Consider the following 55,624-nt stretch of genomic DNA (forward strand, 5'->3'; position numbering starts at 1 on the left):
GCGCACCCGGAAACTGGCCCGTCGCCGCTACGAACAGGAGGAGGGCGTCATCATCCGCCCGCTGCGGGTGGCCCTCGCCGAGCGGCGTGGTTTAGCGGCGAGCCGAGCGGTAAAGGCGGAAAGCTGGCGCGACTGAGAGGGGGCACATGACCGAGCACGCGCAACCCCGGATCTGGGCCGGCATCGACATCCCGAAAACCCTGGCCGGCACGCTGGCCGCGGTCTCCGCCGCGGTGGTCGGCTCGTTCCTCGGCGTGGCCGGCACGCTGATCGGCGCCGCGCTGGTCAGCCTGATCAGTTCGATTGCCACCGAGATCTATCACCGTTACCTGGAGCGGGGCACCAAGAAACTCCAGGCCGCGTTCGTCACCACGGACGGCACGCCGTCGTCCGCCTTCGTGCCGAGCGCGGCGGCGGTCGGCACCCCGCAGGTGGCGGCGGGACACCATCCCGCGTCCGAGGCACCGGTCTCCCCCGCGGCACCGCATCCGCCCATCGCGGCGCACGTCGCCGCCCCCGCACGATCCGGCGCGGCGCCGCATCCGGCCGGCACGCACCCCGTCACCACCGCGGCTCCGGTCCGGCGGATCCGCTGGAAGCGGGTCGCCCTGGTGGCCGGCGCCCTGTTCCTGCTGGCGATGGGCACGCTCACCACCGCCGAGCTGCTGGCCGGCCGGTCGGCGCAGGATGCCACCAGCGGGCGGGACAGCGGGGCGCCGACCGTGTTCAACTGGACCGGCAACCACTCCGACGACGACCGGAAGCCGGCGCCGGCCGGCACGCCGACCGACTCCGGCCCGACCTCGGATCCCCGGCCGGCCGGGACCGACGCGACCACCACGCCGGGTGACTCGGGGACCGGCAGCACCGAGCCGGCGCCCGGGCCGACCACCGAGGCCCCGGCCGACCCGACGCCGACCGGCGGCTCCGAGACCGGCTCCGGCCAGGACTCCGGCTCGCCGTCCGGCGAGGGGGCCGAGCAGCAGGGCGCCACGGAGCAATCGCAGCAGTAGGAGGGAGATCGAGGATGGACGCCAAGGGAGTGCTGGAGGAGGCGTACGGTCGCCTGCCCGACCTGGTCGGCACGGCTGTCGACGGCCTCACCCCGGAGCAGCTGCGCTGGTCGCCGCGGCCCGGCGCCAACTCGATCGGCTGGCTGGTCTGGCACCTCACCCGGGTGCAGGACCACCACCTCGCCGAGCTGCTGGACGCCGAGCAGGTCTACGTCACCGGCGACTGGGCCGCCCGCTTCGGCCGCAAGCCGGATCCGTCGGACACCGGTTACGGCCACACGGCCGCCGACGTGGCCGCCGTCGTCCCGGAGAGCGCGCGGGCGCTGACCGATTACTACCAGGCCGTGCACGAGCGGACTCTGGCCTACCTGAGCGGCCTCACCGACGCCGACCTGGACCGGGTCGTCGATCGCCGGTGGGACCCGCCGGTCACCCTCGGCGTCCGCCTGATCAGCGTCTACGACGACGACGCCCAGCACGCCGGCCAGGCCGCCTACCTCCGCGGCCTGCTCCCCTGACCACCGGCGGCGGGGCGCTCCACCGCGTACCTCGAGAATGGTGAGCGGACCGGGACCGTGGCGGCGTGACATGTGTCAGCGGTCCGCCCGCCGCGGTGGTCTACCGTCGGCTGTGGAGCTGAGGGGGATCGATGCCGGAATATCGGGCGAGTCAGACAGCGGTGCTGGTCTGTCAGGGCCGGGCCGCGGCCCATGAGCGGCTCGCGCCGGGCCGGTTCGCCGATCCGACGGCGATGGCGCTGTTGCGCGACGACGAGCGGGCGCTGGTCGAGCTGGTCCGCGAGGGGCGGCAGCCGGCCGGCTGGAGCGAGCGGGTCGGTTGCGAGATGGTGGCCCGCTGCGCCGAGATGATGGTGCCGCGGACCGTGGCCATCGACGAGGCGGTGCGGGAACGCCCGGCTACCCAGGTGGTGATCCTCGGCGCCGGCTTGGACGGGCGGGCCTGGCGGATGCCGGAGCTGGCCGAGACAGGTGTCTTCGAGGTCGACCAGCCCGCCTCCCAGCAGGACAAGCGTGAGCGGGCGGCGGCGCTGGACGGCAAGCCGCCGGTGTTCGTCCCGGTCGACTTCGGCCGGGACCGGCTCGGTGACGCGCTGGCCGCCGCCGGGCATCGGGCCGCCGAGCCGACCACCTGGGTGTGGGAGGGCGTGGTCCCCTACCTGACGCGGGACCAGGTGGCGACAACGGTCCAGGCGATCGCCTCGCTGTCCGCCTCGGGCAGCCGGCTGATCGTGAACTATCAGGCCCGGTCGGTCAAGGCGACCCTCGGCCGCCTCCTGGTCCAGGGCATGACGAAAGTCGCCGGCCGGCCCAACCCGTGGGCCGCCGAGCCGTGGCGGTCCACCTGGCCACCGGCGACGATGGCCGGGTTGCTGGCCCGTCACGGCTTCACCGTGCTCCGCGACGACCACCTGCACACCCTGGCCACCGGCATGCTCGGCGCGGAGTCGGACACCGTCTCGTTCCGCTCCGGCCGCCTCGCCGTCGCCGACATCTGACCTCAGGCGGCGGCTTCGAGGACCGCTTTCAACTCCACGATCCCGCGTTCCACCCGGGCACGGACCGCGGGGGCGAGGGCGTCCGGCAGCAGATCGGTGGTCCAGCGGATGTGGGTGCGCCCGTCCACCTCCACCACCTCGAAGGTCGCATGGTGATACGTCAGCGGCATCGCCGACCCGTCGATCACCGAGTACGCCAGGCGGCGCAGCTCGTGGTCGATCGCCACGATCCGTTCCCGGATCCGGGCGCCGTCCGGCATGGTCAGCGTGCGGATGTCACCGTCGACCTCCGCGGACGACACCCGGCCGGGCAGCATCCGCTCGTGCACCGCCTCGACGTCGGCGATCGCCTCCCACGCGTCCGCCGCCTTCACGTCGACGAACGTCTCCACCCGAACCGTGGCCACCTCGGACCTCTCCTCTCTCCGGCGTCAGGCCGACGCCGGCTCGCTCAGCGGCAGCCGGACCAGGAACCGGGTGTCGCCCGGCACCGACTGCAGCGAGATGTCGCCGCCGTGCCCGTTGACCACGATCCGGTACGAGATGTCCAGCCCCAGCCCGGTCCCCTCGCCCACCGCCTTGGTGGTGAAGAACGGCTCGAACACCCGCTTCTTGATCTCGTCGGGCACGCCCGGCCCGGTGTCGCCGATCGAGACCACCACCCGGTCGTCCTCGCGGCGGGTCGTCACGGTGAGGGTGCCGGCGCCGGACATCGCCTGGACCGCGTTGTCGATCAGGTTGGTCCACACCTGGTTCAGCTCGGCCGGGTGGGCCGGGATCTGTGGCAGCGTCCGGTCGTACGCCTTGACCACCCGGATCCCGTCGCCGATCTTGTGGGCGAGCATCACCAGGGTGCTGTCCAGCCCGGTGTGCACGTCGATCCACTGGTGCGCCGAGCGGTCCACGTGGGAGTACTGCTTGGCCGCGTTGACCAGCGACGAGACCCGCCCAGTGGCATCCTCGATGTCGCTCATCAGCTGCTCGGTCTCCAGCGCGTAACCGATCCAGTGGATCGCCTGGTCGAGCAGTTCCGGCGCCGCCAGCCGGTGGAGGATCTCGGTGAGGCACTCGGTGTCGATGCCGCCCTGAGCGAAGACCGGGGCGACGTCCCAGCCGTTGGTGACGCCGTGCTCGTCCATCCAGTCGCCGAGCTCGTCCTCCATGTCGGCGATCTCCATGGCGGTGCGCACCGGCGCCTTGGCGGCCCGCTCGATCACCTCCTCCTGGAGGTCGAGCAGGGCGGTCAGCCGGTCCGGGGCGACCTTGCCCTTGGCCAGCTTGCCGAGTTTCATCCGCATCGCGGCGACCCGCTCGCGCAGCGCGCCGGTGGCCCGGGCGGCCGCCGCCGCCGGGTTGTTCAGCTCGTGCATCAGGCCGGCCGAGAGCGCGCCGAGCGCCTGCAGCCGCTGCCGCTCGCCGATCGCCGCCTGCGAGTTGCGCATCCCGAGGGCCAGGCCCTCGAGCAGGTGGATGGCCATCGGGAACCACTCGCGCATCAGGTGGCCGAAGTCGCCGGCGGAGAGCATGAAGAACTCGCTGTCGGACAGCGCCCGCATCGAGCCCATGTAGTTGCGCGGCACGCCGTCGTCGCGCAGGTACGCGTTCGTGGCGCCCATGTACACCCCGCGCTGCTCGGTGCGCACGGTCTCCACCTCGTCCCGCCCGACCCGGCGGGTCAGCGAGATGGTGCCGCTGAGCAGCACGAAGAACTGCTCGGCCGGGTCACCCTCGCGCAGCACCAGCCCGCCGGCCGGCACCCGCATGGTGCAGCCGTGGTCGGCGATCCAGGCCAACTGCTCGTCGGTCAGTTTCTCGAACAGGAACAGGGTCCTCAGCTCGGCCGGGGTGAGCCGGCCCGGCTCGCAGGGCTCCAGCCGGATCTCGTCTGTCTCAGCAGCCATCTTTACTGCGCCTCCAGGTAACGGTGGACCAGCGCGACGGCCATCGCTCCCTCGCCGACCGCCGAGGCCACCCGTTTGATCGAGTTGGCCCGGACGTCTCCGGCGGCGAAGATGCCGGGGACACTGCTCTCCAGATAGAACGGATCGCGGTCGCGATCCCATCCCCGTGGGCGCTCGCCGTTGGCGAGAAGATCCGATCCGGTACGGATGAAGCCCTTCCCGTCCCGCTCCACCGCGTCGCCCAGCCAGTCGGTCCGCGGTTCGGCGCCGATGAAGACGAACAGGTAACCGCACTCGACGGTGGCCTGCGTCCCGCCCTTGCTGTCACAGATGGTGATCGCCTGCAGGTGCCCGTCGCCGTGCGCCCCGATCACCTCGCAGCGGGTCCGCACCTCGATGTTCGCCACCTGGGCGAGCTGCTGGATCAGGTAGTACGACATGGACGCCTCGAGCGAGTCGCCGCGCACCAGCAGGGTGACCTTGCGGGCGTACCGGGAGAAGAAGAGCGCGGCCTGACCGGCCGAGTTCGCCCCACCGACGATGTAGACGTCGCTGCCCGCGCAGGCCGGCCCCTCGGTGGCCGCCGAGCCGTAGAACACGCCCGAGCCGGTCAGGCCGGCGACCCCCTCGGCCAGCAGCGGACGGTACGACACACCGGTCGCGAGCAGAATCGCGTGCGCCGAGATCTCCCCGCCGTCGGCGAAGGTGAGCGTGCGGGCCGAACCGTCGGTGCGGAGCCCGACCACCTCGCGGGTGTTGAGCGTCTCGGCGGCGAACTTGTCGGCCTGCCGCCGGGCCCGGTCGGTGAGCTGGGCGCCGGAGATGCCGTCCGGGAAGCCCAGGTAGTTCTCGATCCGGGAGCTCTGGCCGGCCTGTCCGCCGACCGCCTGCCGCTCGATGAGCAGCGTCTTGAGCCCCTCCGACCCGCCGTAGACGGCGGCGCCCAGCCCGGCCGGGCCACCACCCACGATGATCAGGTCGTAGAAGTCGCGGCCCGGGGTGACCGACAGCCCGGCCGCCTCGGCGACCTCCTGCACTGTCGGCCGGGGCAGGGCCCGCCCGTCGGCGGTGACCACCAGCGGGATCGACTCCGGGCCGGCGTCGGCGGCCTCCATCAGCCGGCGGCCCTCCGGCTCGTCGGCGCCGAAGTACTTGTAGGGCACCAGGTTGCGGGCCAAGAAGTCGCGGATCTGGAAGGACGGCTCGCTCCACCGGTGGCCGACCAGGCGCAGGTCCGGCACCTCCTGGTCACCGGTGGCCTGCCAGGCGTCCAGCAGCGCGTCCAGCACCGGGTAGAGCTTCTCCGCCGGCGGGTCCCACGGTTTCAACAGGTAGTGATCGACGTCGACCACGTTGATCGCCTGGATCGCCGCGTCGGTGTCGGCGTACGCGGTGAGCAGCGCCCGCCGCGCGTGCGGGAACAGGTCCATCGCCTGCTCCAGGAACTCGATGCCGTTCATCTGCGGCATCCGGTAGTCGGCGAGCATGACGGCGACCCGGCCACCGCGGAGTTTCAGCTCCTTGAGCACGTCGAGAGCCTCGCCGGCGGAGCCGGCCCGGATGACCCGGTACCTGTCGGCGTACCGGCGGCGCAGGTCGCGGGCGATGGCCCGGGAGACCGAGGGGTCGTCGTCGACGGTGAGGATCGCGGGTTGACCCATGGCTGGTTACCTCAGCTCCACATCGTTGTACTCGGGGTGGCGGTCCAGATAGCCGGCCACGAACGGGCAGGTGGCGATGACCGGGACGGCCCGGGCGCGGGCGTCGTCGAGGGCCGCGCGGGCCAGCCGGCCGGCCAGCCCGCGACCGGAGAAGGCCTGGTCGACCTCGGTGTGCAGCAGCTCGATGCGGTCGCCGTGCCGGCGGTAGTGCAGCACCCCGGCGGACTCGCCGCCGACCAGCACCTCGTACCGCTGGTGCTCGAAGCTGTCCACCACGACGGCGGCGTCGGCGTCCCAGTCGCCGGCCTGCGCGCTGCCCTCCACCCGCAGCTTGCGGCGGGCCCGCTCGTAGAACGTGGTGCGGCCGAACCGGATGACGTTGGCGGCGGCCGGGATCGGCTCGATCTCGATGGCGGCGCCGGGCTCGGCGTACCCCTCGATGATCCCGTCGACCTCGATGGCCAGCCGGCCGCTGGTGGAGAGCACGTCCAGGCAGAGGTGCTCGGAGGTGTCCAGCACCAGGGACCGGTTGAACGAGGAGTGCGCGGCGGCGGCGCTGACGATCAGTCCCTGCACGTTCGGCGAGACGATCGGGCCGCCGGCGGAGAAGCTGTAGGCGGTGGAGCCGGTCGGGGTGGAGACCAGCACGGCGTCGGCGGCGTAGTTGACGAACCGCTTGCCCTCGACCCGGATCCCGACCGCGGCCAGGCCGTGCCCGGGCACCCGGACCAGGGCGATGTCGTTGAAGGCGGTCACCGTCCGCCCATCCGGCAAGGTGGTGCGCACCGCGGTCCGCGACTCGACACGGTACGCGTGATCGTCGATCGCCGAGAGCCCGTCCCGCAGATCGGGCAGGTCCACCTCGGCGAGGAAGCCCAGGCGGCCCACGTTCACCCCCAGCACCGGCGTCTTGCGGCCCTCGACCAGCCGCATGGTGCGCAGCATGGTGCCGTCGCCGCCCAGGCTGACCAGCAGGCCGGCCCGCTCCACCATCTCCTCGGCGGAGACCGCGACAGCGGTGCAGTCGATGCGGGTGATCTCGTCGGGCAGGCCGAGCACCGTCACTCCGCGGGCCGCCGCCCAGCTCACGATGGTGTCGACCGCCGACCCGCAGTCGCGGCGCGGATGCAGCACCAGACCCACCACTTTGATCATGCCCATCAGCGTGCGCGCCCCCTTCCCCGTGTCGGATGTCAGCCTCGCACGCCGGGCGCGCGATCGGCGACCAACCGCACAGTGGCGGTAAGCACGTGACTTCGCCGGGGCGGCGAACGTCGTACCCATGATGTTGAATGCCGGTCATGACGCGGTGGCGGGCGGTGGTCACGGACCTGGACGGCACGGTGGTCGGCCCGGCCGACCTGATCAGCCCGGCCACCCTGAACGCGGCCGCCCAGCTGCGCCATCGCGGGGTGCCGCTGCTGGCCGCCACCACCCGGACCCGGCACGGGGTGCTGCGGCTGGGCGCGTTCGCCGGGCACCTGTCGGTGGCCGTCTGCCACGGCGGGGCGCTGGGCTGGGCGCCCGCGGAGGGCGGCCGCACGCTGTGGCAGCGCACCCTGCCCGCGGCCGAGCTGGCCGACCTGGCCGCCTTCGTGGCCGGCCTGCCCGGTGCCGGGCTGTGCGCGTTCGGCGTGACGTCCTGGGATCTCACCCCGGAGTACCTCGCGCTGCGCGGCGGGCCACCGGCCGAGCCGTGGCGCCAGGTGCCGCTCGCGGCCATCGCCGACCAGCCGGCGTACCGGGTGGCGATCCGGCACCGGTCGCTCGACTCGGATCAGCTGATCGCCCGGCTGACCGAGGCCGGGTTCGCCGGGCGGGCCACGCTCAGCTACTCGGCGCCGCACCTGGTCGGGGCCGGGCCGCTCGGGGTGGACAAGGCGACCGGGACGGCCCGGGCACTGGAGTGGCTCGGCGTGTCCGCGCGGCACGCCGTGGCGTTCGGCGACATGCCCGACGACCTGCCGCTGTTCGCCCTGGCCGGGCACTCGGTGGCGGTCGGCGCGGCACATCCGGCGGTGCTGGCCGCGGCCACCGCGCACGCCCCCGGCGTGGCCGGCGACGGTTTCGCCAGGCACCTCGCCGAGCTGGGCCTGATCACCCCCTGACGGCCAGCGCCAGGAAGCGGTCGGCACCGTCCTCGTAATGGGTGACCGTCCAGCCGGCGCCGGCCAGCAGCGGGGCCAGCCGGGTCTCGCTCAGCGGCTCGTCCGGGCGCAGGGTCCGGCCGTGCCGGGTGGCCAGCGCGGCCCGGCCGACCGGGTGGAAGATCGCCAGGTGGCCGCCGGGGCGGGTGACCCGGGCCAGCTCGGCCAGGCCGGCCACCGGGTCGGGCAGGTGGTTGACCAGGCCGGCCGCGAAGACCGCGTCGACGGCGGCGGTGGCGACCGGCAGCCGCCGGGCGTCCGCCACGAGCAGGGTGGCCGCCGTGTCCCGGCCGGCCCGGCGGGCCTCGGCCAGCATGTCCGGGGTGAAGTCCAGGCCGATCACCCGCCCGGCCGGGCCGACCACGCCGGCCAGGGCCGGCAGCGCCCGGCCGGTGCCGCACCCGACGTCGAGCACGACGTCGCCGGGGCGGACCCCGGCCTCCCGGACCGCCTGCGCGTACGCCGGCAGGTCGTCGCCGAACTTGACGTCCCAGTTCGCCGCGCGGGCCGCGAAGAAGGCCCGGCTCTCGGAGAGATACCAGCGATCAGGATCGGCCAGATCGGGGTGCACGTGGCGGATCACCGGCCACTGCGGGTCGCGATGGTCGATCACCACCTGGGCCCGCCGCTCGCCGTCCCCGGCGGTGAACCGGTTACCCGGGCCGCCACGCAGGTAGACCAGGATCCGGTCGGTGGCCGGTTCCAGCACGTTGAGCGCCGAGTCGGAGCCGCCGGCGCCCGGCCCGGTCAGCCCGAGCACCGCGTCGATGCTCCAGGCCCGGGACGCCGGTGGGAACGCCGCGGCCAGCCGGGACGCGAAGGCGGCCGCCGCACCCGGGTCGCCGCCGTCGACGATCACCGTGAGCGGGGCCCGCGGCGCGAGCACCTCGGCAAGCAGGGCGGTGACTTCGCTAATCCGTTCCGGCACGTCCCCCAGAATGCAGCCAGGGTGTGACCCGCGCAACGTTTCATTCACCTAAGTACGCCGGTGAGCTGCGGACTCGGCGGCCCGATCGGACCAGGAGCGGCCGGTCGCGAGGTTCACCTCACCGCCCTGGCGGACGGCGGCGAAGACGGCGCGGGCCATCGGGGTGCCCCAGTGCGAGCGCGGGCCGCCGTACGCCGCGGGCGGGCCGTCGAGCGGGCAGAGCACGCAGATCGCGTCGGTGGCGGTGCCGGTGGCGTCCAGGCCCAGCGCGTACAGGGCCTGGGTCTTCGCCTCGGTGGCGGTGGCGACCGCGTTGATCAGGGCGCCGTCGCCGAGGCGCCGCGGGATCCAGATGACGATGTTGATGGTGTCGGGGCGGTGGGCGAAACCGGTCACACCGGGTTCGGCGGCACGGATCGGGGCGCCCAGGCCGACGGTGGCGTACACCTGCACACCGTCCTCGGCGGCGGCCACCACGTCGTGCACGTCGACGCCGGTGAGCAGGCCGATCCCCGGACCGGTGAGGCTGAGCCGGCCGGCCAGCCCGGCGAGGTGCGCCTCCGGGTCGGGGCGGGCGTAGGACATCGGGACGCTCGCGTTGATCAGCCACTCGCGCGGGCCGGTGCCACCGCCGAGGACCGCGCTGGAGGCGGCCAGCACCGGCTCCGGAAACCGCCACACCAGCAGCGGCATCTCGTGCCCGTCTTCCTTGCGGTGTGTCAGCGAGGGCTCGGCGAACATCTCACGAATCCTACGGCGACCAGCACCAACCGGGACTTTCGGCCTTACTCGGGGCCCCTGCGCACGGCACCATGGAGACTATGAGCGAGGTCAAGCAGGCACTGGTGCAAGCGGCGGACGCGGCTCGGTTCGCCCCGTCGATCCACAACACCCAGCCGTGGCGCTGGGTGGTCCGGGCGGACCGGCTGGAGCTGTTCGCGGTGGCCGAGCGCCAGCTGCGCGCCCAGGACCCGGACGCCCGGATGTTGCTGGTCAGCTGTGGGGCGGCGCTGCACCACGCGCAGGTGGCGCTGGACGCCGAGGGGCTGTCCTGCACCGTGCTGCGGCCGGCGTCGCTGTCCCCGGACGCGCCGCTGGCCGTGATCACCGCGGGTGAGCGCCGGCCGGCCGATCCGGCGGCCACCCGGCACCTGCAGATGCTCCAGGTGCGGCGCACCGATCGGCGCACGGTGAGCGAGGACGCGGTCCCGGAGAGCGTGCTGGACGAGCTGGTCAAGGACACCGAGCAGGGCGGCGCGCGGCTGCACGTGCTGGGCCGGGACCAGGTGCTCGAGCTGGCGGTCGCGGTGGAGCGGGCCCAGGCGGCCGAGGCCGCCGACGACCGGGCCCAGGCCGAGCTGGCCACCTGGGTGGGCGGGGAGCGGCCGGAGGGCACCGGGATCCCGTCCTCGGCCCTGCCGACCGAGGTGCCGCTGACCACCGTGGCCGAGCGGGACTTCCAGGCCCCGGGCACCGTCGCGGCGGGCGGTGGGCACGATCGGTCCGCGACGTACGCCGTGCTGTACGGCACCGGTGACGCCGAGGCGGACTGGCTGCGCGCCGGTGAGTCGCTGAGCCGGCTGTGGCTGGCGGCCACCGAGCACGCGGTCAGTCTGCTGCCGTTCAGCGGGCCGGTGGAGGTGCCGTTCACCCGGGAGGCGCTGCGCCGGATGCTCGGCGGGACCGGGGTGCCGTACCTGGCGATCCGGCTCGGCCTGCAGGACCCGGCGCACACCGCTCCCCCGCACACCCCGCGCCTGCCCGCCACCCAGGTCATCGAGGTCGTGGACTGACGGACACGGGTGCGCCGCCCGCCGCGGATCCGCGGCGGGCGGCGCGCTACCGGAGTGGGTCAGGAGATCGCGATGTTGCTGTAGTAGTGGCGCAGGATGGACTTGTAGTCCTTGCCCTGGTTCGCGAGGTCACGCGAGCCGTACTGGGACATCCAGTCACCGTTCACCCAGCCGCCGCAGGCGGTCGTGGTGGAGCAGTAGTGCGCCGCGAAGATGTCGCCGCTGCGGGTCATCCGGTGCGACCAGGTGCGGTCCACCGCGTCGGAGGTCGACGAGACCGCGGAGCCCGGCCGGTAGACCTGGTCGGCGGTGGTGTCCTTGACGTCGTAGCACTGGCCGCCGGGGGTCTTGCGGGTCGAGTGCAGCGCCCAGTACCACGCGTAGCTCTTGACCGCCATGGCGCCGGCCTCCAGCGAGGCGTCCGGCCAGCTCGTCACCCATTCGTTCGGGAGGACGTTCTTGACGTACGTCTTGAAGTCGACCCGGACGACCCGCCCGAGGCTCTCCCGGTAGACCAGGATGCTGCTCGGCAGTTTGCTGTCGGTGCCGTCGGTGGTGCACCCGGAGGGGCCGCCATTGCCCTCGGGGCCGACCTCGTGCGAGGCGTTGTTGTTCTTCAGCGTGGCGTTCAGGTTGCCCTTCGCGCCGGCCGCGAAGTCCTGGTGGGCCCCGCCGAAGTCGCTGTTGAAGTAGACCCGCACGGTCTTGCCGGTGCGGTTCCACACCGACGCGGCATTGTTCTTCACACAGACGCCCTTGCCGGCGCCTTCGCCCTTGAACTCGTAGCAGGACGGCTGGGTCGCGCCGTAGTCGTCGACCGAGTCGGTGAAGTCCGAGACGGACCCGGCCTGGTTGCTGTTGAAGTAGTAGCAGAACTCGCCGCTGTCACAGGTTCCGTTCCGTTCCGCTGCCATCGCCGGCGAGGTGACGCTCAGGAGGGCGGTGGACATGGCGAGTGCGGCGCCGGCAACGGCGAGGATCTTGCGGAGGTTCACGACGTCCTTTCCGGACAATGAGGGGTGAGGGGGAGTGGCGCAGGGCCCCGGCGCCACGGTTGCCCCGGGGCCCTGACGCGCTGAATGCCGTCGCGTGCCTACTTCTCGTTGTAGCCCTGCGAGTTCCAGAACGCGGTCGGGTCGGCGTTGTCGAGCGTGGGGTCGCCGACGCTGACCGCCGCGTGGGTCTGCCGGCCGGTCCGGACCTCGACGTGGGTGTGCGCGGACGAGCTGGAGGACACCCCGTGCCACGACTCGTCGGCGATGATCTCGCCCTTGCTGATCGCGTCGCCCACGCTCACCCCGGACCGCGGCGCGGTGTGCAGGTAGATCACCGTCTTGTTCAGCGACGAGTTGTAGACCGAGATGGTGGACAGGCCACCGCTGCCGGTGCTCCCCTGCGCGACGTAGATGACGGTTCCGGCCACCAGCGCGTGCACGTCCGAGCCGACGCTGCGGGCGATGTCGATGCCCTCGTGCCGTCCGGGTGTGGTCGTGTACCCGTCGAAGCCGCAGGTGACAGCGCCGCCGCTGGCCTGGTAGAGGGCGTACGACATGTTGGTGCGCGAGGACGGCGAGAACTCGTGCGAGGCGTTGTTGTTCTTCAGCGTGGCGTTCAGGTTGCCCTTCGCGCCGGCCGCGAAGTCCTGGTAGGAGCCGGCGTAGCCGCTGTTGAAGTAGACCCGGACGGTCTTGGTGCTGCGGTTCCAGACCGAGGCGGCCTGGTTCTTGACGCACAGGCCCTTGCCGGCGCCGGAGCCCTTGAAGTCGTAGCAGGAGGGCTGCTCGGAGCCGTAGTCGTCGATCGAACCGGTGAAGTCCGAGATCGATCCCTCGTTGTCGCTGTTGTAGTAGTAGCAGAACTCGCCGCTGTCGCAGACGCCGTCCCGCGCCGCGGCCGAGGCCGGCGCGGAGAAGCTGAGGGCCGAGGTGGCGACGGCGAGTACGGCGCCGGCCATGGCCAGGCTCTTACGGATGTTCATGGTGTCCTTTCCGGGGACGGTGAAGGGGGTGGTGCGGGTCACTGCCCGCGCTGGTACTGCTCCCAGGTCTTGATCGGGAGGCGTGGCCCGTCGTCCGGGCCCTGGTCGGCCAGGCCGTTCAGGCCGAGGTAGTAGTCGCCGGCCTGGTGTTGCGCCTGGCTGGACAGGTCGGTGTCGCTGATCGCCACGGCGTGGATGTGCCACGGCCAGTCGCCCTGACTCGGGCTGCGCACCCAGGCCGCGAAGCCGACCTGGCGCAGCGCCCGCGCGGTGGCCGTACGCTGCGCCGAGGTCAGGCCGGTGACCGAGATGTCGACGACGCCGCCGCCGTCATGGGTGCCGGCCGAGGTCGGGTCGCCACCGGGGTTGTACGAGCCCTGGTCGAGCACCAGGGTGCGGCCGAGCAGCCGCTCGGCCTCGGTGAGCATCGCCTGGGTACGGGCGTCGACGACGTACCCGTCCCGCGGCAGCTTCGCGCCCGGCCCGATCGGGTTGCTGACCGTGTACCGGTTCTGTCCGAGCTTGGTCAGCGACGCCGTGCCCGGCAGGCCGTTCGCGGCCAGGCCGGTGTAGCCGAGCGAGCGCTGGTAGGCCGCGTACGCCGTGACGGTCTCGGTGCCGAAGTAGCCGTCGACCCACTGCGCGTTCAGCAGGTTCCGCGCCTGCAGCGCCTGCTCGACGGCGAGCACGGAGGCCTTCGCGCCGGGGGTCAGGGTGTGGTCGGGGCGTCGGGGGTCGATCTGGGCGGCCAGCACGGTGGCCTCCATGTCGACCACCGGCCGCGCCGCCCACGCATGCGCCGGTACACCGACGGTCATGCACAGCGCGGCGAGCCCGACGGCCGGCCAAGATCGGCGCATGGTCGATCCTCCTCGTGGGTGGTGTGTCGCGTTGGGAACGGACCCCACCCTGCGAGGAAAGACCTGCTGTTCGGTACCCCTATCCTGCTGTCAGACCCGTCAGACCGGCATCGACCTCGGTGAACGCGGTGTTGTCAGTTCCGTCAGGCGACGACGGTGACCATGAAGTACACCGGCCGGCGGCTGGGGAAGTACGCCTGGCCGCGCTCGTCGACCATCTTCCAGCTGACCCAGCACTTGCCCGGGCGGCTCGGCGCGGTGACCGGGACGCTGATCATCACCTTCTCGCCGGGCGGCGTGTCACCGATCGTCACCCGGTCCGGCACCCGGCAGCCGTTGTCGTCACCGGGGTCGGTCCGCTCCAGGTAGCGGTTGTGCCAGTCGACGGTTCCCACGTTCGCCAGTGCCCACACCTTGACGAAGTGGGCGTTCACCTTCACCCGGGTGCCGTCCGGGATGGTGACGTCGGCCACGAACCTGCTCGAGTCGCCGGGGATCAGCGAGTCCGAGAACGCCGAAGCGGACGGCGACGGCGACGGCGCCGCGGCGGGGCTCTCCGGGGACGTCCGGCCGCGGACGGTGGCGCCCAGGACGGCGATCACCGCCACCACCGCCGCCACGGCGGCCACCCACGGCGACCGGCGCCGACCCGCCTTCACCACCTCGGCCGCCACATCCCGGGCGACGGTGGCCTCCACGATCGCGGGAACCCGCGACGCCTCGTCCCGCGAAGGAGCCACCGAAGGAGCCACCGAAGGGGCCGGCGAGGGAGCCGGCGGAGCGTCGGCCGGCGGCGGGACCGGCAGGGCCTCGGCGGGCGGAGGATCGGCCGGGCGCACCTCCTGGCGCTGGGCGTCCTCCCATCGGCGGCGCCAGCGCGCCTCGTCCGCGCCGCAGGCCCTGACGAACTCGCGGGTGGTCTCCCAGGAGGGGAACCTGGTCCCGGCGGCGGCCTCGTGCAGCGTCGTGTGCGAGATCCGGCCGGACCGCCCGGCCATCTTCCGGAACGACGGGTTGCCCGCGGCGACTCGCAGGTCGCGCAACTGTTCGGCGAACTCCGCCGCGTCCTGTCCGTCCTGAATGGACTGGCCGGTCACGCGCTGGTCTTCCATCAATCCCCCAGTCGGACACCGCTGTCAGAGCGCGTACGAGGGTACCGAACGCGCGCCTTACATCGATGCGACGGGAGCCGATGCCGCGGTGCGGGGGCGTACCGGAAATGAACTTTTTAATGCGGATCGCCCTCGGGACCGAAGGCGGTCAGGAAACGGTCGCGGAAGGTGTTCATCGGCCAGACCGGCGCGTCGGCGGCGGGCTTCAGGCCGCTGGTCCAGCCCCACGTGGCGATCCGGTCGAAGACCTTGGGGTCCTTGGCGACGATGGTGATCGGCACGTCGTGACTGGCGTTCTGGCCGACCACCACCGAGGCCGGCTGGTGGTCGCCGAGAAAGACCATGACCAGGTTGTCGTCGGCGTACTCGGCGACCCAGCCGATCAGGCTGTCCACCGAGTAGGCGATCGACTGGGCGTACGCGGCGCGGATCCGGGCGTCGTCCTTCCACACCTCCTTGGGCGTGGCGGCGGCGCGCACCATCGGGCCGTAGACGGAACCGTCACCGAGCCGGTCCCAGTCGAGCATGCCGGGCAGCGGCGCCCACGGGGTGTGGCTGGAGGTGAGGGTGATCTCGGCGAGCAGCGGGCCCCGGTTCGGCTTGCCGTACTCGAACTTCTGGAACTGCGCGAGCGCGTACTGATCGGGCATCGGCGACCAGCTGAGCTGCGGTCCGTGATAGTTCAGCGCGGCCTTGTCGTAGACCTGGTCGTAACCGTAGAACCGGCCCTCCGGCCAGGCGTAGATGACGCCCGGCTCGATGCCGACGGTCCGGTGCCCGGCGTTCCCGAACGCCCTGGTCAGGGTCAGCCGGTCGGTCGCCATCAGGCTGCGGTACCGGGACTCGGTGTTCACCCACATCCCGGACAGGAACGTCGAGTGCGCGAGCCAGCTGCCGCCGCCGGCGGTCGACGAGGTGAGGAAGCCGCTGCGGGCGGCGAACCCGGCGGCGGCCAGCTTCTTGTCGCCGTCGCCGAGCGCGGTCAGCACCGAGCCGTCGAAGGCCGGGTTCTCCACCGCGTCCCGGCCGTAGCTCTCGATGAACGAGACCACCACGTCCTTGCCGCGCAGCGCGGTGAGCAACTGGCTGCCGGGCCGGTCCCGGTACCGGTCGTCGCCCGCCTCGGCCACGAAGCGGCGCTTGTCGGCGATGTCCTTGGGCAGCGCGAGCGCGGTGTCCCGGGCCAGGTCGGCGGCCGCGTGCGAGGCGACCGGGATGCCGCCGATCAGCTGGTAGCCCATCGCGAACAGGGCGGTCCAGGCCACCGCCGCCGCGCCCAGGCCGGACCAGGCGATCCGGCGGTGACCGGCCGCGACCGCTGTCAGGCGCAGCATCGCCCAGGTCATCCCGGCGATCAGCAGCACCGCGAGCAGCACCGCGCCGACCGCCAGACCGATCGCCGGCGCCCTGCCCATCGAGTCGATCAGGAAGTGGAAGCCGTCGTCGAAGAGCGTCCAGTCCAGCACCGGGTCGAACCGGCGGGCCAGCACCGCGAAGAACCCGATGTCCACCAGTTTGACCACGGTCAGCGCGCCGAGCAGCACGCCGAGCCCGGCGGCCACCCAGCGGCGGGCCCGGACCGGGACCAGCAGCAGCACGGCACCGGCGACCAGCGCCTCGATCGGGACCCGGAGCAGCGCGGTGTACCAGTGGTTGCCCGGCGGGAGCCGGGTGATCTGGTCCGGCAGGATCAGCGCGAGAAATACCAGGATGACGGCGAAACCCGTGGTCACGTGGCGGATGACCCGGCGGTACGACTTCGGTTCGCTCACATCTCCTTGATACGCCACCATGCCGTTCCAGGTTCGACGGCACTCCGCCGGCAATATTCAGTGGATGAGTGAGCGCTCGCTCATTAGGGTGGGCGGCGTGGAATCCCGACGCAGACGACAGCCGGCCCTGGCGCCGGACGAGAGGCGGGCCGCGCTCATCGCGGCGACCATCCCGCTGCTGCACGAGCACGGCACCGAGGTGAGCACCCGGCAGATCGCGCACGCCGCCGGGGTCGCCGAGGGCACCATCTTCGGCGTCTTTCAGAACAAGAACGAGCTGGTGGTCTGCTCGGTCGTCAAGGCGCTCGACCCGGAACCGGTCCTGGCCGCACTGGCCGCCATCGACCGCTCGGCCGGCCTGCGGGATCGGCTGCGTGCGGCGGCCGAGATCGTGCACGCCCGGTTCGAGTCCAACGCGGGCCTGATGCACGCGGCCCGCCGTCTCTTCATCGCCGGCGAGTGCGGCCCGGATGCCCAGCATCAGATGACCTCGACCCGCGGGAAGCTGCTGGCCGCGGTCACCGCGGTGCTGGAGCCGGACGCGGACCGGCTGCGGATCACCCCGGCCGAGGCCGCCCGGCTGCTGCTGCTCTACTGCGGCGCCAACACGTTCGGACCGTTCGGCGAGGGGGAGGCGTTCCACGGCGCCGAACTGGCATCCCTGCTGCTCGACGGCATCCTTCTACCCAACTCGGGGGAGCAAGCGAAGTGCTGATCAAACTGCTTCGCGTGCACCTGCGGCCGTACTGGAACACGATCGGCCTGATCGTGCTCTTCCAGTTCCTGCAGACGCTCGCAACGCTCTATCTGCCCACTCTGAACGCCGACATCATCGACAAGGGCGTGATCACCGGGGACACCGGTTACGTGATGCGGGTCGGCGGCGGGATGCTCGGCATCACCGTGCTGCAGATCGCCGCGCAGATCGTGGCGGTGTACTTCGGCGCGCGTACCGCGATGGCCGTCGGCCGTGACGTGCGTGACTCGATCTTCACCCGGGTGCAGCGGTTCTCCGCACGCGAGGTGGGCCAGTTCGGCGCGCCGTCGCTGATCACCCGGACCACCAACGACGTGCAGCAGATCCAGATGCTGGTGTTGCTCACCTTCACGCTGATGGTCTCCGCACCGATCATGTGCGTCGGCGGGATCGTGCTGGCGCTGCGCCAGGACGTGCCGCTCTCCTCGCTGCTGCTGGTGATCATCCCGATCCTGATCGCCGTGGTCGCCCTGATCATCAGCCGGATGCGGCCGCTCTTCCGCGGCCTGCAGGTCAAGCTCGACCGGGTGAACCAGGTGATGCGCGAGCAGATCACCGGCATCCGGGTGATCCGCGCGTTCGTCCGCGACGACCGCGAGCGGGCCCGTTACGAGGTGGCCAACGACGACCTGACCCAGGTCTCGCTGAAGGCCGGCAAGATCATGGCGCTGATGTTCCCGACCGTCCTGCTGATCGTGAACCTGTCCAGCGTGGCGGTGCTCTGGTTCGGCGGCCACCGGATCGACGACCAGGCGATGCAGGTCGGCGCGCTCACCGCGTTCCTCAGCTACCTCATGCAGATCCTGATGTCGATCATGATGGCCACCTTCATGTTCATCATGATCCCGCGCGCCGAGGTGTGTGCCGAGCGGATCCAGGAGGTGGTCACCACCGACTCCTCGGTGACGCCGCCCACGGCGCCGGTCACCGAGGTGACCCGGCACGGCGAGTTGGAACTGCGCGATGTCAGCTTCCGCTATCCGGGGGCCGAGGCCGCCGTGCTCTCCGACGTACGCCTGATCGCCCGCCCCCGGGAGGTCACCGCGATCATCGGGTCCACCGGCAGCGGCAAGACCACGCTGCTCAACCTGGTCCCCCGGCTCTTCGACGTGACCGAGGGCTCGGTGCTGGTGGACGGGGTGGACGTGCGCGAGCTCGACCCGGCCCTGCTGTCGCGGATCGTCGGGATCGTGCCGCAGCGGCCGTACCTGTTCACCGGCACGGTCGCCTCCAACCTGCGCTACGGCAACCCGGACGCCACCGACGAGGAGCTCTGGACGGCGCTGGAGATCGCCCAGGGCCGGGAGTTCGTCGAGCGGATGGAGGGACAGCTGGACGCGCCCATCGCGCAGGGCGGCACCAACGTCTCCGGCGGGCAGCGGCAGCGGCTGGCGATCGCCCGCGCGCTGGTGCACCGGCCGGAGATCTATCTCTTCGACGACTCGTTCTCGGCGCTCGACTACGCCACCGACGCGGCGTTGCGAGCGGCGCTGACCGAGCACATCGCCGACGCGACGGTGGTGATCGTGGCGCAACGGGTCAGCACCATCCGGGACGCCGACCGGATCGTCGTGCTGGACGACGGCAGGGTCGTCGGGACCGGGACGCACGAGGAATTGATGGACGGCAACCCGACGTACCGGGAAATTGTTCTTTCTCAGCTCACCGAGCAGGAGGCCAACGCGTGATCGACCGCAGCGCGGCGCGGCAGGGGCCGGCGAAGCTCACGATCGGGGGCCCGGCATGACCGCACCCGACCGCCGCCCGATGGGGCCGGCCGGCGGCCCGCCGGCCGCCCGGATGATGATGGCCGGCGGACCGCCGGAGAAACTGGAGGACTTCAAGGGCTCCACCAAGCGGCTGCTCGGCATGCTGAAGCCGCAGCGCGCGCTGGTCGGGCTGGTGCTCGCGTTCGGCGTGGTCTCGGTCTTCCTGTCGGTGCTCGGGCCGCGACTGCTCGGCAAGGCCACCGACGTGATCTTCGAGGGCGTGGTCGGCAAGATGCTCGGCCAGTCGCTGCCGCCCGGCGCCACCAAGGAGCAGGCCGTCGAGGGGCTGCGCCAGCAGGGTCAGGGCAAGGTCGCCGACATGCTCGCGGCGATGCACGACGTGATCCCGGGCCAGGGCATCGACTTCGACCGGCTGATGCGGGTGCTCGCCTGGGTGGCCGTGGTCTACCTGTTCGCCTGGGTGTTCGGCGTGTGCCAGGGCCGGCTCACCGCGCGGGTGGTGCAGACCGCCGTCTACGACCTGCGCAACCAGGTCGAGGCGAAACTGGCCCGGCTGCCGCTGTCGTACTTCGACAAGCAGCCGCGCGGTGAGGTGCTGAGCCGGGCCACCAACGACACCGACAACATCGCGCAGACCCTGCAGCAGACGTTCGCGCAGCTGACCACGGCGCTGCTGACGGTGGTCGGGGTGCTCGGGATGATGTTCTGGATCTCGCCGTTGCTGGCGCTCATCGCGCTGGTCACCATCCCGGTGTCGTTCTTCCTGACCAAGGCGATCGGCAAGCGGGCACAGCCGCAGTTCGTCGCCCAGTGGAAGACCACCGGCCAGCTCAACGGGCACATCGAGGAGATGTTCACCGGGCACACGCTGGTCAAGGTCTTCGGCCGGCAGCACGAGGCGGAGCAGGCCTTCCGGGAGCACAACGACAAGCTGTACGCGTCCAGCTTCCGCGCCCAGTTCATCTCCGGCCTGATCCAGCCGGCCATGATGTTCATCAGCAACGTGAACTACGTGCTGGTGGCGGTGGTCGGCGGCCTGCGGGTGGCGTCCGGGTCGCTGTCGCTCGGTGACGTGCAGGCGTTCATCCAGTACAGCCGGCAGTTCAGCCAGCCGCTCACCCAGGTGGCCAGCATGGCGAACCTGGTGCAGTCCGGGGTGGCCTCGGCGGAGCGGGTGTTCGCCCTGCTCGACGCGACCGAGCAGTCCCCCGAGCCGGCCGCCGTGGCGATGCCCGCGGTGCGCGGCCGGATCTCCTTCGAGAACGTGTCGTTCCGCTACACCCCGGACAAGCCGCTGATCGAGAACCTGTCGCTGTCGGTGGAGCCGGGCCAGACCGTGGCGATCGTCGGGCCGACCGGGGCGGGCAAGACCACCCTGGTCAACCTGCTGATGCGGTTCTACGACGTGACCGGTGGGCGGATCACCCTGGACGGGGTGGACATCGCCACGATGCCCCGGGAGCAGCTGCGCGAGCAGATCGGGATGGTGCTGCAGGACACCTGGCTGTTCGGCGGGACGATCGCGGAGAACCTGGCGTACGGGGCGGACTCCTTCGACGAGGCGGCGGTCGTCCGGGCTGCCGAGGCGGCCCACGTCGACGGCTTCGTCCGGATGCTTCCGGAGGGCTACGAGACGACCATCGACGAGGAGGGGTCGAACGTCAGTGCCGGGCAGAAGCAGCTGATCACGATCGCCCGGGCGTTCCTGGCCGAGCCCAGCATCCTCATCCTGGACGAGGCGACCAGCTCGGTCGACACCCGTACCGAGGTGCTGATCCAGCGGGCGATGAGCACGCTGCGTACCGGCCGGACCAGCTTCGTCATCGCCCACCGGCTGTCGACGATCCGCGACGCCGACGTGATCCTGGTGATGGAGAACGGCTCGATCGTCGAGCAGGGCACGCACGACCAGCTGATCGAGGCGGACGGGGCGTACGCCCGTCTCTACTCCGCCCAGTTCGCCCAGGCCGTCGCCGAGGTGGACTGACTGAACGCAACGGGGGCGGCCGTCAGGCCGCCCCCGTCGTTTCGGGTCAGGTGGTGCTTACTTGATGGTGATGGTCTTGGTGGCCGAGTAGCCGGACGCGATGCCCGTGCTGCTGTTGCCGGAGACCAGGGCACGCACCGAGACCTTCGTCTTCGACTTGATCGAGACGCTCTTGCGGAAGCCGGTCGAGGTCGTCTTGCCGGAGGCGATGGTGGTCCACTTCTTGCCGACGAGGCGCTGGACGGTGACCGTCTGGCCGGCGGCCTTCGGGTTGCCGTACACGGTCACGCTCAGCTTGCCCTTGGTGGTGCCGAGGGTCAGCGCCGGGCTCTGGGTCAGCTTGACCGTCCGGACCGCCGAGTTGATGTCCTCGGACCGGGCGACGAACGCGTAACCCTGGTCCAGCGACTTGGTGGTGAACTTGAAGCTGCCGCTGCCGTCGGACTTGACCTGCTGCCAGAGGGCCATCTTCGCCGGGTCTGTCGCCGGCAGGGCCGAAGCCCAGATCTCGACCGCCGTGTTCGGCGCGGCCTTACCGGTCAGCGTGATCGCACCCGCGCCCTTGGCCGGCCCGGAGGCGGACAGCGTCGGCGTGACCGGGTTCGACTTGTCGTCGTTCTTGATCGTGACCGTCGAGTCGCCGCTGATGACCGAGGCGCCCAGCGGACCCGGCGAACCGACCCGGACCGAGAAGGCCTCGTCGCCCTCCATCATGTGGTCGTCGATCAGCGGGATCTTGATGCTGGTCTTCATGGTGCCCGGCGGGACCGTCAGCGTGCCCTTGGTCAGCTTGTAGTCCTGGCCGGCCTTGGCCGAGCCATCCGCGGTGTAGTACGGGATGGTGACATCCTGCGTGGTCGAGGTCGCCTCACCGGTGAAGGTCAGGTCGACCGGGACCTCGGCCGTACCAGCCGACTCGTTCACCGACACGTCGGCGATCGACACCGCCGGCGGAAGGTCGAGCGGGTCGTCGATCACCTTCACGTTGACCGAGGACGTGGCGAACCCGGTGAGGTTCGTCGAGATCTCGTTCGCGGTGATGGTGATGTTCTCGGTCGGCTCGTCGATGGTGTCGTCCAGCACCGAGACCACCGGCAGCGACGTGTAGCCACCGGGCATCGCGGCGAACTTGCCGGCCGCCGTGATCAGACCCGATTCACCGGCACGGACCTCGATGTCGGTCGCCGCCAGAGTGGCCGGAACGGTGAAGTCGGTACCCGTGGTGGCCGGGTTGGTAGCGCCACCGCCCACGGTGAAGCCGATGTGGTACGTGTACTGGGACACCCCGACGACGGTGCCGGCCACCCCGACCGTTCCGCCCTCGGTGACGCTGCTCTGCGAGAAGGTGAACTTCGGCTGTGCGTCGTCGTTGCCGATGGTCACCTTGGCCGTGTCCACCGTGTTGTCCGGGTCGGTCGTGGCGTACGTCGACCCGGGCGAGGTGAACGCGATGGTGAACGTCTCGTCCCGCTCGTAGATCTCGTCGCCGTTGATCGGCACCTCGAGGTAACCGACAGTGCTGCCGGCGTTGACCGTCGCACTGCCCGTAGCGGGCGGGTCGTAGTCATTGGTGCCGGTGGTCGACGTGGCGTCGACGGCGGTCCCCGGCGTGATGACGGCGGTGAACGTCGCGTCCGCCGGAGCCGGTGCGTTCAGTTTCACCGGGACACGGGCGACCGTGGTGCCGGAGTTGCCCTCCTGAACCTTGACGTCCTCGGTGGTCCAGGTCGGCGCGGCGTCAGGGTCGTCGTTGATGGTGAAGGTGATGTCACCGAGCGTTGCCGGGTCGGCGACCCCGCTGGTGCTGGTGACCGACAGCTTGAAGGTCTCGTTCGCCTCAGCCACGCGGTCGCCGTTGATGCTGACCGGAATCGCGATCGGGTCGGTGCTGCTGGCCGGCAGCGTGATCGAGCCGGCCTTGCCGATGTAGTCGGTGCCGTTCGTCGCGGTGTCGTCCGTGAAGGTGTAGTTCAGCGTCGCCGGATACGTGGACGAGGCCAGGAATTTGACGTAGATCTTCTTGTCGACCCAGCCGCTGTTTCCCTCGGTCCAGCTCCGCGTCGAGTTGTTGAACGTGTCCGCGGTGCTGTACTGGATGGTCTTGCCGGCCTCCGCGTCCGTGATGGTGCCGTTCGCCGTGGTCTTGGTCCCGAGTGTGACGTTCGCACTGGCTCCGCTGATCGTGGCCTTGACGTTCTCCGGCCCTTCCCAGGTCGTCGTCGGGTTCGCATAGGTCGACACCGGAATGTTGATCAGCTTGGAATACTGGGGGATGGTTTTCGTGCCGTTGACGGTCTGGTAGTCGGCTGAGGTGTCTCCCGCACCCGTCGCGGCCGGAATGCTGCCCGCCGGCGTGTCGGAGGTGGCGAAGGTGAAGGTGGTGTCCTTCTCCGACGCCCCGGAGAGCGAGACCGGGAAGAGCAAGCGGGCGCCCTCGGTTGCCGACGCGGAGTCGGCGATGCTCAGCGTCGGCGTCGCGTCGTTGTCGGTGATGCCGATCTCGACCGAGTCCTGACCGGAGACCATCGCGCCGCCGAGGACCGCCCGGGTGCCACCGGTGTCGGCCGCCACCTTGAAGTACTGGGTGGCCGTCTCGTCAGCGGCGTCGTCGTTGATCGAGACGGTGGTCGAACCGGTCGTCTGGTTGGCCGGAATGGTGATCACCGCGTCCGTGGCGAGCGCCGTGTAGTCCCGGAAGTCACCGCCCGACGACCTGGCCATGTAGTTGGTGTAGTCGCCACCCGCGCCGTGCGAGGAGGTACCCACGTCGGCCGTCTTCAACGGCACGATGACGTCGTGCGGCTGAGGATTCGTCGAGGTGGCCGTGATGGTCACCGTACCGGCGTTCTCGGACACGGTGGTGGCGCCGGACAGCGCGACGTCATTGGTGCTGGTGGCCCAGATCGTGCCTTCCACCGTCTTGGTGCTGGCGTCACCGGTGCTGCCGTTGAGCGCGGTGCCACCCGTGTTCGAGGCGGTGAGCGTGAAGGTCTCATCAGTGGTGTCAGCGTCAGCGCCGGTCGTCAACGTGATCGTCTGCGTACTCGGATTGGCGACGCTCGAGGCCGGGAAGGTGAGGCCGCCAGTCAACGGAGTGTTGACGTAGTCGACGCTTCCGTCAGAGTTCAGGCTGGCACCGCCTGCGGCACGCGAACCTGGAGTACCGGAGCTTCCGGTAAGCGTGAAGGTCGCCGACACGGCACCGGTGTACTTGAACGTGAAGCTGATCTTGCCACCCTCCCACGTGCCAGCATCACTGACAGTAAGGTTGTCGGCGGCTGCGGCATAGGCGGGCGCTCCCACGAACACGACAGGGATGAGGCCAGCCGCAGTGGCGGCCACGGTGGCGAGGACTGTCCGGATCCGCGGTCGTCCCCAGAACGTGAAAGGCACTCGCTCATGCGGCGCCGTTTGGATGGGTCGATGACGCATTCTCTTCCTGTCTCCTTCGGCGGCTGGGCAACCTCCAGCGGGGAGGCCCCTGGCTTTGCGTCCTCGTCACGGGACGAGGTTGCCTTTCGGGTACCGCACCTTGGGCGGTCGGGGTACCGGCCATACCGGCCCTCAGCAGCGCAGACACGGGACCAAGATCCACGTGAGGCGGAGCCATCCGTAATCTAACCGGCATATCGGCCTCTTTTTGGCGGAACGCCTTTTTCCGGCGGAGAAACCTTCACAACACGGAGAGGCGTGCTTGACCGTCCCGGACTCCGGATCCGAGGCGCCGAAATTGCCTCGATCAAGGGGTTATCCGGCATTCACCGCGTTCCCGCGTTCATCGATCAGCCGTAGCGCCCCGTTGTCCGATGCGGCACGCGACGGAAACCTTCCGGACGCCACGGCCTGATGCCCTGAGGGCGATCACCGCGCGTGAGGAAGTGCGCACACGGCTGGTCCGCACGGTGGTCTCGAAGGCCTTCGAGACCACCGTGCGGACCAGCCGGTCACAGCAGACCGTGGCGCATCGCGGTGGTCACGGCGGCGGTGCGGTCGGCGACGTCGAGCTTGTTGAAGACCCGGAGCAGGTGGGTCTTGACGGTGGCTTCCGAGATGAAGAGGCGCTTGCCGATGTCGGCGTTGGTGAGGCCGGCGGAGACCAGCTTCAGGACCTCGGTCTCGCGGGCGGAGAGCGCCGGCGGGGCGGGACTGCGGACCTGGCGGACCAGCATCGACGCGACGCTCGGGGCGAGTACCGTCTCACCGCGCGCGGCAGCCCGGACGGCGTCGGCCAGCTCGGCCGGGGACGCGTCCTTGAGCAGGTATCCGCTGGCGCCGGCCTCGATGGCCCGCAGGATGTCCCGGTCGGACTCGTAGGTGGTCAGGACCATCACCCTGATGTCCCGGTCGGCGGCGAGGATCCGGCCGGTCGCCTCGACGCCGTCGGCACCGGGCATCCGCAGGTCCATCAACACGATGTCGGGGCGCTCGCGCAGCGCCAGCTCGGCGCCCTCGGCGCCGTCGGAGGCCTCGCCGATCACGGTGAGGTCCGGCTCGGCGTCCAGCATGCCGCGCAACCCCATCCGCACCACCGGATGATCGTCGACCAGCAGGATCCGGATCACGCGGAGACCTCCGGAAGACGGGCAGGACGCATCATGCGGAGACCTCCGGAAGACGGGCGGGACGGATCACGCGGACACCTCCGGAAGACGGGCGGGACGGATCACGCGGGGACCTCCAGTTCGACGGTGGTACCGGTGTCGGGGTCGCTGCGGACGGTAAGGGTGCCGCCCACCTGCTCGGCGCGGGCGCGCATCCCGGGCAGCCCGAAACCGCCGCTCGCCGCGGGGTCGAAGCCGACGCCGTCGTCGCGCACCACCACCCGCACCGACGCCGGCGCATACGCGAGCAGCACTGCCACCTCGTTCGCCTTGGCGTGCCGGCGCACGTTCGTCAACGACTCCTGAGCCGCCCGCAGCAGCACCACCTCGACCGCCGTCGGCAGGTCACGCGGCTCCCCGGTGGTCCGGAAATGGGCGGTGACGCCGGTCTCCTCGGTGAATCGGGCGGCCTGGCGGCGTACCGAATCAAGCAGACCGCTCGCCAGAGCGGACGGTGACAGGGCGGCGACGATGGCCCGGCTCTCGGCCAGGTTCTCCCGCGCGGTGCGCACCGCGAGTTCGAGGCGCTCGTCGCGCAGCTCCGGATCGGCCGCCTGGATCAGCGTGATGATGCTGGTGAACCCCTGGGCCAGGGTGTCGTGGATCTCGCCGGCCAGCCGGGTGCGCTCGGCGGTGACCCCGGCCTCGTGGGAGAGTCGCTCCACCTCGGCGCGGCTCGCTTCCAGCTCGGCGATCAGGTTGGCCCGCTCGGTGCTCTGCTGGATCACCCGGACGATCCACAGGCCAAGCCAGATGCCGGAGGCCGCCGAGACGCCGGCGATCGCCAGGTCGGTCCGCACATCGCCGGTGCCGAGAAGCACATCGGCGATCACCGGCACCGCGTTGACCAGGATCACCGCGCCGATCGCGACCTTCAGCGGGGCCATCTGGAAGATCAACGGGATGACGGCGAAGAGCATCCAGGTGGCCGACGGCATCGCGACGATGGCCACCGCGAACAGGGTGATCTGGACGAACAGCGTGACGATCGACGGACCCTCGTCGGCCCGCAGCCGGATCATCCGGCGCCCCACCGCGATGTGCACCAGGGCCATCGCGGTCAGGGCGGCGACGGCGGTGACCCGGCGGGCCGGCGGCGCACTCGCCACGGTGACCACGATCGAGACGACGACCGCGATCACCGCGAAGTAGATATCCCACCACAGTGTGTAATCACTGTGGACGGCCTCCCGCTGGGTCATCGGTCTTTGTCGCTCCACCGGAAGGTCACCAGGCACAGCACCAATCCGATCACACACCAGGCGCCGAGCACCATCGCGATCCGGCCCAGCTCCCAGGACCCGGTCACCTCGAACCGCTTCATGCTGTCCGGCAGGAAGACGTACCGGAAGCCCTGCGCCATCCACTTGATCGGGAAGAACGAGGCAACGGTGATCAGCCAGGACGGCAGCACGGTGATCGGGGTGATGAAGACACCGGAGATGAACTGGAGGAACACCACCGGGACGTTGAGGATCGCGCCGGCGCTGCGGGCGTGCCTGACGATCGCGCTGACCGCGATGCCGAGCAGCGTGCAGGCGGTCACCGACAGCACGAAGAGCCAGGCGAAGGTGGCCCAGTGGGCGGCGTCCGGCAGCGGCATGTCGAAGACCAGCCGCCCGACCAGGATCAGCAGCGCCGCCTCGGACACCGCCAGGACCAGGACCAGCAGGAGCTTGCCGACCAGGTACGACACGATCGGCAGCGGGGTGCCACGGAGGCGCTTGAGCGTACCGTCCTCCCGGTCCATCGCCAGGCCCGCGCCCATCGTGACGAACCCGGTGGTGAGGATGCCGTACGCGATCATGCTGGCCGCGTAGACCTGGCTGGCGCTCACCCCGGTGTCCTCGTAGGAGTCGCCGAAGATGGTGCCGAACAGCAGCAGGAGCATCGCCGGGAAGAGGAAGGTGAAGATCACCGAGGTGCGGTCGCGGAGGAACTGCAGGAGCTCCACGTGGCCGCGGGCCAGGCTCATCGAGGCGGTGCCCGCACTCCGGACGGGGCTGGTGGCGGTCATCGGTTGGCTCCGATCAGGGTCAGGTAGGTGTCCTCGAGGGTGGGCCGGGTGATCGTCAGGGTGCGCAGGTCGATGCCGTCGGCGACCAGCTTGCGGATCAGGTCGCTGGGATCGGTGTGCTGTTCGGTACGGGTACGCCCGCCCTCCTGCCAGGACACCTTGGCACCCGCCGCCGCCCGTCCGCCGAGCGTGGCCGGGGTGCCCTCGGCGACGATCCGGCCGTCGGCGAGCACCGCCAGCCGGTCGGCGAGCGCCTCCGCCTCGTCCAGGTAGTGCGTGGTGAGCAGGATCGTGGTGCCGTCGCCGGCCAGGGTGCGGATCAGCTCCCAGAACTGCCGGCGCGCCTCCGGGTCGAAACCGGTGGTCGGCTCGTCCAGGAAGAGCAGCTCGGGCCGCCCGACGATGCCCAGCGCCACGTCCACGCGACGCCGCTGGCCACCGGAGAGCGTACGGATCTTGCTGCTCTTCTTGGCCGTCAGGCCGACCAGCTCGATCACCTCGTCGGCCGGGCGCGGCTCGGGGTAGAAGCCAGCCACGTGCCGGACCATCTCGGTGACGGTCAGGTCGGCGGCGTCGTTGGCGTCCTGCAGCACGATGCCGATCCGGGTCCGCCAGGCCCGCCCGGCACTGCCCGGGTCCTCGCCGAGCACCCGGACGTCGCCGGAGGTACGGCGCCGGTGGCCCTCCAGGATCTCGACGCTCGTGGTCTTGCCGGCGCCGTTCGGGCCGAGCAGCGCGAAGATCTCACCGCGGGCGACGACGAGGTCGATGCCCGCGACGGCTTCCTTGTCCCTGTAGGTCTTCCGTAGACCGGTTACCTCGATGGCTTCCATGCCGACGATCGTCGCCGCCCGGGCTGCCCCGGCGCGACGACCGCGCGGCTGTCACCGGTTGTCCACCGGTCGATGGACAGCCTTTTCTACTCCCACCGGAAATTCCGGGCGGCGGCGGTCAGCCAGACCACCGCCCAAAGGCCCAGCGCCAGCCAGATCGAGAGCGGGATGCTGCCACCGTTCAGCAGGGTGTCCCGCAGCGCCTCGGCGTGCGCGGCGAGCGGCAGCAGGAACCAGCCGGCCGTGCCCAGGTCCGGTGCGGCGAACATGATCCCGCCGGCCGAGAGCATCAGCACGTAGATCAGGGTGGCCGCGCCGGTCGTCGTCTCCGGCTTGAGCACGCTGGCCAGCAGCAGCGCGAGCCCGCTGTAGCCGGCCGCGGCCAGCACCGTCACCCCGGCGGCCGGCAGGATCTCGCCCAGCTCCGGCCGCCAGCCGACCAGCACACCGACCAGTCCCAGGAAGAGCACCTGGAGCACGATCTGCACCAGGACCGCCGCGGTCTTGGCGAGCAGCAGGCCGGGGCGGGTGAGCGGGGAGGCGCCGAGCCTTTTCAGCACGCCGTAACCGCGCTCGTAACCGGTGGTGATCGCCTGGCCGGTGAACGCGGTGGACATCACGGTCAGCGCGAGCACCCCGGGCACCACGAAACCCAGCCGGTCGTCGGTGGGCAGGTTGGTGGCATGCGTCAGACCCGCGCCGAGCAGGACCAGCAACGGTACGCCCATGGCCAGCACCACCGCCTCGCCGCGGCGGGCGGTGAGCAGCAGCTCCATCCGGATCTGCTTGCCGAGGATGGTACGCATCGGGGCCCGGCCGGGCGCCGGCGTGAAGGTTCCGGCGCTCATTTGGCGACTCCAACGGTGTTCTGCGAGGTCAGGGAGAGGTAGACGTCCTCGAGGGTGCGGCGGCGGCTGCTCACCGCCGTCACCTGCGCCTCCGCGGCGGCGAACCAGCCGAGCACGTCGGCGAGGGCCCGGGTGTCCAGCGCGCCGGTGATCGCGTACTCCCCCGGCGAGGTCTCGGTGACCTCGTGCCGGGCCGCCAGCCCGGCCAGGTCCAGCCCCGGATCGGCACGGACCTCGAGCAGGTCGATGCCGGCCGCGGCGGTCAGCTCGGCGGGCGTGCCGGTGGCGGCCACCCGGCCGGATCGCATGATCACCACGTCGTCGGCGAGACGCTCGGCCTCGTCCAGCAGGTGCGTGGTGAGCAGGACGGAGACGCCGTCGGCGCGCAGCTCCTCGATCAGCTGCCAGGTGGTGTGCCGGGCCTCGGTGTCCATGCCGGCCGTCGGCTCGTCGAGGAAGACCAGCTCCGGACGGCCGACCAGGGCGACAGCGAGGCTGAGCCGCTGCTGCTCGCCACCGGAGAGCCGGCGGAACCGGGTCTTCTCGAATCTCCGCAGCCCGAGACGGTCCAGCAGCATCTCGGGGTCCAGCGGATTCGCCGCGAAGGAGGCGAACAGGCGCAGGATCTCACCGGCCGCGGCCCACGGGTAGACGCCGCCGGACTGCAGCATGATGCCCAGGCGCGGCATCAGCGCGTCGTGCTCGGCGACCGGGTCCATCCCGAGGATCCGGGCGGTGCCGGCGTCCGGTTTCCGGAAGCCCTCGCAAACCTGCAGCAGGCTGGTCTTGCCGGCGCCGTTGTGCCCGAGCAGGGCGAGCACCCGCCCGCGCGGGGCGCTGAGCGACACCCCGTCGACGGCCGTCGTGTCGCCGTAACGCACCACGACGTCTCGTACCTCAACCGCGGCCACGTCGCCACCCACCATGAGTTCCGCCCATCCGATCCGCCTCCGGCCACCATACGGCGGCTTTCCCGGGTCCCGGTCCGGGGCAGGCCCGGGATGGTCTCCCTCACTGCCCACCCCTGGCACCGAGCCTCCCGCCGCCACCACGGCGCCGCCTCCTCCCGCGGGCCGTTCCGCTCCTACTCGCGGCCGGTAGGGTTCCCGGCATGGCGGACCAGACCCGGGTCGTGGAGATCTACACCGACGGCGCCTGCGTGCCCAATCCCGGCCCCGGCGGCTGGGGCGCGGTACTGCGCTGGGGCACCGCGGAGAAGGACCTGTGCGGCGGCGAGGCCACCCCGACCACCAACAACCGGATGGAGCTGACCGCCCCGATCCGCGCCCTGGAGACGCTGAACCGGGCACCGCTGGTCGTCGACATCTACACCGACAGCGTCTACGTCCGCGACGGCATCACCAAGTGGATCCGCGGCTGGCGCGCCAACGGCTGGCGGACCGCGGCCCGCCAGCCGGTCAAGAACGTCGACCTGTGGCAGCGCCTGGACGCCGCGGTCGGCAGGCACGAGGTCCGCTGGCACTGGGTGAAGGGCCACGCCGGCCACCCGGAGAACGAGCGCGCCGACCGCCTGGCCGCCCGGGGCCTGCAGGAAGCCCTCGCCGCCGCCGGCCTCTGACTCGCCGCGGCCTCGTCAGCCGTCCCCGGCCGGCGCGCGCCGCGCGAGCGCGGCGAGCGTGCGCAGGAACGCCTCCCGATCGGCTGCCGGCAGGTCGCCCAGCAGCGCGTCCTCGGCCGACCGGATCTCCGCCCGCACCGCCCGGTGCAGCGCCCGGCCCGGCTCGCTGAGCCCGAGCAGCCGCACCCGCCGGTCGGCCGGATCCGGCTCCCGCTCGATGAGCGCACGTTCCTGCAGGTCGTCGAGGATCGGGATGAGCCGCGTCTTGTCCGCGCCGATGCTCGCCGCCAGCGCCGCCTGCGTCCGCACCGACCCGCCGGCCAGCGCGCTCAGCACGACGTAGCCCCACATCGTCACCCCATGCCGCGCCAGGATCGGCTGCTCCATAGCGATCAGCCGCCGGCCCAGCCGCCCCACCATCGTCCCGAGATCGTCCCGCTCCACCAGCGCAGCTTGTCACGCCCACCGGCCCGCACCGCCGCGCCGCCTCCCACCGGCTCACCCGGCCCGGTCGTCCCCTTGACTAATCATAAGCGGAAGCAGATCGTAGGCATATGCATATGATTACCGAGGACCTCCGCCCGCTCCACGCCGCGGCGGTCCGCGCCACCGTCGGCCTGGTCGCCCGGGCCACCCCGGCCGACCTGGCGAAACCCACCCCGTGCGCCGGCTGGGACCTGGCCGCCCTGCTGTCCCACATGACCGTCCAGCACCACGGCTTCGCCGCGGCGGCCCGCGGCCGCGGTGCCGACGAGACCTGCTGGGTGCCGGCGCCGCTCGGCACCGACTTCCCCTCCCGGTACGCCGACGCCGTCACCGACGTCCTGGCGGCCTTCGCCGAACCCGGCGTCCTGGACCGCCCGTTCGTCCTCCCCGAGTTCGGCACCGACCGCCCCTTCCCCGGCCGCCTGGCGCTCGCCTTCCACCTGGTCGACTACGTGGTCCACGGCTGGGATGTCGCGCGTTCCCTGGGCCTGCCCTACCAGCCGGCCCCGGAGATCCTGGCCGCCACCCTCCCGATCGCCCGGGCCGTTCCGGACGACGCGAACCGCCTGGCCCCCGGCGCCGCCTTCGCCCCGGCCCACCCGGTCCCGCCCGGCACCGATCCGCTCACCGAGATCCTGCTGCTCCTCGGCCGCCGCCCCGGACCGGGCCGCGTTCCGGAGCCCGGCCGGGCCGCGGCGTGACCGGGAGCACGGCTGGCACCCGGCCGGACTCGGCAACCCCGGCCTAACGGCGGATGAACTGGTCGGCGGCCAGGGCCAGGTCGGCCTGCAGCGCCCGGGTGTCGCGGCGGGTGGCGTACGCGGTGAGGGCGGCGTTTATCGCGTTCTGCCAGGGCTGGGAGCAGGCCGACCCGTGGGCACACGACGGAACCTGAGTGGCGGACTTCCAGTCGGCCATCGCGGACTGCTGGTAGGGGGAGAACCCGGTGGACGGCACGTCGGTCCGCGCCGGGATCGAGCCCTTGGCGGCGTTGAAGTCGCGCTGGCCGGCGGCCGAGCCCACGGTCTTGAGCCAGCACTCGGTGCCGGTCAGGTTCAGCGTGCCGGTGGCCATCGTGAACGCGTCGGCGAGCCACTGGAACGTGCCGCCGTTACCGGGGAAGGTGAACCAGCCGTACCCCGCGAGGCCCTTGGCCGCCAGGTCGGCCGCCTCCCAGTCGCCCATCAGCTGGTAACCGGCCTTGCCGTCGATCAGCAGCCGCTCGGCCTGCGGCCAGTCGAGGCTGTCGCGGTCCGCGTTGCCGAAGCTCAGCAGGCGGGCGAAGTCGCCGACCGCCCGGGTCACCGGGGCGCCGGTCCAGGCGGTCTCGCCGGTGAACAGGCCGGCGAACCCACCGGCGCCCAGGTCGCTGATCAGGACCGCCTCCAGCAGCATCAGCTGGGTCCAGTCCCGGCCGAGGGCCAGCGGCGCCTCGACACCCGCCGCCCGCAGTTTCGCCAGGTCGCCCAGGAAGGCGCGCAGATCCTTCGGCGGGGTGGCGGCGAGACCCGCCCGGGCCAGCACCGCCGGATTGGTCCAGACGACGTTGGCGCGGTGGATGTTGGCCGGGACCGAATAGATCTTCCCGTGGACCGTGAGGTCGTCGACCAGGCCGGCGGGGAACGCGGCCCGCAGCCCCCACGCGTCGTAGTAGGCGGTCAGGTCCTGCACCTGGCCGGCGTCGATGTAATCGGTCAGCTCGGCGCCGGCGTGCGCCTGGAACGTGTCCGGCGGGTCCCGGCGGGCGATCCGCCGGGTCAGCTCCTGCTTGGCGTTGACCCCGGCGCCACCGGCCACCGCGCCGTTCTCGAAGCGCTGGCCCGGGCAGTCCGCGGCGAACCGGGCGACCAGCGCGTCCAGTCCGGCCTTCTCCCCGCCCTCGGCCCACCAGGTGAACACCTCCACGGTGCCCGGCCCGGGCGGCTCGTCGTCTCCGCCCGATCCGCAGGCCGAGACGCCCAGCAACGCTGCCACAGCGAGAACGGCCACCATGCGCATGCCGCTCAGACTATTACCGAACGGGCCAAAGCGCCGCACTCCATCACTGCCTCGCCGATACCGGCTCCGGCAACTCCCGGCGGGCCCGGAACGGCCCGCAGATCACGATCAGGCCGGTCAGCGCATAGGTCACCGTCATCACGGCGACTGCCGTCCGATTTCCGTACGCGGTAGCCAGCATCCCGCCGAGCACCGCACCGACCGGGATCGTCCCCAGGTTCACGAACTGCATCGCGGTCAGCACCCGCCCGAGCAGCTCGGCCGGCACGTACGCCTGCCGGAAGCTGCCCGCTATCACGTTCCCGGCGACCACGAACCCGCCCACCAGCACGGTCCCGGCGACGAACGGGATCAGCCCGAGCCCCGGACCGGCGAACGGGATCAGCAGCGCGGCCACCCCGGTCGCGGCCTTGCAGGCGACCATCGCGCGGGCGGCGCCGAACCGGCGGATCAGCAGCGGCGCCGCGCCCGCGGCGGCGACGCCACCCAGGCCGGACGCGGACACCAGCAGCCCCACCGTCCCGGTGCCGACGCCCACGTCACGGATCAGGAAGACCACTGTCAGCGCGGTGTACCCGGTCAGCGCGAGATTGGCCACGGCACCGTGCGCCATCAGATTGCGCAGGTAGGGGTCGCGCAACAGCCAGCTGACACCGGCCCGGATCTCGTGGGCCAGATGCCGCCGCGGCCGGTGCGCGACCGGGCGCTCCGGGCGGCGGATCAGCGCCAGCCCGAGGAACGAGACGGCGAAGCTGGCCGCGTCGACGACCAGGCCGGTGACGGCCCCGGCGAACGCGGCGAGCGCCCCGCCCAGCGCCGGCCCGGCGATCTGCGCCGCCGAGTCGCTGCCGTGGGTCAGCGCGTTCGCCCGGACCAGGTCGCCGGCGGCGAACATGGCCGGCACGTAACCGGTGTGCGCGACCTCGAAGAACACCGACGCCACCCCGGTGAGCAGGGCGACCACGAGCAGGTGGGCGACCGTGAGGTGGCCCAGCCAGGCGGTCACCGGGACGCTCGCCACCAGCAGCGCGCTGGCCGCGTCGCAGGCCAGCAGGACCGGGCGCTTGGCCATCCGGTCCACCCAGGCGCCGGCCGGCAGGCCGATCAGCAGCCAGGGCAGCCAGGCGGCCGCGGTGAGCAGGCTGACCGTGAGGGCGCCGGCGTCCAGCACCCGCACCGCGAGCAGCGGGGTCACCACGCCGGCCACCGAGGTGCCCAGCTTGCTGACGGTGAGCCCGCCCCACAGCCGGCGGAAATCCGGATCGGCGAGGATGCCGGTCATCACGGCCTCGCCGGGAAGCCGCGACTCATCAGGAAGACCGGCACGCGGTCGGCCCGCTCCGGGCGACCCCGGTACTTCAGGACCACGGCCTCCAGCTCGGCGCCCAGCTCGGCCAGCTCCTCCGGGGACAGCCGCAGCCAGAAGTCGGCGGCGATCGCGCTGTGCACCCAGGGCTCGGTGCGTGACGCGGGGCTGCCCAGCCAGGTGTGGATCAGGTCGATCTGGCGCTGCAGGCCGATCGCGTCGGCGGCGTCGGCGACCTCGGGCGAGAAGTCGGCCGGATCCCAGGACAGGCGCGGGTCGCCCATCCGCCACCAGTGCTCCTTGCGGTTGCGGGCCAGCTCGGGGGCCTCCTCGATGAGACCGGCGTCGGCGAGCACGCGCAGGTGGTGACTGACGTTGGCGACCGCCTGGCCGGTGGCCCGGGCCAGCGCGCTCGGCGTCGAGGGGCCGTCGACACGCAGGTTGTCCAGCAGGCGGCGGCGTAACGGGTGGGCGACCGCCTTGAGGACGGCCTCGTCGCGAATCTCAGCCATGCCTCCAGCATGCAAAGTAAAGAACTGTTGCGCAACAGCTATTTACTAAGTTCGCCGGCGACCACGGGCGGGACGGCTCCGGGCGTACCGTAAATCGGTTTTGATCTGGAAACGACGGAGCCGGGGCGCGGGCCGGCCCCCACGCGAACCCGCGCCCCGACCACCCACTCAGACCTCGGCGGTCAGCTCGAAGACCTGGGTGGTGGGGTGGCCGGCGCGCTCGTGCACGCGCATCACGGCCTCCTTGCTGGGTCCGGTGCTCAGGCAGAACACCTTGCCGCTCTCCGGGTCGAGCCAGGCGCGTTCGAAGTGCACGCCCTCCTCGCCCTCGATCTTGAGGTCGGCGTCGTGCGCCGCACTCAGCTGCTCCGGGGTGACCCCGAAGAATCCGTCGTGGACGTCCATGAACTTCGCCATCGCCATGTCTCCTCGCAGTGCGGCGAAAATCGACCCGCTCAGCGTGCTCCGGCCGGCGCCGTCGGACATCGGCCATAACACCTAGGAAGCGGGGTTCCCGCTCCTGAAGTTCCGCTGTGCCGCACAGCAGTCCGGTCCTCGTCGGACGCGACTTCGCGGGGTCCGCGGTGCTGACCGCGCGCGAGCTGGAAATGGCGCGGCTGGTGGCCTCCGGGCGTACCGGCCGGGAGATCGCCGGAGAGCTGATCATCTCGCCGCGGACGGTGGCGGCCCACGTCGAGCACATCCGCACGAAGCCGGGCGTCAGCCGCCGCACCCGGATCGCCGGGTGGCTCGCAACGGTTGAGGCTTCCAGTTAATTCGATCGGGGTACGTCAAACGGGCCATAGCTCACGGTCTATCTTGATCGGCACAATACGCACATGACCGCTCCGGGTAACACCGTCATTCTGCTCGCCCTGCTCAGTGTGTTCGTGGGCTGCGTCGGGTATGCGGTGGGGCGGTGGCACGAGCGCCGGGCCAGCGGTTACGAGCGGGAAGAGGCGTATCGGGACGGGTACGACCAGGCGGCTCGCCGGGCGTTCAGCCTGGCGGCCCGGGTGGCCGGGCCGCGGCGGCGGGGGGCGGTCCGGGCGTCGGCGGTGGTGTCCCGATCGGGTGAGGCCGCGGCGCCCGTCCCTTCCGCCGCGGTGCCCTCGCCGGTCTCCTCCGCAGCGGTCCCCGCGCCGCCGGTCCCCGCTACCCCGGTCACCGTGCCACCGGTCACCGCGCCGCCCGTCCCCGCCACCGTGGTCCCCATGGCGCACTCGCCTTCCGCCGCGGTCCCCGCCCCGCACTCGCCTTCCGCCGCGGTCCCCGCCCCGCCGGCGCCGTTCCCCTCTCCCAGTGCGGTTCCTTCACCTCTCAGTGGCGTCTCCCCCGCGCACCCCTCCACCGCGGTCCCTTCACCCCTCAGCGGCCCCGCGCACGCTCCTGCGGCAGCTCTCCAGCCGGGTGCGGTGGTGCCCGAATCGACTCCCCGGCAGCGCCGGGGAGGGAATCCGGCGACGATTCCGGCGGTCGGCTTCCCGGCTCCGGCGCCGCACGTCGTGCCGGGCCTTCCCGAGCCGCAGGCGGTGGGCGGGGTTCGTTACTCGGCACTGCCGGATCCGCACTGGCCGGCGCTCCCGGAGCCGGAATCCGTTCCCGGGGCTCCGCGGCCCCGGCACTGCGCGGAGACCGCCTCGGAGCCCACGCTGGAAACCGGGCCGCGGACGGGGCTGCCGACCGGACTGGAGACCGGGCAGCGGACCGGCCCGGAGACCGGCCCGCACGGGCCGCGAACCGGCCCGGAGACCGGACCACAGACCGGGTTGGAGACGGAGCCGCAGCATGGGTCGCGAATCGACCTGGCGGCTGGACCGGGAACCGGGCTGGGCACCGGGCCGCAGGCTGGGTCTGAGATCGGGCCGGACACCGGAACTGAGGCCGGGTCGCGGACCGGGGCGGATGGCTCGGGGCGGCATGGTGTGCCGGAGGAGCTGGTGCAGGCGGCGACCTACAAGCTCCCGGCCGATCGGGTGGCCCGGGCGAAGGTGCAGGGCGCGCCACCGGAGTCCGGCGGCCGCCCGCCGGTTCCACGGCCCCGGGGTCTGTGAGCGGATTTCTGTCGTACCCCGGGTCTAGGTTTCCGGGCATGGTCACCGTCGATGACGTGCGGCGGGTCGCCCGGGATCTGCCGCGCAGCGAGGAGCACCTGATCCGGGACAGAGTGAAATTCCGCGTGGGCAGGATCGTCTATGTCGCGTTCTCCCGCGACGAGACGACGATGGGCTTCGGCTTCCCCAAGGAGGAGCGCGCCGGCCTGGTCGCCGCCGACCCGTCGAAATTCCAGCTCCCCCGCGAGTCCGACATGCGCTTCAACTGGGTCGTGGCCCGCCTCGACCAGCTCGACGAGGCGGAGATGACCGAGCTGGTGCTGGACGCCTGGCGCATGGTCGTCCCGAAAAAGGTGTGGACCGCATACCTCCCACGCCTGGCCTGACGCCACAGGCGCGACACCACCCGCGGCCCGGGAGCGACGCCGGACCGGCGACCGCGCGACACCACCCGCGGGGCCCGGGAGCGACCGTCGGGCCGGCGACCGGCGCGGCACCACCCGCGACCACGAGGGGCGGGCGGAGGACGACTGAGGCACCACCAGCCCACGATCACGCGAGGGGCGGGCGGGGTCCGCCCGAAGCACCACCCAACCGCGAAGGGCGGCCGGCGCGGTGACCGGCCGCCGCGGGGGATGCCACGGGCGGGTGCTCCCGGCGTACCGGAAGCGGTTTGGGGTGGAAGCGGTCCGTCAGACGGCGAACTCCGCGGGGGTGTCGGCGCCCTCCAGGAAGAGGCGGCCGGCCTCCGATGCCGGGACCGGACGGGAGAAGTAGTAGCCCTGGGCGAAACCGCAGCCCATCTCCCGCAGCGCCGCGAGCTGCCCGAACTCCTCGATGCCCTCGGCCACCGTCGCCATGCCCAGGCTCTTGCCGAGGCGGACGATGGTGTCGGTCAGTGCGGTGTCGCCGGTCAGCACGCCGCCGAGGCGTTCGACGAAGGAGCGGTCGATCTTCAGGGTGTCGACCGGGAAGCGGCGGAGGTAGGCGAGCGACGAGTACCCGGTGCCGAAGTCGTCGATGGCCAGCGTGAGGCCGAGGGCCTTGAGCCGGACCAGCTGCTCCAGGTTGGCCTCGGTGTCGGTCATCAGGACCGACTCGGTCATCTCCAGGCAGAGGCGGTCGGCCGGCATGCCGGTCTCGGCCAGCACGGCCGCCACCGTCTCGGCGAAGTCGGGCTGGTCGAACTGGCGGACCGACACGTTCACCGACATCTTCAGCGGACGGCCGCCGGCGGCCGCGCTCCACTCGACCGCCTGGCGGCAGGCCTCCTGCAGCACCCAGCGGCCGAGCGGCACGATCATGCCGGTGGCCTCGGCGATCGGGATGAAGTCCAGCGGGTTGATCATGCCGCGGGTCGGGTGCGGCCAGCGGACCAGCGCCTCGAAGCCGACCACCTGGCTGGTGTCCAGGTCCACGGTGGGCTGGTAGTGCAGGCGCAGGTCGTGGTTCTCCAGCGCGGCGCGCAGGTCGTTCTCCAGCTCCAGGCGCTCGACCAGGCCCTCCTGCATCTGCGGGCGGTAACTGGTGAAGGTGCCGCCGCCGGCCGCCTTGGCGTGGTGCATGGCCAGGTCGGCGTGCCGGAGCAGCTGGTCGCCGTCCTCGGCCGAGGCGGCGGTGGCCAGGCCGATGCTGGCCCGGACGTGGATGTGCCGGGCACCGACCACGATCGGCGCCTCCAGGTCGTCGAGGATCCGGCGGGCGACGCGCTCCGCCTCGGCGAACGAGGCCGCCTCGATCAGCACCGCGAACTCGTCGGCGCCGAACCGGGCCACCACGTCCTCGGCGCGCACGCAGGCCTGGATCCGGTCGGCGATCTGCACCAGCAGCTGGTCCCCGGCCAGGTGGCCGAGGCTGTCGTTGACCCGCTTGAAGCCGTCCAGGTCCAGGTGCAGCACGGTCAGGTCGGTGGTCCGGCGCAGCGCCGCGATCGCCTGCTCCCGGAACAGCGCCCGGTTCGCGAGCTGGGTCAGCGGGTCGTGGTACGCCTCGTGCACCAGCTGGTCCTGCAGTTCCTTGCGCTCGCTGATGTCCCGGGTGTTCAGCACGAACCCACCCACGTGCGGGTCGTCCACCAGGTTCGTGATGATCATCTCGGAGGGGCGCTTCCGGCCGTCCTGGTGGGTGTGCACGACCTCCCGGGTGGCGGTGGCGTACGGCCGGGCCGCCACCTGCCGCATCGCCTCGGACAGCCGCATCGACACCTCGGGGTCGAGCAGGTCGGTGTAGTGCCGGCCGACGAACGCCTCCGGCGGGTAGCCGAAGACCCGCTGCATCGACTCGCTCTGGTACGTCACCCGCCCGTCCGCGTCGATCACCGTGACGACGTCCGAGCTGTGCCGGATCAGCGCGTGGAAGTGCTGCTCGCGAGCGTGCAACTCGGCGGTCCGGTCCTCGACCCGGGCCTCCAGGGTCCGGGTCAGGTCCCGGTTCTCCAGCAGGGTGAGCACCTGCCGCCCGATCAGCAGCAGGATCAGCAGCGAGCGGGTGTACGCCACGAACGGGCTGCTGTGCCCGGTGGTGATGTGGAACAGCACGCTGGCGAAGAGCGCGGCCAGCACGGCGGCGTACGGCAGCAGCACGCCGCCGGTCCGCAACCGCGGGCTGAACTCGCTCTTGAGCGGCTCGGCGTCCTTGGGCCGGGCCGCGCCGATGGTGATCAGCCCGAACCCGATCAGCCAGCCCAGGTCGATGACCGATCCGGCCTGGTAGTCGTGGACCATCCGCAGGTAGGCGTAGCCGATGTCGGAGACCGCGAAGGCGGTCACCCCGAGCCCGGTGAAGGTCAGGTCCGCCGAGCAGCGGTACAGCGCCCGCCGCTGCGGCAGCATGTACCCGATCATGGTGGCGATCACGATGTCGCCGAGCGGGTAAAGCAAAGTCAGGTAGAAGCCCAGCCCGTCGTCGGCCGGGTCGAGTCGCGGGTCGACCACGAAGACCCAGCTCACCAGCACCAGCGAGACCGCCACCAGCATGCCGTCGAGCACGCTGCGGGCCCGGTTGGCCCTCGGCTGCGAGGCGCTGGGCAGGATCAGCAGGCCGAGCGGGACCAGCAGCAGCAGGCCCAGATATCCGGCGTCGGCCGGCGACGGGATCACCGAGGCGCCGCCGGTCGGCCAGTACTCGACCAGCGTGTACGACAGCCCGAGACCCCAGCTCAGCAGCCCGGTCCCGATCGTCGCCCAGCCCCACCGGGCCCGGCCGGTGAACATCCGGCCACGGCGCCAGCAGGTGGCGGCCGCGATCCCGGCGGCGGCGGTGAGCGCCCAGGTGGACAGGCCGGAGCCGCCCACCCCGCTACCGATCAGCACGGTGAGCACCGCGAGGACCGAGGTGACGGCGATGCAGACCCGGACCCAGCGGCGGAAGTCCGCCGGTCCCTGCGCGTTGTTGCGAGTCATCGCGACGCCTCCGCCTCGGTTTGCTGGTCAACCGGGGCTATCGGGCCGGATCCCACCGGCATGAGAGGGAGCCCGGGTGCAAAGCGGTTAGCGCTAGTCACTCGTACGGAAATCTCCCGCGTACGAGTTACACAGTTCGATGCATGCCGGTCGCACTGGTTAAGGTGGGCGGGTGACCGCCGCGGAACTGCTCGCCGCCTCTGGCCGCTTCACCATCGCGCCCGGCCTGTCCGATCGTGAACTCGGCGACCTGGAGGCCGAGTTCGGCTTCACGTTCGCTCCGGACCATCGCGCGTTCCTCGCGGCCGGCCTGCCCACGGGCATCGGCTGGCCGGACTGGCGAGGCGGCGACCGGTCCGCGCTGCGGGCGGCGCTGACCGCGCCGGTCGAGGGCGTGCTGTTCGACGTGGCCGAAAACGATTTTTGGTACGACGGGTGGGGTGCCCCCTTCGGCGACCGCATCGCCACCGCCCGCGCCGGCCTGATGATCGCGCCCCGGATGATCCCGCTCTACGCCCACCGCTACCTGCCGGCCGCCATCCCCGGCCACCCGGTGCTCTCCATCTATCAGAGCGACGTGCTCTGCTACGGCGCCGACCTGAGCGACTGGCTGAACCGCGAGTTCGGCCTCGGCGAGCCCGCCAACCGGCGGGTCCGCCCGACCGTACCGTTCTGGAGCGTCCTGGCCTCCTGAGCGCTCAGCCGCCGGAGGCCTCCCGCTTCGCCTTCGCCCGGCGTTTTCCCTCGTGCATGGCCTGCACCCGGGCCACCGGGATGGTGTGCCCCTCGGCGACGAGTTCCTCGCCGAGCGGCTGCGCCGGCGGCATCGCGGCGGCCCACGGATCCCGGTCGCCGAGCAGCCCCGGCGCACTGCGGATGGTGAAGTCCGCCGGCGTCACCGCGTCCAGGTCGTCCCAGGCGAGCGGGAACGACACCGGCACGCCGGGCCGGATCCGCGGGCTGTAGGCGGCCGCCACCGTCGCACCGCCGGCCCGGGTGGCGTCCAGGAACACCTTCCCGTGCCGGTCCTCCCGGATGAAGGCGGTGGTCGCCAGAACCGGATCGATCCGCTCGGCGCGGGCCGCGACGGCCCGCTGGGCCGCGGCCACGTCCTCCGGCGCCGGGTCGCCGGCCAGCGGCACGAAGATGTGCAGTCCCTTGGAGCCGCTGGTCTTCACCGCCCCGGTCAGGCGCGAGTCGGCGAGGGCCTGGCGGACGAGCCGGGCCGCGCCGACGACCGTCGCGAAGCCGCCGTCCGGTGGCGGGTCCAGATCCATGATCAGGTGGGTCTGCCGGTGCGGCGCGTCGACGGTGGCCAGCGCCGGGTGGAACTCGACGGCCCGCTGGTTGCCGAACCACAGCAGGGTGCGCCGGTCGTTGCCGAGGGCGTAGGTCACCTCGCGGTGCGACGCCTCGGCCCACACCGTGGTGCGCGGAACCCACTCCGGGGTGTATTTCGGCAGGTTCTTCTGCATGAACTGGTCCTGGCCGCGAAGCACCCGGATCACCGAGAGCGGCCGGTCCCGCAGCACCGGGATCAGCCGGCCGGCCATCACGTCCAGATAGTCGATCAGGTCCCGCTTGGTGGCACCGGCCCCCGGGAAAATCTCCTGATCCAGATTGGTCAGCGGCACACCGTCGCGCTCGTCAGCCATGCCGTCCATCATCCACCCGGGACCGCGGTTCACCCATGATCGCCGGCCGCGCCCGCCCGCGCCGGCGGGCCCAGGCCAGCACCAGCGCCGCCGGCAGCACCCCGGCCAGATACCAGAACAGGTCGGCCGGGTCGAAGCTCACCCCGAGCACCAGCCGGGCCACCACGCTGCGCGCCGACAGCTCCGCCGGAATCGGCGAGAGCTGCAGCAACTCGACAGCCCAGCACCACCCGGCGGCGATCAGCGCGACCCGGCCCACCGGCAGCCGCGGCCAGAGGAACACCACGCCGGCGAAGACCGCCGCGGCGTAGAGCGCCGTCCCGGACGCCTGCTCGACCAGGCCGTTGCTGAGCAGCGGACTCCCGGTGAACGCCCGGATCCCGAAGGCCAGCAGCACGCATCCCACCGCGGCACCGCCCGCGAGCAGCCGCGGGCCCACCCAGGTCGACATGCGGAGCAAGCTCGATCCGCTCAACCCGCCGGGTAGATCCGGCTCGGCGTGATCAGCACCGCCGCCCGGCGCTGCTCCAGCATGGTGCGGTCGTAGCCGGGCCAGTCGTCGTGGGTGCCGCCGGCCGCCGTGAAGATCTCGCGCAGCAGCAGGCGCAGGCGCTCCGGGTCGAGCCACGGCTGCGGGTCGTCCGGCCCGGCCAGCTGGGCCCGGCCCTCCACGGTGGCGTAACGCCAGCCGCTGCGGAAGGCCACCGCGAGGCTGGGCCGCTCCCGGAGGTTGCGCAGTTTCACCGGCCCGTAGGTGACGAAGGCGAGCACCCGGGACCCGTCCGCCGGATGGTCGATCAAGCCGGTGTTGACCAGCGTGGACTGCACGGTGCCGTCGGCGCGGGCGGTGGACACGATGGCCAGCCCGGTCTCGCCGCGGCTCAGCTCCCAGGCATCCTCGAGCGTGGTCATTCGGTCAACGTACCCCGCCGCACCACCCTCCCGGGGTATGCGATCCGGCCGGATTCGCGGGAATCATCGGAGGTCGGGAAGGGAGCGAGCGATGACCGAACCGAGAACCGCACCGAGAACCACCGCACCGGCCGCCCGGGTGCCGGCCCGGAGCGCCCCGCCCGGCCGGGTGCCGGTCGCGCCCGAGCGGGCCGCCGGGCCGCACGACCCCGGGCCCCCGGAGCAGTACGCCGGCGAGCCGGTGCCGGATCCCTGGGCGGCGGAGACCCCGTAGCCTGCACGGGTGCTGATCAGTTTCGGATGCCCGGTGTCCGGTGCGTGGGCCCGGCCGGAGACCCTGACGTCGATCGCCCGGCGGGCCGAGGAGTTGGGCTACCACGGCCTCTGGGCGTTCCAGCGGCTGCTCGTCGGCGAGGAGCAGGACCTGGCCCCGGTCTACCAGAGCGTGCTCGACCCGATCGTGGCGCTGACCTGGGCCGGCGCCGCCACCTCCCGGATCCGGCTGGGCGTCTCGGTGATCAACCTGCCCTACGTCTCGCCGGCCTACCTGGCGAAACAGGCGGGCACCCTGGACCGGCTCACCGGCGGGCGGTTCGACCTGGGGCTGGGCACCGGCTGGTCGGAGCCCGAGTTCGCGGCCACCGGCTCGGACCCGAATCCGCGTGGCCGCCGCACCGAGGAGTACCTGGCCGTGCTGCGCACCCTCTTCGCCGACGAGGTGTCGGCTTTCGAGGGCGAGTTCTACCGGGTGCCGCCGAGCCGGATGCGCCCGCGCCCGGCGCGGGCCGGCGGGCCGCCGATCCTGCTGGGCGGCAGCGCCGAGGTCGCCCTGCGGCGGGCCGGTCGGATCGCCGCCGGGTGGGTCAGCAGCAGCCGGGCCAGCCTCGCCGAGATCGAGCGAGGGGCACGGGTGGTCCGGTCGGCCGCTGCCGCCGCCGGCAAGGACCCCGCTTCGGTACGGGTGGTGGTGCGCGCCGTGGTGGACCCGGAGTCGTCCTGGTCGCAGATGCGGCAGCAGGCCCGGCGGTACGCGGACGCCGGCGCCACCGAACTCTTCTACGAGCCGAACTGGCACCCGCGGATCGGCGACCCGGACGGGGATCCGGACGCGGCCGCCGCCCTCGGTGAGGAGATGCTCGTCAATCTCGCACCAGCGTGATCACCAGGTGGGGCGGGTGTTTACCCTTGCCAGGTGGACCAGCGCTCTCCGACCGTCTACCGGACCCGTTCCTGGACGACCCGTAACCGGGCCCTCGCCGGCCTGGCGGCTCTCGGCCTGCTGCTGACCGGCTACGTGATCGGCCGCTGGCAGGACACGCCGGCCGCCACGGCCACCCCGGCGGTGGCGGCGCCGGCCTCGGAGTCGCCCGCCGCCTCGCCGGCACCCTCGCTCACGCCCACCACGCCGGCACCCACCCCGGTCAGGTACGGGCTGCTGCAGGCCGAGGCGGCCAACGAGCTCGCCGGTGTCCAGCCGCAGGACACCGAGGACGAGGGCGGCGGGCAGAACGTCGGCTGGATCAACCGGGCCGACCACCTGCGGTTCGACAACTTCGTGTTCGGTGAGGTGCCGGCGCGGAAGGCGAAGATCCGGGTGGCGTCCGGCGCCGGGGTGGCCGGCCGCGTCGAGATCCGGCTCGACACGCTGGAGAGCGAGCCGGTCGGGCAGCTGTCGGTGAGCAACACCGGCGGCTGGCAGGCGTGGCGTACCGGCATCGCGGCGCTGACCCCGGTCACCGGCACGCACACCGTCTACCTGACGTTCGCCGCCGACGACGACAGCGAGTTCATGAACGTGAACTGGATCCAGTTCGACCACTAGGCGGTGGCCGACACCTCGATCCGGCGGGGCTCGCGCTCCTCCAGGAGCGGGATACTCAGGGTGAGGACGCCCTGGTCGTAACGGGCCTCCAGGCGGTCGGTGTCCAGCTTGTCGGAGAGCCGCACCTGCCGGCTGACCGCGCCCATCGGGCGCTCGGCGACCAGGTATCGGACGCCGGCCCGCTCGGCGCGGCCACGCTCGGCCCGTACGGTCAGCACCTTGCCGTCGACGGTGACGTCGATCGACGCCGGGTCGACACCGGGCAGGTCGATGTCGAGGTAGAACGTGTCGTCCTCCCGGTACGCGTCCAGCCGGGCGCCCGCGGTCCGGGTCGAGGTCTCGAAGACCCGGGCGGTGAGACGCTCGAGGTCGCGCACGGTCGGGGTGCTGAGCAACATGGTGGCTCCTCGTTCTTTTCCTTGAGCGTGGTGACTCAAGCACTTCCTTGAGTGTGGGTGACTCAAGTCTGAGAACTGAGATTCCCGGTACGCGATTCCCCCGCAAAGTTGTGACGGCGAACTCTCGAACATGTGTACTAAGCTGGTCCGGTGATCCTGCACGCGGACCTGGACTCGTTCTACGCGTCGGTGGAGCAGCGCGACGATCCCGCGCTGCGCGGCCGGCCGGTCCTGGTCGGCGGCGGCGTGGTGCTCGCCGCCTCCTACGAGGCGAAAGCGTGCGGGGTGCGCACCCCGATGAGCCTGAGCCGGGCCCGCGCGCTCTGCCCGCGGGCCGTGGTGGTGCCGCCCCGGATGAGCGCCTACTCGGCGGCCAGCGAGGCGGTCTTCGCGGTGTTCCGGGACACCACGCCGATCGTCGAGCCGATCTCCATCGACGAGGCGTTCCTCGCCGTCGACGGACTGCGGCGGATCAGCGGGGCACCCGAGGAGATCGCCCGGCGGCTGCGCGCCGAGGTCCGCTCCCGGGTCGGCCTGCCGATCACTGTCGGCGTCGCCCGCACCAAGTTCCTCGCCAAGGTCGCCAGCGGCGTCGGCAAACCGGACGGCCTGCTGGTCGTCCCGCCCGGCGCGGAGCTGGAGTTCCTGCACCCCCTGCCGGTGGAGAAACTCTGGGGTGTCGGGCCGAAAACCGCCGCCAAGCTGCGCGAGCGCCAGATCCACACGGTCGGGCACGTGGCCCGGGTCGGCGAGGCCGCGCTGGTCGCGATGCTCGGGGCGCACGCCGGTCGGCACCTGCACGCGCTCGCCCACAACCACGACCCGCGGCGGGTGACCACCGGCGGGCGGCGCGGTTCCATCGGGGCCCAGTGCGCGCTCGGCCGCGGGCGCTCGTTCGACGAGGTGGAGGCGGTGCTGGCGGCCCTCGTCGACCGGGTCACGCACCGGATGCGCGGCGCACACCGAGCCGGCCGGACGGTCACCCTGCGCCTCCGGTTCGCCGACTTCCAGCGCGTGACCCGCTCCCGCAGCCTGCTGAAAGCCACCATGCGGACCGGTGCCGTGCTGCGCACCGCCGTCGAGCTGCTCCACGAGGCCCACCCGCTGATCGCCCAGCGAGGCCTGACCCTGGTCGGCGTCGCCGTCAGCAACCTCGACGGCGAGGGAAACGTCCAGTTGGAGCTGCCCTTCGACGCCCCTCGGCAGGACGGCCTGGACGCCGCGGTCGACCGCGTCCGGGATCGTTTCGGCGCCACGTCCCTGCACCGAGCCGACATGCTCGGCCGCGAAATGCACCCCTCCGCCCCCCTCCTCCCCGACTGACCCCACCGGCTGGCCGTCACGGTGCTCTCCCCCAACCGTCACCACCAGCCCGAGTCCCCAACCGCCGCGAACCAGCGAACCGACACCAAGCGGCTGGCCATCACGGTGGCCTCCCAGGACGCGACACCACCCTGACGGCCAGCCCGACAGAACGAGCGCCAGCACATCAGCGAGCAGGCAGGGCGCGGCTGGCCATCACGGTGGCCTCCCAGGACGCGACACCACCCTCACCACCAGCCCCAAACACCAACCGCCGCAAACCAGCGAACCGGCGGCAAGCGGCTGGCCATCACGGTGGCTTCCCGGGACGGGACACCACCCTGACGGCCAGCCCGACAGAACGAGCGCCAGCACATCAGCGAGCAGGCAGGTCCCGGCTGGGCGTCACGGTGGCTTCCCGGGACGGGACACCACCCTGACGGCCAGCCCGACAGAACGAGCGCCAGCACATCAGCGAGCAGGCAGGTCCCGGCTGGGCGTCACGGTGGCTTCCCGGGACGGGACACCACCCTCACCGCCAGCCCGACAGAACGAGCGCCAGCACATCAGCGAGCAGGCAGGGCGCGGCTGGCCGTCACGGTGGTGTGCGGGGACGGAGACCACCGTGACGACCAGCCGGGACCTGGTGCGGCGGGACTGGGGGTGACGGTGAGCGGCCACGGGCAATGAAGGGGACGGCGATCGTTTTGGACGCGCAGCGGCCAGATCGCCGGCCCCGGCCCGCGCGGGAGCGTGCGATCCGCACCACAGCGGACGCGCGTAAATGAAGATCTTGAAGTTGATCTTCCGGTTGTTCGGAAGCACGCGCGCCCAAGCGGATCGACAGGGCGGGATGAGGCGATCCGAGGACGCGGCGGGCGAGGCGATCCCGGCGGGCGAAGCGATCCGAGGACGCGGCGGGCGAGGCGATCCAAGGCGGCGGGCGAGGCGATCCGAGGACGCGGCGGGTGAGGCGATCCAAGGCGGCGGGCGAAGCGGTCGGAGGGGTGGCGACGGGCGAGGCGGTCGGAAAGGTGGCGAGTGAGGCGACCCGAAAGGCCGGGGGCGGGCGAGGCGACCCGAAAGGCGGGGGCGGGCGAGGCGACCCGAAAGGCGGGGGGCGGGCGAGGCGATCCGAAAGGCGGGGGCGGGTGAGGCGATCCGACAGGCGGCGGGTGAGGCGATCCGAGGGGGTGGCGGCGGGTGAGGCAGACTGCTGGCGTGCGGAAGATGTATGTGATCGGGATCGGGGCCGGGGATCCGGACCACCTCACCCTGCAGGCGGCCAAGGCGATCGGGCGGACCGATGTGTTCTTCCTGCTGGACAAGGGGGAGGCCAAGCAGAGCCTGATCGATCTGCGGGAGCGGCTGATCCGCGGGTACTCGCATCCGCGGAAGCGGATCGTGGAGGGGCGCGATCCTGATCGGGATCGGACGCCGGCGGACTACACCGGGACGATCGCCGACTGGCGGACGCGGCGGTCGCAGGTGATCGAGGAGCTGATCGCCGAGCATCTGAAGGAGGACGAGACCGGGGCGATCCTGGTCTGGGGCGATCCCTCGCTCTACGACTCGACGATCGCGATCCTCGAGGAGATCCTGGCCCGCGGGGCGGTGACCTTCGAGTTCGAGGTGATTCCGGGGATCAGCAGCGTGTCGGCGCTGGCGGCGAAACACCGGATCGGGCTGAACCGGGTGGGGCAGCCGTTCCAGGTGACCACCGGGCGCCGGCTGGCCGAGGGGTGGCCGGAGGGCGTCGACGACGTGGTGGTGATGCTCGACGCGCAGCAGGCGTTCACCGGGCATCCGGACGCGGAGATCTACTGGGGCGCCTACGTGAGCACCGAGGACGAGATCCTCGCCGCCGGGCGGGTCGCCGACGTCGCTGAGGACATCGTGGCGACCCGCACCGAGGCTCGGGAGCGGCACGGCTGGATCATGGACACCTACCTGCTGCGCCGCCCCCGGCAGGACTAAGGCCGCGCGGCGGAGTCCGACCGGAGCTGCGGCGTGGTCCCGAGTGCGCCTGGCACTCGGCCGGACTCCGAAACACGGGCTAGTTGTGATGTCCAGCGAGGTTGTTCAACCGGGTGATGGGTGCCAGCTTGCCGATGGCGGTGTGGGGCCGATGGTGGTTGTAGTCGTGCAGGAACGCGGGTAGGGCGGCTCGGCGGGCCTTTTCGCTGGTGTAAAGCTTGGCGAAGGCCCAGCCGTCGGCCAGGGTTCGGTGGAAGCGTTCGATCTTGCCGTTGGTCTGTGGCCGGTAGGGGCGGGTCTTCTTCACCGTGATGCCGAGGTCGGCGCAGGTCGAAGCCCAGAGCCGGGATTTGTAGGCCGAGCCGTTGTCCGACAGCACCCGTCGGGTGGTGACGCCGCGTGCGGCGAACCAGGCGACGGCGCGGCGCAGCACGCCGGTGGCGGTGATCGCGGTTTCGTCGTCGTGGATTTCGGCGTAGGCGACGCGAGAGTGGTCGTCGATGACCGTGTGCACGAACGCGGTGCCGATGACGGGGTTGCGATGCTTGCTCCGCGGTTTGCCGACGGTGGCGGCCCGGTTCTTCTCGCCTTGTTGACGGCCGAGGTAGCGCCAGCCGCCGCCGTCGGGCACATTGCCGAGTTTCTTGACGTCGACGTGTAGCAAGTCGCCAGGAGCGTCATGTTCGTAGCGGCGGATCGGCTCGCCGGTGCCGCGATCCAGGTACGACAGCCGGTTTGCTCGTTGCCGGCGAAGGACGGCATGCACGGTCGAGGCTGCCAAGCCGAGTTGGTCGGCGATCGGGACCGGTCCCCAGCGCCGCTTCGTGCGCAGGTGCAGGATCTTGCGGGTCACCGGTGCGGGGGTCCGGTTCGGCTGCCGGTGTGGTCGTGACGAGCGGTCACTCATGCCGGCTTCGCCCTCGGCACGGTAACGCTCGGCCCACTTGTTCGCGGTTCGCCAGGACACGTCGTAGCGTTCGGCCGCTCGTGCGGGTGACCACCCGTCCTCCACGATCAGACGCGCCAGCCGCAATCGCGCTCGAACGGTCAGCGCAGCGTTAGCGTGGGACATGAAGGCCTCCGGGTGCTGGTCAGCGGTGTCTCGACAACTCCACTGCAGCGCTGGAGGCCTTCATCGTTCACCGAATCAAGCCATGATCGTCAGATCGAGTGGTCACACTTCCTCGACCAACGTCCCCGGACATCACAGCTAGTTCAGCAGCTCGATGGTGATCGACTCGTCGGGGTTCATGACGGTGTCGATGGCGATGATCCGGCCGCCGGCCACCGTGAAGCTGAGCGCGATCCGCAGGCCCTGCTCGGTCCGGACGAACGCGCCGGCCGCGCCGTCGACGAGTGCCGGCATCGCGGCCTGGGCCCGCCCGGAGAAGAACCGCGCCGCCTCGTCCGCGCCGCGCAGGCCGACCTGGCCGTCGCCGCCGCGCATCACCACGTCCGGGTCGAGCAGCGCCAGCAGGCCGGCGAAGTCGCCACCGCGGGCGGCGGTCAGGAAGGCGTCGACGATCTCCCGTTGCCGGGCGGCGTCAGCGGCGCCGGCCGGGGAGCCGCCCTGCACGCGGCGGCGGGCCCGGCTGGCCAGCTGGCGCGCGGCGGCCGGGCTGCGCCCGACCACCGAGGCGATCTCCTCGAAGGAGACGGCGAACAGGTCGTGGAGCACGAACGCGAGGCGTTCGGCCGGGGTGAGCGTTTCCAGTACGACGGTGAGCGCGTCACCCACCGCGTCGGCGAGCATCGCCTCCCGCTCCGGATCCTCGGCGCTCGGCAGCTCGGTGACCGGCGGTTCCTCCCGTCGGGCGGCCCGGGAGCGGAGCATGTCCAGGCACACCCGGCTGACCACGGTGGTCAGCCAGGCCGGCAGGTTGTCGACGGTGTCGCCGCCGGCCCGGCTCAGCCGCAGCCAGGTCTCCTGCACGGCGTCGTCGGCCTCGGCCCCGGAGCCGAGCATCCGGTAGGCCACCGCACGCAGCCGTCCCCGGTTCGCCTCGAACTCGGCGGCCAGCAGGTCATCACCCATTTTTCGGTCCCCTTGTCACATCTGAGCGACGCGGCGCGTCACATGTCCGACGGAGCAAGTCCCACGGATGTGACCAGGAGCCGATCATGGAACCCCGGATCAAGAACACCACCCCGCAGCCGGACCTGACGAAGGCGGTCAACCTGCTCTACAAGACCGCGTTCTCGGCCGGCGTGCCGAAAGTCGTCCTGGAACTGGTACACCTGCGGGCCAGCCAGATCAACGGGTGCGCCCCGTGCGCCGACTCCGGCGCGCGCGCCATGCGGCAGGCCGGTGAGAGCGACGACCGGCTGTTCGCGGTGCCGGTGTGGCGGGAGACGCCGTACTTCACCGAGCCGGAGCGGGCCGCGCTGAACCTGGCCGAGTACGCCACCCGGATGGCCGACAACCCCGACCCCGTCCCGGACGCCGTCTGGGACGAGGCCGCGAAGCACTTCACCGAGGAGCAGCTGAGTGCGATCGTGCTGTGGATCGCCACCACCAACTTCTTCAACCGGATCAACGTGACGACCCGGCAGCAGGCCCCGCAGAACTGGGGTTAGTTGTCCTCCAGGTCACCCTCGGTCTCGAGGTAGAGCTGCTGGAGCGCGGCCAGCGTGTCAGGCGACGGGGAGTCCCAGAGCTTGCGGTCGGCCGCCTCCAGCAGGCGCTCGGTGATGCCGTGCAACGCCCAGGGGTTCGACTTGCGCATGAACTCCTGGTTCTCGGCGTCCAGGGCGTAGGTGGTGGCGAGCTGCTCGTACATCCAGTCGGTGACCACGCCGGCGGTCGCGTCGTACCCGAAGAGGTAGTCGACGGTGGCGGCCAGCTCGAAGGCGCCCTTGTAACCGTGCCGCCGCATGGCGGCGATCCAGCGCGGGTTCACCACCCGGGCGCGGAAGATCCGCGCGGTCTCCTCGGTCAGGCTGCGGGTCCGCGTCGCGTCCGGGTTGGTGGAATCGCCGATGTACGCGGCGGGCGCCTTCCCGGTGAGCGCCCGCACCGTGGCGATCATCCCGCCGTGGTACTGGAAGTAGTCGTCGGAGTCGGCGATGTCGTGCTCGCGGGTGTCGATGTTCTTCGCCGCGACGTCGATTCTCCGGTACGCGTTCTCCATGTCCCCCCGCGCCGGCACCCCGTCCAGGTCCCGCCCGTACGCGAACCCGCCCCACACCGCGTAGACCTCGGCCAGGTCGGCGTCGTCCCGCCAGTTCCGGCTGTCGATCAGGGGCAGGATGCCGGCGCCGTACGCCCCCGGCCGGGAACCGAAGATCCGGGTGGTCGCCCGCCGCCAGTCGCCGTGCTCGCCCTGATCGCGCAGGGCGTGCTCGCGGACGTAGTTGTCCGGCTCGTCCAGCTCGGCGACCAGCTTGACGGCGTCGTCGAGCATCGCCACGACGTGCGGAAACGCGTCCCGGAAGAACCCGGAGATGCGGACCGTCACGTCGATCCGGGGCCGGCCCAGCTCCGCCCGCGTGATCGGCTCCAGCCCGGTGACCCGGCGGGAGGCCGGATCCCAGATCGGGCGGACCCCGATCAGCGCCAGCACCTCGGCGATGTCGTCACCGGCGGTGCGCATCGCGCTGGTGCCCCAGGCGGAGAGGCCCACCGATTTCGGCCAGGCGCCGTAGTCGGCGCGGTAGCGGGCGAGCAGCGAGTCGGCCATGGCCTGGCCGGTCTCCCAGGCCAGGGCGCTGGGGATGGCCTTGGGGTCGACGGAGTAGAAGTTGCGGCCGGTGGGGAGGACGTTGATCAGGCCGCGGAGCGGGGAGCCGCTGGGGCCGGCCGGGACGTAGCCCCCGTCGAGGGCGTGCAGCACGTGGGTCAGCTCGTCGGTGGTGCGGGCCAGTCGCGGCACCACCTCGGTGGCCGCGAACTCCAGGACTCGCCGGACCGCTTCGTTGTCCGAGATCCCGGAGGTGTCGGCCGGCCAGCCCTTCTCCTCCATCGTGGTGATCAGTGCCCGGGCCTGAGCCTCGACGGCGTCGGTCTCCGCGGTGCTCGCGTCCTCGGTCAGCCCGAGCGCCTCCCGCAGGCCGGGCAGCGCCGCGACCTGGCCGGCCCACATCTGCCGGGCCCGGAGCATGGCGAGCACCAGGTTGATCCGGGCCTCGCCGGTCGGCGCCGCGCCGAGCACGTGCAGGCCGTCCCGGATCTGCACGTCCTTGACCTCACACAGCCATCCGTCGATGTGCATGATGAAGTCGTCGAACTCTTCGTCGTCCGGCCGATGCGCCTGGCCCAGGTCGTGGTCCATCTTGGCGGCCTGGATCAGCGTCCAGATCTGCGCCCGGATGGCCGGGAGCTTGGCCGGGTCCAGGGCGGCGATGTTCGCGTGCTCGTCGAGCAGCTGCTCGAGGCGGGCGATGTCCCCGTACGACTCGGCCCGCGCCATCGGCGGGATCAGGTGATCGACGAGCGTGGCGTGCGCCCGCCGCTTGGCCTGCGTGCCCTCCCCCGGGTCGTTGACCAGGAACGGGTAGATCAGCGGCAGGTCACCGAGGGCCGCGTCGGTGCCGTCGGACGCGGACATCCCCACGTTCTTGCCGGGCAGCCACTCCAGGTTGCCGTGCTTGCCGACGTGCACCACGGCGTGCGCGCCGAACTCGTCGGCCAGCCAGCGGTAGGCGGCCAGGTAGTGGTGGCTGGGCGGCAGGTCGGGGTCGTGGTAGATGGCGACCGGGTTGGCCCCGAAGCCGCGCGGCGGCTGCACCATGACGACGATGTTCTCGTCGCGCAGCGCGGCCAGCACGATGTCGCCGTCGTCGACGTACAGCTCACCGGGCGGCGGGCCCCAGTGCCGCTCGACGCTCTCCCGGAAGTCCTCGGGGAGGGTGTCGAACCAGGACGTGTACCTGGCTGCCGGAATCCGCACGGGATTTCCGGACAGCTGCTCCTCGGTCAGCCAGTCCGGGTCCTGACCGCCGGCCGCGATCAGCGTGTGGATCAGGCCGTCGCCGTCGTAGTCGATGAAGTTCCCGACTTTGTAGCCCCTGTCGCGCAGCGCCGCGAGCAGCGCGACAGTCGACGCCGGGGTGTCCAGCCCGACCGCGTTGCCGATCCGCGAGTGCTTGGTCGGATAGGCCGACAGCATCAGCGCGATCTTCCGCTCGGCCGGCGGGACGTGCCGGAGCCGGGCGTGCGCCACGGCGATCCCGGCCACCCGCGCCGCGCGCTCCGGGTCGGCGACGTAGACCGACAGCCCGTCCGGGTCGATCTCCTTGAACGAGAACGGCACCGTGATGATCCGGCCGTCGAACTCCGGGATCGCCACCTGGGTCGCGGCGTCGAGCGGGGTGAGGCCGTCGTCGCTGGCCTCCCAGGCGGTCCGCGAGCTGGTCAGGCAGAGACCCTGGAGGATCGGCACGTCCAGGTCGGCCAGCACGCCGACGTCCCAGGCCTCGTCGTCGCCGCCGGCGCTCGCGGTGGCGGGGCGGGTGCCGCCGGCCGCCAGGACGGTGACCACCAGGGCGTCCGCTGTGCGCAGCTCGGCGAGGAGCTCGGGCGGTGCGGTGCGCAGCGAGGCCGTGAAGATCGGGAGGGGGCGGCCGCCCTTGGCCTCGATGGCCTGGCAGAGCGCCTCGACGAAGGCGGTGTTGCCGGCCATGTGGTGGGCGCGGTAGTAGAGCACCGCGACCGTCGGAGCGGGCGCGGTCGTCTCGGCCGGGGTCCGCCGCAGGAGGCCCCACTGCGGGCTCTCGGTCGGCGGCGCGAAGCCGTTGCCGGTGAGCAGCACGGTGTCGGAGAGGAAGTCGTGCAGCGCGACGAGGTTGTCCGCACCGCCCTGCGCGAGGTAGGTGTGCGCGTCGGCGGCGATACCGGCCGGGATGGTGGAGAGCTTCATCAGGTCGGCGTCCGGCAGCATCTCGCCGCCCAGGACGACCACGGGGATGTCGCCGCCGAGCAGCGCGTCCAGCCCCTCCTCCCACGCGCGGCGGCCGCCGAGGATGCGGACCACCACCAGCTCCACCCCGTCGAGCAGGGCGGGCAGGTCGGCGACACCGGTGCGGGCCGGGTTGGCCAGCCGCCAGGCCGAGCCGCTGGCCCGGGCGCTGAGCAGGTCCGTGTCAGACGTCGACAGCAGCAGAAACACGCGTGCGCTCCCCCTCGGGGTCCGCGCCCCGGGTAGTAAGAGATCAACGGCGACCGGAGTTCCTGGCTCCCGGGCAGTGGCGCCCGGTGACAGTGGCGGGACCGCGCCGGACTCGCACCGGCTTCCTCCGCGGCGTCGCCGCTCGATTCACTTGTTCCGGTACACGCTATCGGACGGCCGGGGGCGGCTGGTCCGCGACGCCACTGAGGGTGCGGCCTGCCCGGTTTGTTCCCGCCGCGCCGCCCTCGCGCTCACCGCCCTGCCCCGCTCGCTCCGTCCCTGCCGCGCCTCCGCCGCGTCACGCTCACCGCGCCCATCTCGCCGTCATGCCGCGCCGGCTGCCCTTCGCTGCGCTGCTCGGCCGGAGTGGAGTGTGACGCCGCTGACGAAGTTGTGATGCTGCCGACCCGAGATGGCGTTGTTGTCGGCGGCCGCCCGTAGTATCCGGGCCGTGACAGCCCACCGACAGTCCGACACCGACGCCTGCCCCGGCGCGCTGCGGTTGCATGCCGCTGCCGACGGGCTGCTGGCGCGCGTCCGGCTGCCCGGTGGCCTGCTGACCGGCGCCCAGCTCGGCCTGCTCGGCGAGCTCGCGGAGGAGTTCGGCGACGGCCGCCTGGAGTTGACCTCCCGGGCAAATCTGCAGCTCAGAGCGCTGAAA

At 71.7% G+C, this 55,624-nt stretch carries 54 protein-coding genes and 2 riboswitches (2 of these 56 cut by a window edge); of the genes, 22 read left to right on the forward strand and 32 right to left on the reverse strand.

The features are described 5' to 3' along the window. From Actob_RS35805 to Actob_RS35820, 4 genes are all read left to right on the forward strand, one after another. A protein-coding gene (locus tag Actob_RS35805) for an MFS transporter (protein ID WP_284916367.1) crosses the window boundary here: on the forward strand, positions 1 to 136 show its 3' portion. The gene continues 1,211 nt to the left of window position 1, outside the view; only the last 136 of its 1,347 coding nucleotides appear in the window; the start codon falls outside the window, past its left edge; it ends in the stop codon at positions 134 to 136. Between the two features lie 10 nt (positions 137 to 146). Next, entirely contained in the window at positions 147 to 1,013 is an 867-nt protein-coding gene (locus tag Actob_RS35810; protein WP_284916368.1) for a hypothetical protein, read from the forward strand. Between the two features lie 14 nt (positions 1,014 to 1,027). After that, positions 1,028 to 1,531, forward strand: a complete 504-nt coding sequence (locus Actob_RS35815; protein ID WP_284916369.1) for a mycothiol transferase — start codon at positions 1,028 to 1,030, stop codon at positions 1,529 to 1,531. Positions 1,532 to 1,662: 131 nt separating this feature from the next. After that, positions 1,663 to 2,529 carry a class I SAM-dependent methyltransferase gene (locus Actob_RS35820; protein ID WP_284916371.1) on the forward strand — a complete coding sequence of 289 codons (867 nt, stop codon included), beginning with the start codon at positions 1,663 to 1,665 and terminating at the stop codon, positions 2,527 to 2,529. A gap of 2 nt (positions 2,530 to 2,531) precedes the next feature. On the opposite strand, the gene Actob_RS35825 is transcribed toward Actob_RS35820, so the two are convergent. Genes Actob_RS35825 through Actob_RS35840 form a run of 4 tightly spaced genes read right to left on the reverse strand, consistent with a single transcriptional unit; the run spans position 2,532 to position 7,246 of the window. Continuing rightward, a complete protein-coding gene (locus Actob_RS35825; protein ID WP_284916372.1) occupies positions 2,532 to 2,936 on the reverse strand; it encodes an SRPBCC family protein in 405 nt (134 codons plus the stop codon). Between the two features lie 24 nt (positions 2,937 to 2,960). Continuing rightward, positions 2,961 to 4,430, reverse strand: a complete 1,470-nt coding sequence (locus tag Actob_RS35830; protein WP_284916373.1) for an ATP-binding protein — start codon at positions 4,428 to 4,430, stop codon at positions 2,961 to 2,963. A gap of 2 nt (positions 4,431 to 4,432) precedes the next feature. Next, a complete protein-coding gene (locus Actob_RS35835) occupies positions 4,433 to 6,091 on the reverse strand; it encodes an FAD-dependent oxidoreductase (protein WP_284916375.1) in 1,659 nt (552 codons plus the stop codon). Between the two features lie 6 nt (positions 6,092 to 6,097). Next, entirely contained in the window at positions 6,098 to 7,246 is a 1,149-nt protein-coding gene (locus tag Actob_RS35840; RefSeq protein WP_284916376.1) for an NAD(+)/NADH kinase, read from the reverse strand. Positions 7,247 to 7,392: 146 nt separating this feature from the next. Here Actob_RS35840 and Actob_RS35845 point away from each other — a divergent pair, with 146 nt between their 5' ends. Then, complete coding sequence (locus Actob_RS35845; protein ID WP_284916377.1) at positions 7,393 to 8,199, forward strand: HAD family hydrolase; 807 nt, start codon at positions 7,393 to 7,395, stop codon at positions 8,197 to 8,199. Here the strand turns inward: Actob_RS35845 and Actob_RS35850 are convergent. Continuing rightward, complete coding sequence (locus Actob_RS35850; RefSeq protein WP_284916378.1) at positions 8,189 to 9,166, reverse strand: class I SAM-dependent methyltransferase; 978 nt, start codon at positions 9,164 to 9,166, stop codon at positions 8,189 to 8,191. The genes Actob_RS35845 and Actob_RS35850 overlap by 11 nt on opposite strands. 48 nt (positions 9,167 to 9,214) lie before the next feature. Next, positions 9,215 to 9,907 (reverse strand): adenosylcobinamide amidohydrolase, encoded by a 693-nt coding sequence (locus Actob_RS35855; RefSeq protein WP_284916379.1) that lies wholly within the window; start codon positions 9,905 to 9,907, stop codon positions 9,215 to 9,217. Between the two features lie 80 nt (positions 9,908 to 9,987). On the opposite strand from Actob_RS35855, the gene Actob_RS35860 reads away from it, so the two are divergent. After that, complete coding sequence (locus Actob_RS35860; RefSeq protein WP_284916380.1) at positions 9,988 to 10,959, forward strand: Acg family FMN-binding oxidoreductase; 972 nt, start codon at positions 9,988 to 9,990, stop codon at positions 10,957 to 10,959. 59 nt (positions 10,960 to 11,018) lie between these two features. Here the strand turns inward: Actob_RS35860 and Actob_RS35865 are convergent, their stop codons facing one another. The 5 genes from Actob_RS35865 to Actob_RS35885 form a co-directional block, all read right to left on the reverse strand. Then, positions 11,019 to 11,954: a SpoIID/LytB domain-containing protein gene (locus Actob_RS35865; RefSeq protein ID WP_284916381.1), complete on the reverse strand. Its 936-nt coding sequence runs from the start codon at positions 11,952 to 11,954 to the stop codon at positions 11,019 to 11,021. Positions 11,955 to 12,052: 98 nt separating this feature from the next. Next, on the reverse strand, positions 12,053 to 12,937 hold the full coding sequence (locus tag Actob_RS35870; RefSeq protein WP_284916382.1) for a peptidase inhibitor family I36 protein: 885 nt from the start codon (positions 12,935 to 12,937) through the stop codon (positions 12,053 to 12,055). 38 nt (positions 12,938 to 12,975) lie between these two features. Further along, the gene (locus Actob_RS35875) at positions 12,976 to 13,797 is read right to left on the reverse strand and encodes a peptidoglycan-binding domain-containing protein (protein ID WP_284916383.1); all 822 of its coding nucleotides are present in this window, start codon (positions 13,795 to 13,797) and stop codon (positions 12,976 to 12,978) included. A gap of 143 nt (positions 13,798 to 13,940) precedes the next feature. Then, entirely contained in the window at positions 13,941 to 14,909 is a 969-nt protein-coding gene (locus Actob_RS35880) for an NBR1-Ig-like domain-containing protein (RefSeq protein ID WP_284916384.1), read from the reverse strand. 116 nt (positions 14,910 to 15,025) lie between these two features. Next, positions 15,026 to 16,681, reverse strand: coding sequence for an LTA synthase family protein (locus Actob_RS35885; RefSeq protein ID WP_284916386.1), 1,656 nt, complete (start codon positions 16,679 to 16,681; stop codon positions 15,026 to 15,028). A gap of 97 nt (positions 16,682 to 16,778) precedes the next feature. Between Actob_RS35885 and Actob_RS35890 the strand changes: the two genes are divergently transcribed. Genes Actob_RS35890 through Actob_RS35900 form a run of 3 tightly spaced genes read left to right on the forward strand, consistent with a single transcriptional unit; the run spans position 16,779 to position 21,155 of the window. Then, on the forward strand, positions 16,779 to 17,396 hold the full coding sequence (locus Actob_RS35890; protein ID WP_284916388.1) for a TetR/AcrR family transcriptional regulator: 618 nt from the start codon (positions 16,779 to 16,781) through the stop codon (positions 17,394 to 17,396). Further along, positions 17,390 to 19,126, forward strand: coding sequence for an ABC transporter ATP-binding protein (locus tag Actob_RS35895; RefSeq protein ID WP_284916389.1), 1,737 nt, complete (start codon positions 17,390 to 17,392; stop codon positions 19,124 to 19,126). The genes Actob_RS35890 and Actob_RS35895 overlap by 7 nt, the downstream gene beginning before the upstream one ends. A gap of 55 nt (positions 19,127 to 19,181) precedes the next feature. After that, positions 19,182 to 21,155 (forward strand): ABC transporter ATP-binding protein, encoded by a 1,974-nt coding sequence (locus Actob_RS35900; RefSeq protein ID WP_284916390.1) that lies wholly within the window; start codon positions 19,182 to 19,184, stop codon positions 21,153 to 21,155. Positions 21,156 to 21,212: 57 nt separating this feature from the next. Here Actob_RS35900 and Actob_RS35905 read toward each other — a convergent pair whose 3' ends face one another. From Actob_RS35905 to Actob_RS35935, 7 genes are all read right to left on the reverse strand, one after another. Next, positions 21,213 to 24,182 carry a Calx-beta domain-containing protein gene (locus Actob_RS35905; RefSeq protein ID WP_284916391.1) on the reverse strand — a complete coding sequence of 990 codons (2,970 nt, stop codon included), beginning with the start codon at positions 24,180 to 24,182 and terminating at the stop codon, positions 21,213 to 21,215. Between the two features lie 420 nt (positions 24,183 to 24,602). Further along, positions 24,603 to 24,681, reverse strand: a riboswitch (cyclic di-GMP riboswitch). Between the two features lie 418 nt (positions 24,682 to 25,099). Further along, positions 25,100 to 25,717, reverse strand: a complete 618-nt coding sequence (locus tag Actob_RS35910; protein ID WP_284916393.1) for a response regulator — start codon at positions 25,715 to 25,717, stop codon at positions 25,100 to 25,102. 101 nt (positions 25,718 to 25,818) lie between these two features. Then, positions 25,819 to 26,958: a sensor histidine kinase gene (locus tag Actob_RS35915; protein ID WP_284916394.1), complete on the reverse strand. Its 1,140-nt coding sequence runs from the start codon at positions 26,956 to 26,958 to the stop codon at positions 25,819 to 25,821. Further along, positions 26,955 to 27,773 (reverse strand): ABC transporter permease, encoded by an 819-nt coding sequence (locus tag Actob_RS35920; protein WP_284916395.1) that lies wholly within the window; start codon positions 27,771 to 27,773, stop codon positions 26,955 to 26,957. The genes Actob_RS35915 and Actob_RS35920 overlap by 4 nt, the downstream gene beginning before the upstream one ends. Then, positions 27,770 to 28,606, reverse strand: coding sequence for an ABC transporter ATP-binding protein (locus Actob_RS35925; RefSeq protein ID WP_284916396.1), 837 nt, complete (start codon positions 28,604 to 28,606; stop codon positions 27,770 to 27,772). Before Actob_RS35925 ends, Actob_RS35920 begins: the two co-directional genes overlap by 4 nt. Before the next feature lie 86 nt (positions 28,607 to 28,692). Next, the gene (locus Actob_RS35930; RefSeq protein WP_284916398.1) at positions 28,693 to 29,454 is read right to left on the reverse strand and encodes an ABC transporter permease; all 762 of its coding nucleotides are present in this window, start codon (positions 29,452 to 29,454) and stop codon (positions 28,693 to 28,695) included. Next, positions 29,451 to 30,365, reverse strand: coding sequence for an ABC transporter ATP-binding protein (locus Actob_RS35935; protein ID WP_284916399.1), 915 nt, complete (start codon positions 30,363 to 30,365; stop codon positions 29,451 to 29,453). Before Actob_RS35935 ends, Actob_RS35930 begins: the two co-directional genes overlap by 4 nt. A gap of 200 nt (positions 30,366 to 30,565) precedes the next feature. On the opposite strand from Actob_RS35935, the gene rnhA reads away from it, so the two are divergent. Beyond that, on the forward strand, positions 30,566 to 31,033 hold the full coding sequence (gene rnhA, locus Actob_RS35940; RefSeq protein ID WP_284916400.1) for a ribonuclease HI: 468 nt from the start codon (positions 30,566 to 30,568) through the stop codon (positions 31,031 to 31,033). A 15-nt stretch (positions 31,034 to 31,048) separates the two neighbouring features. Here rnhA and Actob_RS35945 read toward each other — a convergent pair whose 3' ends face one another. Beyond that, entirely contained in the window at positions 31,049 to 31,477 is a 429-nt protein-coding gene (locus Actob_RS35945; RefSeq protein ID WP_284916401.1) for a MarR family winged helix-turn-helix transcriptional regulator, read from the reverse strand. 110 nt (positions 31,478 to 31,587) lie between these two features. On the opposite strand from Actob_RS35945, the gene Actob_RS35950 reads away from it, so the two are divergent. Further along, a complete protein-coding gene (locus Actob_RS35950) occupies positions 31,588 to 32,220 on the forward strand; it encodes a TIGR03086 family metal-binding protein (RefSeq protein ID WP_284916402.1) in 633 nt (210 codons plus the stop codon). A gap of 43 nt (positions 32,221 to 32,263) precedes the next feature. On the opposite strand, the gene Actob_RS35955 is transcribed toward Actob_RS35950, so the two are convergent. The 4 genes from Actob_RS35955 to Actob_RS35970 all read right to left on the reverse strand — a co-directional run bounded on the left by Actob_RS35955 (position 32,264) and on the right by Actob_RS35970 (position 35,752). After that, entirely contained in the window at positions 32,264 to 33,517 is a 1,254-nt protein-coding gene (locus tag Actob_RS35955) for an ABC transporter substrate-binding protein (RefSeq protein WP_284916404.1), read from the reverse strand. A 43-nt stretch (positions 33,518 to 33,560) separates the two neighbouring features. Beyond that, complete coding sequence (locus Actob_RS35960; RefSeq protein ID WP_284916405.1) at positions 33,561 to 34,799, reverse strand: MFS transporter; 1,239 nt, start codon at positions 34,797 to 34,799, stop codon at positions 33,561 to 33,563. Then, positions 34,799 to 35,335, reverse strand: coding sequence for an ArsR/SmtB family transcription factor (locus tag Actob_RS35965; protein ID WP_284916406.1), 537 nt, complete (start codon positions 35,333 to 35,335; stop codon positions 34,799 to 34,801). The genes Actob_RS35960 and Actob_RS35965 overlap by 1 nt, the downstream gene beginning before the upstream one ends. 168 nt (positions 35,336 to 35,503) lie before the next feature. Further along, positions 35,504 to 35,752, reverse strand: coding sequence for an SCO4226 family nickel-binding protein (locus tag Actob_RS35970; RefSeq protein WP_185037153.1), 249 nt, complete (start codon positions 35,750 to 35,752; stop codon positions 35,504 to 35,506). Between the two features lie 167 nt (positions 35,753 to 35,919). On the opposite strand from Actob_RS35970, the gene Actob_RS35975 reads away from it, so the two are divergent. Next, entirely contained in the window at positions 35,920 to 36,111 is a 192-nt protein-coding gene (locus tag Actob_RS35975; protein ID WP_284916407.1) for a response regulator transcription factor, read from the forward strand. Positions 36,112 to 36,278: 167 nt separating this feature from the next. Here Actob_RS35975 and Actob_RS35980 read toward each other — a convergent pair whose 3' ends face one another. After that, on the reverse strand, positions 36,279 to 36,551 hold the full coding sequence (locus tag Actob_RS35980) for a hypothetical protein (protein ID WP_284916408.1): 273 nt from the start codon (positions 36,549 to 36,551) through the stop codon (positions 36,279 to 36,281). Between the two features lie 709 nt (positions 36,552 to 37,260). On the opposite strand from Actob_RS35980, the gene Actob_RS35985 reads away from it, so the two are divergent. After that, positions 37,261 to 37,389, forward strand: coding sequence for a hypothetical protein (locus Actob_RS35985; protein ID WP_284916409.1), 129 nt, complete (start codon positions 37,261 to 37,263; stop codon positions 37,387 to 37,389). A gap of 38 nt (positions 37,390 to 37,427) precedes the next feature. Then, positions 37,428 to 37,775 (forward strand): MmcQ/YjbR family DNA-binding protein, encoded by a 348-nt coding sequence (locus tag Actob_RS35990; RefSeq protein WP_284916410.1) that lies wholly within the window; start codon positions 37,428 to 37,430, stop codon positions 37,773 to 37,775. Between the two features lie 306 nt (positions 37,776 to 38,081). Here the strand turns inward: Actob_RS35990 and Actob_RS35995 are convergent, their stop codons facing one another. After that, on the reverse strand, positions 38,082 to 40,790 hold the full coding sequence (locus Actob_RS35995; protein WP_284916412.1) for a putative bifunctional diguanylate cyclase/phosphodiesterase: 2,709 nt from the start codon (positions 40,788 to 40,790) through the stop codon (positions 38,082 to 38,084). Positions 40,791 to 40,962: 172 nt separating this feature from the next. Here Actob_RS35995 and Actob_RS36000 point away from each other — a divergent pair, with 172 nt between their 5' ends. Beyond that, complete coding sequence (locus tag Actob_RS36000) at positions 40,963 to 41,484, forward strand: hypothetical protein (protein ID WP_284916413.1); 522 nt, start codon at positions 40,963 to 40,965, stop codon at positions 41,482 to 41,484. Positions 41,485 to 41,488: 4 nt separating this feature from the next. Here the strand turns inward: Actob_RS36000 and Actob_RS36005 are convergent, their stop codons facing one another. From Actob_RS36005 to Actob_RS36015, 3 genes are read right to left on the reverse strand one after another with little or no spacing between them, the layout of a single operon-like run. Continuing rightward, a complete protein-coding gene (locus tag Actob_RS36005; RefSeq protein WP_284916414.1) occupies positions 41,489 to 42,454 on the reverse strand; it encodes a DNA polymerase domain-containing protein in 966 nt (321 codons plus the stop codon). Next, on the reverse strand, positions 42,438 to 42,896 hold the full coding sequence (locus Actob_RS36010; protein ID WP_284916415.1) for a ribosomal maturation YjgA family protein: 459 nt from the start codon (positions 42,894 to 42,896) through the stop codon (positions 42,438 to 42,440). Before Actob_RS36010 ends, Actob_RS36005 begins: the two co-directional genes overlap by 17 nt. Before the next feature lie 20 nt (positions 42,897 to 42,916). Next, the gene (locus tag Actob_RS36015) at positions 42,917 to 43,357 is read right to left on the reverse strand and encodes a TIGR03618 family F420-dependent PPOX class oxidoreductase (protein ID WP_284916417.1); all 441 of its coding nucleotides are present in this window, start codon (positions 43,355 to 43,357) and stop codon (positions 42,917 to 42,919) included. Positions 43,358 to 43,448: 91 nt separating this feature from the next. On the opposite strand from Actob_RS36015, the gene Actob_RS36020 reads away from it, so the two are divergent. From Actob_RS36020 to Actob_RS36030, 3 genes are read left to right on the forward strand one after another with little or no spacing between them, the layout of a single operon-like run. Beyond that, positions 43,449 to 43,631, forward strand: a complete 183-nt coding sequence (locus Actob_RS36020) for a hypothetical protein (RefSeq protein ID WP_284916418.1) — start codon at positions 43,449 to 43,451, stop codon at positions 43,629 to 43,631. Positions 43,632 to 43,640: 9 nt separating this feature from the next. Continuing rightward, complete coding sequence (locus Actob_RS36025; RefSeq protein ID WP_284916419.1) at positions 43,641 to 44,516, forward strand: TIGR03619 family F420-dependent LLM class oxidoreductase; 876 nt, start codon at positions 43,641 to 43,643, stop codon at positions 44,514 to 44,516. A 33-nt stretch (positions 44,517 to 44,549) separates the two neighbouring features. Beyond that, entirely contained in the window at positions 44,550 to 45,179 is a 630-nt protein-coding gene (locus tag Actob_RS36030; RefSeq protein WP_284916420.1) for a carbohydrate-binding protein, read from the forward strand. Here the strand turns inward: Actob_RS36030 and Actob_RS36035 are convergent. Further along, entirely contained in the window at positions 45,176 to 45,577 is a 402-nt protein-coding gene (locus Actob_RS36035) for an Hsp20/alpha crystallin family protein (protein WP_284916421.1), read from the reverse strand. The genes Actob_RS36030 and Actob_RS36035 overlap by 4 nt on opposite strands. Positions 45,578 to 45,727: 150 nt before the next feature. Between Actob_RS36035 and dinB the strand changes: the two genes are divergently transcribed. Further along, positions 45,728 to 46,900, forward strand: coding sequence for a DNA polymerase IV (gene dinB, locus Actob_RS36040; RefSeq protein ID WP_284916422.1), 1,173 nt, complete (start codon positions 45,728 to 45,730; stop codon positions 46,898 to 46,900). Positions 46,901 to 48,109: 1,209 nt separating this feature from the next. Then, complete coding sequence (gene cobF, locus Actob_RS36045; protein ID WP_284922447.1) at positions 48,110 to 48,856, forward strand: precorrin-6A synthase (deacetylating); 747 nt, start codon at positions 48,110 to 48,112, stop codon at positions 48,854 to 48,856. A 79-nt stretch (positions 48,857 to 48,935) separates the two neighbouring features. Here cobF and Actob_RS36050 read toward each other — a convergent pair whose 3' ends face one another. Both Actob_RS36050 and Actob_RS36055 read right to left on the reverse strand, forming a co-directional pair. Continuing rightward, positions 48,936 to 49,928 (reverse strand): IS481 family transposase, encoded by a 993-nt coding sequence (locus Actob_RS36050; protein WP_284916424.1) that lies wholly within the window; start codon positions 49,926 to 49,928, stop codon positions 48,936 to 48,938. 138 nt (positions 49,929 to 50,066) lie between these two features. After that, positions 50,067 to 50,891, reverse strand: a complete 825-nt coding sequence (locus tag Actob_RS36055) for a sigma-70 family RNA polymerase sigma factor (RefSeq protein ID WP_284916425.1) — start codon at positions 50,889 to 50,891, stop codon at positions 50,067 to 50,069. An 86-nt stretch (positions 50,892 to 50,977) separates the two neighbouring features. Here Actob_RS36055 and Actob_RS36060 point away from each other — a divergent pair, with 86 nt between their 5' ends. Beyond that, entirely contained in the window at positions 50,978 to 51,433 is a 456-nt protein-coding gene (locus Actob_RS36060; protein ID WP_284916426.1) for a carboxymuconolactone decarboxylase family protein, read from the forward strand. On the opposite strand, the gene cobN is transcribed toward Actob_RS36060, so the two are convergent. Beyond that, positions 51,430 to 54,963, reverse strand: a complete 3,534-nt coding sequence (gene cobN / locus Actob_RS36065) for a cobaltochelatase subunit CobN (RefSeq protein ID WP_284916427.1) — start codon at positions 54,961 to 54,963, stop codon at positions 51,430 to 51,432. The two genes, Actob_RS36060 and cobN, sit on opposite strands and share 4 nt — an antisense overlap. Before the next feature lie 35 nt (positions 54,964 to 54,998). Then, a riboswitch (cobalamin riboswitch) is annotated at positions 54,999 to 55,118 on the reverse strand. 296 nt (positions 55,119 to 55,414) lie between these two features. On the opposite strand from cobN, the gene Actob_RS36070 reads away from it, so the two are divergent. Next, positions 55,415 to 55,624, forward strand: partial view of a precorrin-3B synthase gene (locus Actob_RS36070; protein ID WP_284916429.1) — the start only. 1,149 nt of this gene lie beyond the right edge of the window; only the first 210 of its 1,359 coding nucleotides appear in the window; its start codon is at positions 55,415 to 55,417; its stop codon lies off the right edge, out of view.

This window comes from Actinoplanes oblitus (assembly GCF_030252345.1).
Classification (GTDB): Bacteria; Actinomycetota; Actinomycetes; order Mycobacteriales; family Micromonosporaceae; genus Actinoplanes; species Actinoplanes oblitus.

Excerpts from the sequence above, each read along its gene's own strand:
- Actob_RS35810 (WP_284916368.1), top strand. The coding sequence starts at position 147 with ATGACCGAGCACGCGCAACCCCGGATCTGGGCCGGCATCGACATCCCG.
- Actob_RS35815 (WP_284916369.1), top strand. The coding sequence starts at position 1,028 with ATGGACGCCAAGGGAGTGCTGGAGGAGGCGTACGGTCGCCTGCCCGAC.
- Actob_RS35820 (WP_284916371.1), top strand. The coding sequence starts at position 1,663 with ATGCCGGAATATCGGGCGAGTCAGACAGCGGTGCTGGTCTGTCAGGGC.
- Actob_RS35830 (WP_284916373.1), bottom strand. The coding sequence starts at position 4,430 with ATGGCTGCTGAGACAGACGAGATCCGGCTGGAGCCCTGCGAGCCGGGC.
- Actob_RS35835 (WP_284916375.1), bottom strand. The coding sequence starts at position 6,091 with ATGGGTCAACCCGCGATCCTCACCGTCGACGACGACCCCTCGGTCTCC.
- Actob_RS35840 (WP_284916376.1), bottom strand. The coding sequence starts at position 7,246 with ATGATCAAAGTGGTGGGTCTGGTGCTGCATCCGCGCCGCGACTGCGGG.
- Actob_RS35845 (WP_284916377.1), top strand. The coding sequence starts at position 7,393 with ATGACGCGGTGGCGGGCGGTGGTCACGGACCTGGACGGCACGGTGGTC.
- Actob_RS35855 (WP_284916379.1), bottom strand. The coding sequence starts at position 9,907 with ATGTTCGCCGAGCCCTCGCTGACACACCGCAAGGAAGACGGGCACGAG.
- Actob_RS35860 (WP_284916380.1), top strand. The coding sequence starts at position 9,988 with ATGAGCGAGGTCAAGCAGGCACTGGTGCAAGCGGCGGACGCGGCTCGG.
- Actob_RS35870 (WP_284916382.1), bottom strand. The coding sequence starts at position 12,937 with ATGAACATCCGTAAGAGCCTGGCCATGGCCGGCGCCGTACTCGCCGTC.
- Actob_RS35875 (WP_284916383.1), bottom strand. The coding sequence starts at position 13,797 with ATGCGCCGATCTTGGCCGGCCGTCGGGCTCGCCGCGCTGTGCATGACC.
- Actob_RS35880 (WP_284916384.1), bottom strand. The coding sequence starts at position 14,909 with ATGGAAGACCAGCGCGTGACCGGCCAGTCCATTCAGGACGGACAGGAC.
- Actob_RS35900 (WP_284916390.1), top strand. The coding sequence starts at position 19,182 with ATGACCGCACCCGACCGCCGCCCGATGGGGCCGGCCGGCGGCCCGCCG.
- Actob_RS35915 (WP_284916394.1), bottom strand. The coding sequence starts at position 26,958 with ATGACCCAGCGGGAGGCCGTCCACAGTGATTACACACTGTGGTGGGAT.
- Actob_RS35920 (WP_284916395.1), bottom strand. The coding sequence starts at position 27,773 with ATGACCGCCACCAGCCCCGTCCGGAGTGCGGGCACCGCCTCGATGAGC.
- Actob_RS35925 (WP_284916396.1), bottom strand. The coding sequence starts at position 28,606 with ATGGAAGCCATCGAGGTAACCGGTCTACGGAAGACCTACAGGGACAAG.
- Actob_RS35930 (WP_284916398.1), bottom strand. The coding sequence starts at position 29,454 with ATGAGCGCCGGAACCTTCACGCCGGCGCCCGGCCGGGCCCCGATGCGT.
- rnhA (WP_284916400.1), top strand. The coding sequence starts at position 30,566 with ATGGCGGACCAGACCCGGGTCGTGGAGATCTACACCGACGGCGCCTGC.
- Actob_RS35950 (WP_284916402.1), top strand. The coding sequence starts at position 31,588 with ATGCATATGATTACCGAGGACCTCCGCCCGCTCCACGCCGCGGCGGTC.
- Actob_RS35955 (WP_284916404.1), bottom strand. The coding sequence starts at position 33,517 with ATGCGCATGGTGGCCGTTCTCGCTGTGGCAGCGTTGCTGGGCGTCTCG.
- Actob_RS35960 (WP_284916405.1), bottom strand. The coding sequence starts at position 34,799 with ATGACCGGCATCCTCGCCGATCCGGATTTCCGCCGGCTGTGGGGCGGG.
- Actob_RS35965 (WP_284916406.1), bottom strand. The coding sequence starts at position 35,335 with ATGGCTGAGATTCGCGACGAGGCCGTCCTCAAGGCGGTCGCCCACCCG.
- Actob_RS35970 (WP_185037153.1), bottom strand. The coding sequence starts at position 35,752 with ATGGCGAAGTTCATGGACGTCCACGACGGATTCTTCGGGGTCACCCCG.
- Actob_RS35980 (WP_284916408.1), bottom strand. The coding sequence starts at position 36,551 with ATGGGGACCACGGTGGCGGGGACGGGCGGCGCGGTGACCGGTGGCACG.
- Actob_RS35990 (WP_284916410.1), top strand. The coding sequence starts at position 37,428 with ATGGTCACCGTCGATGACGTGCGGCGGGTCGCCCGGGATCTGCCGCGC.
- Actob_RS35995 (WP_284916412.1), bottom strand. The coding sequence starts at position 40,790 with ATGACTCGCAACAACGCGCAGGGACCGGCGGACTTCCGCCGCTGGGTC.
- Actob_RS36005 (WP_284916414.1), bottom strand. The coding sequence starts at position 42,454 with ATGGACGGCATGGCTGACGAGCGCGACGGTGTGCCGCTGACCAATCTG.
- Actob_RS36010 (WP_284916415.1), bottom strand. The coding sequence starts at position 42,896 with ATGTCGACCTGGGTGGGCCCGCGGCTGCTCGCGGGCGGTGCCGCGGTG.
- Actob_RS36015 (WP_284916417.1), bottom strand. The coding sequence starts at position 43,357 with ATGACCACGCTCGAGGATGCCTGGGAGCTGAGCCGCGGCGAGACCGGG.
- Actob_RS36020 (WP_284916418.1), top strand. The coding sequence starts at position 43,449 with ATGACCGAACCGAGAACCGCACCGAGAACCACCGCACCGGCCGCCCGG.
- Actob_RS36035 (WP_284916421.1), bottom strand. The coding sequence starts at position 45,577 with ATGTTGCTCAGCACCCCGACCGTGCGCGACCTCGAGCGTCTCACCGCC.
- cobF (WP_284922447.1), top strand. The coding sequence starts at position 48,110 with ATGTATGTGATCGGGATCGGGGCCGGGGATCCGGACCACCTCACCCTG.
- Actob_RS36050 (WP_284916424.1), bottom strand. The coding sequence starts at position 49,928 with ATGTCCCACGCTAACGCTGCGCTGACCGTTCGAGCGCGATTGCGGCTG.
- Actob_RS36055 (WP_284916425.1), bottom strand. The coding sequence starts at position 50,891 with ATGGGTGATGACCTGCTGGCCGCCGAGTTCGAGGCGAACCGGGGACGG.
- Actob_RS36060 (WP_284916426.1), top strand. The coding sequence starts at position 50,978 with ATGGAACCCCGGATCAAGAACACCACCCCGCAGCCGGACCTGACGAAG.